The sequence below is a fragment of the Blastococcus sp. TBT05-19 genome, assembly GCF_003319095.1.
Lineage (GTDB): Bacteria > Actinomycetota > Actinomycetes > Mycobacteriales > Geodermatophilaceae > Blastococcus.
In genome coordinates this window covers 1-55,516 of sequence record NZ_QOHI01000002.1, presented here as the reverse complement: position 1 = coordinate 55,516, position 55,516 = coordinate 1, and the positions used below count along the sequence as shown (strand labels likewise).

Sequence of the window (55,516 nt, the reverse complement as noted above, 5' to 3'; positions counted from 1 at the left end):
CACACCGACCACTGCCCCAAGGACAAGCTGGACTCCTACGTCCGCCCGCTGATCGCGCTGTCCCAGGACCGCGTCGACGCCGGCCAGGCGCCGCTGTTCCAGTCGCACATGTGGGACGGCTCGGCGATCGACCTGGAGGAGAACCTCGAGATCGCCGAGGAGCTGCTGGAGAAGGCCGCCGCCGCGAAGATCGTGCTCGAGGTGGAGATCGGCGTCGTCGGCGGCGAGGAGGACGGCGTCGCGCACGACATCAACGAGAAGCTCTACACCGCCGAGGGCGACTTCGTGGCCACCGCTCGGAAGCTCGGCCTCGGGGAGCGCGGGATCTACCTGCTCGCCGCCACCTTCGGCAACGTGCACGGCGTCTACAAGCCGGGCAACGTCAAGCTCCGCCCGGAGATCCTCAAGCAGGGCCAGGACGTCGTCGCCAAGGAGTTCGGCAGCGCCGACGACAAGCCGTTCAACCTGGTCTTCCACGGCGGCTCGGGCTCCGCGCAGTCGGAGATCCGCGAGGCGCTGTCCTACGGCGTCATCAAGATGAACGTCGACACCGACACCCAGTACGCCTTCACCCGGCCGATCGCCGGCCACATGTTCGGCAACTACGACGGCGTGCTGAAGGTCGACGGCGAGGTCGGCAACAAGAAGGTCTACGACCCGCGCAGCTACCTCAAGGCCGCGGAGACGAGCATGGCCGCGCGCGTCGTCGAGGCGTGCGAGGACCTGCTGTCCGCCGGTCAGTCGCAGGGCGCCTGATGACGCACTCGCACGGGAACCTGCTGGGCGAGCCCGCGCCCACGCTGCTGCCGGGCAACCCGGAGGCCGACGCCGCACTGGCCGCCGGCACCCCGGCTGCCGAGGTCGCCGCGGACCACCCCACGGTGAGCGCGGCCTGGGCCGCGCTGGGCGAGGCGGCGCTGGACGAGGGGCGCACCATCGAGGCCTACGCCTACGCCCGCACCGGCTACCACCGCGGTCTGGACGCGCTGCGGCGCAACGGCTGGAAGGGCTACGGCCCGGTGCCGTGGTCGCACGAGCCCAACCGCGGGTTCCTGCGCTGCGTCACGGTGCTGGCGAGGGCCGCCGAGGCGATCGGTGAGACGAGCGAGCAGGAGCGCTGCACCCAGCTGCTACGCGACTGCGACCCGACGCTCGCCCCCTGACGTCCGACGTCGTGCGCCGAGGGCGCGTTCCCGACCCGGGAACGCGCCCTCGCTGCACCGTGCCGCCCCATCGGAGTACCCGTGACACGGAGTTGCGAGGATCCCGGGTCCGCACCGCCGCCGCCCTCCTGAGCTGCGCGGACTCCCGCGGTGTTTGCCCGTTGATCGTGATCGGGCATCACTGTGCGTGCACGGCGCCGACCAGGCGCCCGCAGGAAGAGGGCTGAGCAATGGTGACCCTGTTGTGGATCCTCGCCGTGATCCTGGTGATCTCCGGGATCTTCGCGATCGTCCGTGGGCAGATGCTCTGGGGGATCGTGCTGATCGTCATCGGGCTGCTCGTCGGCCCGGGTGGTGTCAGCGTCTTCAGTCCCTGACCATCCCTGACCGCCCTGCCCGGGCTCAGCGTTCGCCGAGCTCCGGGTGCAGGGCGGTCAGGGCGTCGGTGAGGGTGGTGAGCTGCTCGCCGCCGGCCATGAGCGCGGTCAGGTCGTCGGCGTCGACGTCGTCCCGCGTGAGGTTGCCGGCCACGGAGCCGTGGGCCAGCAGCAGGAACCGGTCGCCGATCAGGTGCGCGTAGCGCGGGTTGTTCGTCACGACGACGACGGCCAGGCCCTGCGCCCGCGCCGCGAGGATCGCCTGCCCGAACAGCGTCTGCCGCGCCACCGTCATCGGGGTGTCCGGCTCGTCGATGACCAGCGCCCGCGCCCCGAAGTGCAGCGCCCGGGCGACCGCGAGGCTCTGCCGCTCACCGGCCTGGAGCGCGCTCGCCGGTTGGTCGGGGTCCAGGCCGGTCACGCCCACCCGCGCCATCGCGCGGACCGTCGTCTCCCGGGCGCCCTCGACGTCCAGACGGCGCAGCGGCCAGACCCCCCTAGTCGGCTCGGCGCCCAGGAAGAAGTTCCGCCAGCTCGACAGCAGCGGCGCGACGGCGAGGTCCTGCCACACGGTGGCGATGCCCAGGGCACGGGCCTGCCGCGGTGACCGGAAGCGCACCGGGGTCCCGGCGACGAGCAGCTCGCCCTCGTCGTGGCGGCGCAGCCCGGAGAGCACCGAGACCAGGGTCGACTTCCCGGAGCCGTTCTCGCCCAGCACGCAGGTGATGGCGCCCGCGTGCAGCGGCACGGAGACCCGGTGGAGCGCGGGGACGTGGCCGTGCCGGACGGTCAGCCCCCGCAGCTCGATCACGGGCGTGGAGGACGGCACGGAGCTCTCGTCCGGCACGGAGGCGGTGCTCACGAGCGCGGCCTGGCCTTGAGCCGGCGGCGCACCACGCCGTTGGCCACGAGCGCGACGAGCAGCAGCGCGCCGAGCAGCGTCTGGAACCACCGCGGGTCCCAGCCGGCCAGCGTGATGCCCTGCCGGGCGACGGCGTAGAGCAGGGCGGCGACGGCGGCGCCGATCGCCGAGCCGTAGCCGCCGGTGAGCAGGCAGCCCCCGATCACCGCGACGACGAGGAAGTCCAGCGCGGTGCCCAGCCCCGCGGTGCCCAGCTGCACGCTCTCCAGCCGGAACAGCGCGAGCGTGCCGATCAGCCAGCCCGCCGTCGCGGTGAGGCAGAACAGCACCACCGTCGTCCGGCGCACGGGGACGCCCAGCTCGCGGGCGGCCCGCCGGGCGCCCCCGGCGGCGAACACCGCGTTGCCGAACTTCGTGCGCCACAGCGCCCAGGTGGCCAGCGCGGTGGCCACGACCCACCAGAGGACGGCGACGTGGAACCGGGCGCCGCCGATCTCGGTCGAGGAGCCGAAGACGGCGGCCGCGGAGCTCCACCCGCTCGCGGCGTCGAGCCCGCCGACCTGGGTGGACCCGGCCACGGCCTCGAAGCCGGCCAGCGCGGTGCCCTGCAGCACGAGGAACGTGGCGAGGGTGACCAGGAAGCTGGGCAGGCCGGTGTTGACCACCAGCACGCCGTTGACCACGCCGATGGTCAGCGCGAACAGCAGCGTCACCACCAGGGCCGCCCAGACCGGCCATCCCGCGTGCCCGGTCAGCATCGCGGTGAGCAGCGAGCTGGCCAGCGCCATCACGCCCACGGACAGGTCGAACTGGCCCGCGACCAGGAGCAGGGCGACCGCGACGGCGCCGATGCCGAGCGGAGCCGCGACGTCGAGGACCCCGGCCAGCCCTCCGCTCGTGCGCAGCGCGGGTGCCTGCAGGCCGAAGAAGACGACGACCACCACGAGGGCGACGACGGCGGGCAGGCTGGGCCGGGCCAGCGCCCGCGAGAGGACGCGGCGCCCCGGTGCGGAGCGCGCCGGGCCGTAGGTGGGCAGCCGGTCGCCGATCACCGTCGGGGAGCCCCGGCGGCGGGAGAACAGGACGTCGGCAGCGGGTCCTCCTCGGGCGTGCGGTCCGTCCAGTGTCCACGACCAGGTGACGTGCTGGAACGGCCACCCTTCAGGGACCCGCGGCGAGCGCAGCGAGTCGTGGGGGGAAGGGTGGTCCTTCTAGGGCTGGAGCCGCCACCGCACGCGGTCGTCGGCGTACCAGGTCCAGCGGGTGACCGGGCGCGGGTACGCGACGCCGTCCCGGACGATCCGGGCCGGGTCCGAGGCGACCTGCAGGGCGCGTCCGCTGGTCTGCCGGGTCGGGCGCAGCGGCAGCGTCATCACGGTCACGCCGATCGTGTCGACGGCGGTCCAGTCCGGCCGGACGTCGATCCGGGTGATCTCCCCGTCGGCCACCCGGATGTCGTCGTGGTGGGCCTGCAGCCCCAACCGGCGGGACAGCGACCGCCGGCCACCGCCGGCCGCCTCGATCCGGCCGTGGTGCAGCAGGACGCCGCCGTGGTCGTCGCGGACCAGCGTGAGGTCGCGCGGCTCGCCGGTGCCGATCTCGAGCGCGCGCGCCAGCGCGTCGGACGCCTTGTCGCGCCCCGGGTCCCAGGCCACCGGCACCTCGGCGGTCCGCCCGGCCCTGAGCAGCGCCGCGAGCACGGCCGCGAGCGCCGGCACGGGCCCCCGCACCACGACGGCGTCAGCGGCGCCGACCGGCTCGAGCTGGGTCGGGCGGGGCGCTTCACCGGGCTCCAGACGACGGAGGTCCAGCTCGACGGAGGACATGCGGATACCCTGCCACCTGCCGGCCGGGAACCTCCGGGCCGCCGACGAACAGGAGCCAGGAGCCGATGCCCGCAGTCGTGCTGATCGGTGCCCAGTGGGGCGACGAAGGCAAGGGCAAGGCCACCGACCTGCTCGGCGGCCGCGTTCCCTACGTCGTCCGCTACCAGGGCGGCAACAACGCCGGCCACACGGTGATCACGCCGGACGGCGAGAAGTACGCCCTCCACCTGATCCCGTCGGGCATCCTCACGCCCGGGTGCACGCCGGTCATCGGCAACGGCGTGGTGATCGACCCCGAGGTGCTCATCAGGGAGCTGGCGGGCCTGGAGGAGCGCGGGGTGGACACCTCGCGACTGGTGATCTCCTCCGACGCGCACTTGATCATGCCGCACCACCGGGCCCTCGACAAGGTCACCGAGCGCTTCCTGGGCAAGCGCAAGATCGGCACCACGGGCCGCGGGATCGGGCCCGCGTACGGCGACAAGGTCGCCCGCGTCGGCATCCGCGTGCAGGACCTGCTCGACCTCTCCATCCTGCGGCAGAAGCTCGAGGGCACCCTGCAGGAGAAGAACCAGGTCCTCGTCAAGGTCTACAACCGCAAGGCCATCGACGTGGACGAGGTCGTCGAGGAGTACGCCGGGTACGCCGAGATCCTCAAGCACCGGATCGTCGACACCCGGCTGCTGCTGGGCAAGGCGCTCGACGCCGGCGAGTGGGTGCTGCTCGAGGGCTCCCAGGGCACGCTGCTCGACGTCGACCACGGCACGTATCCGTTCGTCACGTCGTCCAACCCGACCGCCGGTGGCGCCGCGGTCGGCGCCGGGGTCGGCCCGACCCGCATCGAGCGGGTGGTCGGCATCCTCAAGGCCTACACGACCCGCGTGGGCTCCGGCCCGTTCCCGACCGAGCTGCACGACCAGTGGGGCGAGTACCTGCGCAAGCACGGCGGCGAGGTCGGCGTCACGACCGGCCGCGACCGCCGCTGCGGCTGGTTCGACGCCGTCATCGCGCGGTACGCCAGCCGGGTCAACGGCATCACCGACTACTTCCTCACCAAGCTCGACGTGCTCTCCGGCCTGGACACCGTGCCGATCTGCGTGGCCTACGAGATCGACGGCGTCCGCCACGACGAGATGCCGATGACGCAGACCGACTTCCACCACGCGAAGCCGGTCTACGAGGAGATGCCCGGCTGGTTCGAGGACATCCGGCACTGCCGGACCTTCGACGAGCTGCCCGCGGCCGCGCAGGCCTACGTGCGCCGGCTGGAGGAGCTCTCGGGCGCCCGCATCAGCGTGATCGGCGTGGGCCCGGGCCGCGACGAGAACGTCGTCGTCCACGACCTGATCGGCTGAGAAAACCCCGCGACAGGGCGGTGCCCCGGCGGTCACCATCCCCGGCGTGGATCTCCTCGCGCTGGGCTGGACGGCCGACCGCGTCGCCCAGCTCCCGCCGGGCTGCGAGCCCGGCCGGGTGCTGCGGGTCGACCGCGGCCGGCTGACGGTGCGTGCCGCCGACGGAGAGCGGCGCGTGCATCCGGCGGCGGGACTGCACGGGGCGGCGGCACCGGCGGTGGGGGACTGGGTGGCCCTGCGCGGTGAGCTCGCCGTCGGCTTCCTCCCGCGGCGCAGCGCCTTCACCCGCACCGCGGCGGGGCGCACGTCGGCCGCGCAGGTGGTGGCGGCGAACGTGGACGTGGTGCTGGTGGTCGACGCCCTGATCGGCGAGGCCCGGGTGCGCCGGATCGAGCGCTACCTGGCCGTCGCCTGGAGCAGCGGGGCGGCGCCCGCCGTCGTGCTGACCAAGGCCGATCTGTGCGACGACGTCACGGCGGCCGTCGAGCAGGTGACCGAGGACGCGATCGGCGTCCCGGTCCTACCGGTCAGCTCGGTGACGGCGGAGGGGCTGGACGCCGTGCGCGAGCTGTTCGGCCCCGGGCGGACCGCGGCCATGGTCGGTCCCTCGGGGGTCGGGAAGTCCAGCCTGGCCAACGCGCTGGCGGGTCGGCCGGTGGCCGGGACGCGGGGCATCCGCGAGGACGGGCGCGGGCGGCACACGACGACGGCGCGCGAGCTGCACCTCCTGCCGGGGGGCGGGCTGCTCGTGGACACCCCCGGCATGCGGGAGCTGGGGCTGCACGACGACGCCGACGGCGTCGCGCAGGCCTACGCCGACGTCGAGGGGTTCGCCGCGGAGTGCCGCTACCGCGACTGCGAGCACCGCACCGAGCCGGGGTGCGCGGTGGCCGCCGCGATCGACGACGGACTCCTCGACCCCGCGCGGATCACGGCCTGGCGGAAGCTCCAGGGCGAGGCCCGGCACCAGCTGCTGCGGGTCGATGCGCGGGCCCGCGCCGAGGAGCGCAAGCGGCTGCGCGCGCTGCACCGGACGATGCGCGAGCGCCCCTACCGGACGCGCTGACCCGTCAGACCAGCTGGGCGGTGACCGCGGTCCGGGCCCGGACGGCGTGGTCGGGGGAGTCGGTGATCAGCCCGTCGACCCCGAGGGCCAACAGCTCCTTGGCGTCGCCGACCGCGTCCCCGAGGCCCTCGGGGGCCTCGCCGCGGCGCAGGTGCGCCGGGAGGAAGGCGTTCTCCGCCCGCAGCGTCCAGACGAACACGGTGAGCTGGGCGGAGTGCGCCTGGCCGACCAGGTGCGCCCGGCCCGGGCGGACGCCGGCGGCGCTGGCCAGGACGCGCTCGCGGCTGGGGGCGATCGCCTGGGCGTAGGTGGAGATCTCGCGCAGCCCCGACGGCGTCACCATGCCGTCGCCGGTGCGGTCGTCGGCCACGAGCTGGGCCATCTGCGGTCCGCCGTCGCCCAGCCGGGCGCGCAGCTCGCGCAGCAGCGCCGGGTCGAAGGACTGGATCATCACCGTGCCGTCGGCGCGGTCGGCGCCGAGCCGGCGGAGCTCCTCGGCCACGAGCGCGCCCATCGGCGGGCACGGGGCCGCGGAGACGTGCGGGTGCTTGAGCTCGGCCAGCACCCGGATCTGGCGGTCGGCGGTCGACCGGCACCGGGCCAGCTCGACCACCTCGGCGAGCGTCAGGATGCCGAACCGGCCGTCGTACGCGGTGTTGAGGGGGCGCATGGCCGGCATCCGCTCGACCGCGCGCAGGGTGCGCAGCTCGGCGTAGGTGAAGTCCTCGGTGAACCAGCCGGTGCACAGCTCGCCGTCGATCACCCTCGAGGTGTGCCGGTCGGCGAACTCGGGGTGCTCGGCCACGTCGGTGGAGAGGGAGAGCTCGTTCTCGTGCCGGACGACGAGCACGCCGTCGCGGCTGACCACGACGTCGGGCTCGATGAGGTCGGCTCCGAGGTCGATGGCCAGCTCGAAGCTGGCCGCCGTGTGCTCCGGCCGGTAGGCCGGGGCTCCACGGTGTCCGATGACGACGGGCCGGGGAAGGCGTGTCGCTGGTCGAATCGCCAGCGACTCGGTCGCGCGCATGGCACCCACAACACAGGAATCGGGTGAATCGGGGGGGAACTGAAGAAGACGGATTGCGCACAATCGAGAACACAGCGCGCTGACCAGGGATGCCGGAGCGTGAATGTGACCCAGATCACCTGGTGTGTCTGGGGTTTCTGGGGTTTGAACCGCCGGGAACGGGCCAGGGGGCGCGGCCTCGCGCCTCCCCCGGAAGGGTCGGTAGGGTCGCCGCTCGTGCGCGTGCTGGTGATCGGCTCCGGTGCCCGGGAGCACGCCCTGTGCGTGGCTCTGCAGTCCGACCCCGCGGTGAGCGCGCTCGCCTGCGCCCCCGGGAACGCCGGGACGCGCGCGGTCGCCCCGCCCCCTGCGGGCGGGGCGGTGCTGGCGGTGGCCGACCCGGTCGCCGTGGCCGACCTGGCGCGCGGCTGGGGCGCCGACCTCGTCGTCGTCGGCCCCGAGGTGCCCCTCGTCGCCGGGGTCGCCGACGCCGTGCGCGAGGTCGGCATCGCCTGTTTCGGCCCGTCGGCGCAGGCCGCGCAGCTGGAGGGCAGCAAGTCCTTCGCCAAGCACGTGATGACGGCGGCGGGCGTGCCCACGGCGCGCTCGTGGCCGGTCGGCGGCCCGGCCGAGCTGGAGACCGCGCTCGACGAGGTCGCAGCGCTGACCGGCGGTGCGCCCTACGTGGTCAAGGACGACGGGCTGGCCGCCGGCAAGGGCGTCGTCGTCACCCCCGACCGCGAGGCCGCCGCCGCGCACGGCCGAGCCGTCCTGGAGGCCGGGGGAGCGGTCCTGGTCGAGGAGTACCTCGACGGGCCGGAGGTGTCGCTGTTCGCCGTCACCGACGGGACGACGGTGCTGCCGCTCGTGCCCGCCCAGGACCACAAGCGCCGCGACGACGGCGACGGCGGGCCGAACACCGGTGGCATGGGCGCCTACGCACCGCTGCCGTGGGCGCCGCCCGGTCTGGTCGAGGAGGTGCTGGACACCGTCCTGCAGCCGACCGTGGACGAGATGGCCCGCCGCGGCGAGACGTTCAGCGGCCTGCTCTACGCCGGGCTCGCGCTCACCTCGCGCGGCGTGCGGGTGGTGGAGTTCAACGCCCGCTTCGGCGACCCGGAGACCCAGGTGGTCCTGCCGCTGCTGGAGACGCCGCTGGGGGGCCTGCTGCACGCGGCGGCCACCGGAACCCTGGCGGAGCACCCGCCGCTGCGCTGGCACGAGGGCAGCGCCGTCACCGTCGTCGTCGCCGCCCCGGGGTACCCCGAGCGGCCGCGCACCGGCGACCCGATCACCGGCGCCGACGGCGACGGCGTCCTGCACGCGGGGACGGCGCTCGCCGCCGACGGCACCGTCGTCTCCGCCGGGGGCCGGGTGCTCGCCGTGACCGCGGTCGGCGCGGACCTGGCCGCCGCCCGCCAGGCCGCCTACGAGCGGGTGGCCGGCGTGCGGCTGGCCGACGCGCACTGGCGCACCGACATCGCGCTGGCAGCCGTCGAGGGCCGGATCGCCGTCGACGGCTGAACCGGCCGGCCGGTCAGCCCTGCTCGACGACCCCCACGACCGGCTTCGCCCGCTCGGGGCGCGGCTCCGGTGGGCGTGGGCCCTCGTGCCGCCGGCTGAGGTACGTGCCGGCGACGTTGACGCACGCCACGGTCGGAACGGCGATCAGGGCGCCGAAGATGCCGCCGACGAGCAGTCCGGCCGCGATCGCGAGCACCACGGCCAGCGGGTGCACGTGCACCGCCCGGCCGAGCAGCAGCGGCTGCAGGACGTGCCCCTCCAGCTGCATGACGGCGATGACGACGGCCAGTGCGATGAGCGCCTTGATCGGGCCCTCCGACACCAGCGCCACCAGGACCGCGACCGTTCCGGCCAGGAACGACCCGATGATCGGGATGAAGGCCCCCAGGAACACCAGGGCGGCCAGCGGGATCACCAGCGGGACCGAGAGGATCGCCAGCCCGATGCCGATGCCGACGGCGTCGACGAGCGCGACGGCGACGGTGGCCCGGACGTAGGAGATCAGCGTCCGCCAGGCCCGGCGCGCGGCCTCGTCGAGGAAGGCGCGGGAGTCCCGGGGGAACAGGCCGACCAGCCAGAGCCAGATCGACCGGCCGTCCTTGAGGAAGAAGAAGAGGGTGAACAGCGCCAGGACGATGCCGGTGAAGACGTGGCCCACCGTCGTGGCGGTCGTGAGTGCGCCGGAGGCGATCGTCTCCTGGTTGGCGACGAGGGTCTCCTGCGCCTGGGCGACGGCGTTCTCCAGCTCCCCCCGGGTGATGGGGAAGGTGCGGACGACGAAGGTCTGCACCTGCCCGAGGCCCTCGCTGACCTGCGCGGCGAGGTCGCCGAACCCGGCGCTGATCTGCTGGACGACCAGCGTGATGATCCCGGAGACGACGCCGAGGCCGACGACGAGCATGGTCAGCGCGGAGAACGAGCGGGGCCAGCCGTGCCGCACCATCGCGGCGGCGCCCGGCTGCAGCAGCGCCGCCAGCAGCAGCGCCACGATGACCGGGACGACGACGACCGCGACGTAGGCCATCGCGGTCAGCAGCGCGTAGAGCCCGGCCAGCACGACGAGCAGCCGCCAGGACCACGCCGCCGCCGTCCGCAGGCCGGTGGGCACGTTGTCCTCGACGTGCAGCCGGGGGGCGGCACCGCCGACCAGCGGACGCTTCTTCTCGCTCCGGCGCCGCGGACGACCGCCCTCCGGCGGACCGCTGACGCCGCCGGGGCCGAGGGGGCCGTCCAGATCGGGCGCTCCGGGGGCCGGGCTGCCCAGCGGCGGCCCACCGTCGCCGGTGCCGTCGTCGAGGTCGTCGTCGTCCAGGTCGTCGTCCGGGTCGACGTCCGGGTCGACGTCCGGGTCGACGTCCGGGTCGACGTCGTGGTCCCGGTGCGGCCAGGCGTGGGGGTCGTGCTCCCGTGCGGTGCGGATGCGCTCGCGCGCACGCCCGACCAGAGCGCCGGCGCGTCGCAGCATTGCTCTCCTCCACCGACCAGTTGGGGGGCGTTCGTGATCACGCTAGCCCTGCGGGAGACTGTCCCCGTGGCGCGACGAGCTGAGCAGTGGCAGGCGGTACCCGCATGATCGAGCGCTACACGCTCCCCGACATGGGCCGGGTCTGGAGCGACGCGCACAAGTACGCGCTGTGGTGCCGCGTCGAGACCCTGGTGCTGGAGGCGCACGCCGCCGCCGGTCGCGTCCCGGCCGACGTCGTCGAGCCGGTGCGGAACGCGCCCCCGCCGAGCGCGGAGCGGGTCGCGGAGATCGAGGAGACGACGCAGCACGACGTCATCGCCTTCCTCACCGCCTGGGCGGACAACACCGAGCCCCGGTCGGCCGCCGCCTACGTGCACCACGGCATGACGTCGTCGGACCTGCTCGACACCGCGCTCGCCGTGCAGCTCACCGACGCCACCGACGTGCTGCTGGCCAAGGCCGACCGCCTGGTGGCCGCGCTGCGCGACCACGGGCTGGCGCACCGGAACACCATCCGGGTGGGACGCACGCACGGCGTGCACGCCGAACCCGTCGTCTGGGGCCACCGGGTCGCCGACCTGGCCTTCGCCGCGGCGCGGTCCCGCGACCGGCTGCGGGCCGCCCGGGACGCCGTCGGGGTCGTCGCCATCTCCGGCGCCGTCGGCACGTACTCGCTCATCGACCCGTCGGTCGAGCGCACGGTCGCCGACGCGCTGGGCCTGCGGCCGGCCGACGCCTCCACCCAGGTGGTGCTGCGCGACGGCATCAGCGAGTGGGTGTCGGCGCTGGCGATCATCGCCACGGTCTGCGAGGCGATCGCGCTGGAGGTCCGGCACGGCCAGCGGACCGAGGTGCGCGAGCTGTCGGAGGCGTTCGGGTCGGGCCAGAAGGGCTCGAGCGCGATGCCGCACAAGAAGAACCCGATCCGCTCCGAGCGCATCGCCGGCCTCGCCCGCGTGGTGCGGGCGGCGATCGTGCCGGTGATGGAGGGCATCCCGCTGTGGCACGAGCGGGACATCTCGCACTCCTCCACCGAGCGGGTGTTCCTGCCCGACGCCGCGATCACCACCGACTACCTGCTGGACCTGACGGCCGGGCTGGTGGAGAACCTGGTGGTCGACGCCGACCGGATGCGCGCCAACCTCGAATCCACCGGCGGGCTGATCTACACCTCGTCGGTGCTGCTGGAGCTGGTCGAGGGCGGGCTCTCCCGGGAGGACGCCTACGCGCTGGTGCAGGGCGCGGCGATGGAGACGTGGAAGTCCGGGACGCCGTTCCGCGAGACGCTGCGGGCCCGGGCGGGGGAGTCCGGCGTGACGCTGGACGAGGCGCGGCTGGACGAGATCTGCCGGCCGGAGCAGTACGTGGCCAACCTCGGGCCGCTCTTCGACCGGCTGGCAGCGCTGACGTGACCGTGGACCTGCCCCTCGTCGCCCGCGGCAAGGTGCGGGAGATCTACGACGCCGGGTCCGACCGGCTGCTGCTCGTGGCGTCGGACCGGATCTCCGCCTACGACTGGGTGCTGCCGACACCCATCCCCGACAAGGGGAAGGTGCTCACCCAGCTCTCGGTGTGGTGGTTCGAGCAGCTGACGCCGGTGCTGGAGCGCTTCGGGGCCACGCACCACCTGGTGTCGGCCTCCGACGTGCCGGCGGAGGTCGCCGGGCGGGCGATGCTCGTGCGCCGGCTGGAGATGCTGCCGGTCGAGTGCGTGGCCCGCGGCTACCTGTCCGGCGGCGGCACCAAGGAGTACGAGCGCACCGGCTCGATCCGCGACGTCGTCCTGCCCACCGGGCTGGTCGAGGGCTCGCAGCTGCCGGAGCCGGTGTTCACGCCGTCGACCAAGGCCGAGCTCGGCGAGCACGACGAGCCGATCGACTTCCCGCGGGTGGTGGAGCTCGTCGGCGCCGAGCGTGCCGAGGAGCTGCGGGAGCTGACGCTGGCGCTGTACCGGCGGGGCGCGGAGATCGCCCGCGAGGCCGGCATCGTGCTCGCCGACACCAAGGTCGAGTTCGGCGTCTCGCCCGACGGCGGGCTGGTGCTGGGCGACGAGGTGCTCACCCCCGACTCGTCGCGCTTCTGGCCGGCGTCGTCGTGGGCGCCGGGCTCGGTGCAGCCCTCCTACGACAAGCAGTTCGTGCGCGACTGGCTGATGTCGTCGGGCTGGGACCGGGTCTCCGAGCCGCCCGAGCTGCCGTCCGACGTCGTCGAGGCCACCCGGGAGCGGTACGTCACCGCCTACGAGAAGCTCACCGGCAGCCCGTTCGCCTGAGATCGGCTCGTGGGGCCGGAGCCGACCGGTCAGCGGTAGCTGATCACCGGCCGGCCGGTCGCGCGGTCGATCCTGATGCTGCCGCCCTGGAAGCTCTGGACCACCCCGGTCGGGCTGCTCACCTCTCCGCCCGTCGGGTAGCCCAGGCGGCCGCCTTCCCAGCCCTGGCGGGCCCAGGTGTCGCGGATGGTGCCGGCGACGATGTGGGTTCCGGCGGGGGAGGAGTAGATGGAGCCGCCCTGGAAGTGCTGGTAGCAGCCGCCGTTGCGCAGGCCGCAGGTCTCGCTCATGGTCGGGTAGCCGAGACGGCCGTTCTCCCAGCCCTGGCGCGCCCAGGCATCGCGGATGGCGCCGGCCACGACGTGGGTTCCGGCGGGGGAGGAGTAGATGGAGCCGCCCTGGAAGTGCTGGTAGCAGCCGCCGTTGCGCAGGCCGCAGGCCTCGCTCATGGTCGGGTAGCCCAGGCGGCCGCCTTCCCAGCCCTGGCGGGCCCAGGTGTCGCGGATGGTGCCGGCGACGACGTGGGTTCCGGTGGGGGAGGAGTAGATGGAGCCGCCCTGGAAGTGCTGGTAGCAGCCGCCGTTGCGCAGGCCGCAGGCCTCGCTCATGGTCGGGTAGCCGAGACGGCCGTTCTCCCAGCCCTGGCGGGCCCAGGTGTCGCGGATGGTGCCGGCGACGATGTGGGTTCCGGTGGGGGAGGAGTAGATGGATCCGCCCTGGAAGTGCTGGTAGCAGCCGCCGTTGCGCAGGCCGCAGGCCTCGCTCATGGTCGGGTAGCCGAGACGGCCGTTCTCCCAGCCCTGGCGGGCCCAGGTGTCGCGGATCCCGCCGGAGACCGGACGTGCGCCGGTGACCGGGCTCCAGTAGATCGAGCCGCCCTGGAAGTGCTGGTAGCAGCCGCCGTCGCGCAGACCGCAGGCCTCGCTCATGGTCGGGTGGCCGAGGGGCCCCGTGACCCCGCCCCGGGCCGCGTAGGTGTCGTGGACCTCGCCGCTGACACCGTGCGCGCCGGTGGTCGCGCTCCAGTACACGGCGCCGTCCTCGAAGGACTGCGCGACGCCGCCGGGAACCGGAGCTTCGCGGGCGACGGGGTAGCCCAGGGGGCCGTCCTCCCAGCCGGTGGCGGCCCAGCCTGCCTCGATGGCGTCCCGGACCGCCGTGGTGGGCGCGACGTCGGACTCCCAGATGCTGCCGAACTCGAAGAGCTGCCCGCAGCCGTTCTCCCGGAGGCCGCACTCCTGCTCCGCGAGGGGATAACCGAGGACCGGTATCCCACCGGCCGCATCGAACTCGACCTCCATGAAGCCGTAGACGGGCAGGGGGGCCTCGCCGTCCTGCTGCAGGATGATCCCGTGCAGGTGGTCCTGCCGCAGACCGCCCGGGACCGGCCGCTCGGCGACGGTGACCGGACCCAGGTAGCCGGAGTCCCAGCCCCGCTGCAGGAAGAACCAGCCGATGTCGGTCAGCGTCCGCGGGACCTGCCGCACCGGGGCGGACAACCCGCCCTCGAGCTGCTCGGACCGGGACACCTGGTAGCTGTACTCGCGCCCCTCGGTGAGACCCGTGTCGACGAACCGCGGGACCCGCGTCGTCGCGATGGCCACACCGTCCCGCCACACCCGCCACGTCGTGTAGCCCTCGCCGGACGAGTCCCAGGTCAGCTCCAGCGAGGAGCCCGTCCTGGTCGGGTCGACGTCGAGCCAGGCCGGCGTCAACGGGCGCACGGCCCGGTAGATCTCCGGGTAGGAGGCGAGGCCCTCGCGGCCGGCGCCGTCCAGGGCGACGGCCCAGTACATGTTGCTGGAGGAGTCGTCCATCCCGCTGTCGGTCCAGCTGGTGGCCGTCGTGGTGCCGATGGGCGCGTGATCCCGGTAGACGCGGTAGCCCGTGGCGCCCGGGACCGCCGACCAGGAGAAGACGAACGACCCGGGCGTCGTCACGCCGGTGGGGGCGGCCGGACGGGGGAGCGGTGTGTAGAGCGTGACGGTCACGGTGCCGGTCGCCGTGCCCCCGCGTCCGTCGGAGACGGTGTAGGTGAACGTGTCGTCACCGACCTGGCCGGTGTGCGGGCTGTAGTAGATCCAGGTGCTGGAGTACTGCGCGTATCCCCTGGTGGGGGTGCCGACACCGGCCAGGGTGAGCTGGTCGCCGTCCGGGTCGGTGTCGTTCTCCAGGACACGGATGACGAGCTGCCGGCCGTCGTTCATGTGCGCGACGGCGTCACCCGTGGCCACGGGCGGTTGGTTGACCGGAGCGGCCGAGGCAGGAGCCCCCGTCAGGAGGACCAGGCCGGCGGCGAGAACAGCGAACAGGGAACGCACAGGGCCTCCTCGGCGGACGAGCCGGATTCTGCAGTCGAACCGCCGATCTGTCACCGCCCGCGACCACGACGTGGGCTGGTGTGACGGACGGGGCGAGATGCGGCTCGTCGGGAGGGGTCGGAGGCCCGTGGACGGCCCGGTACCCTCGTCGGCGTGTCCCGGGTGGTCGTCGACGTCGTCCTGAAGCCGGAGATCTCCGACCCCCAGGGTCAGGCGGTCCTGGGAGCGCTGGGCCGGCTCGGCCACGACTCCGTGCGGAGCGTCCGCCAGGGCAAGCACTTCGTGCTCGAGGTCGACGGGACGCCGGACGAGGCGGAGCTGAAGCAGATCGCCGAGACGCTGCTCGCCAACCCGGTCATCGAGGACGTCGAGCTGCACCTCTCGTCCGAGTAAGCAAGCCCCCCGACCGAGAGAGGCGCCAGTGCGCATCGGTGTCATCACCTTCCCGGGCTCCCTGGACGACGTCGACGCCGCACGCGCGGTGCGCCTGGCCGGCGGCGAGCCGGTCATGCTCTGGCACGGCGACCACGACCTCAAGGACGTCGACGCCGTCGTCCTCCCCGGTGGCTTCTCCTACGGCGACTACCTGCGCGCCGGCGCCATCGCCGCCCGCTCGCCGCTGATGCAGGACGTCGTCGCGGCCGCCAACCAGGGCCTGCCGGTGCTGGGCATCTGCAACGGCTTCCAGGTGCTGTGCGAGGCGGGCCTGCTGCCCGGCGCCCTGACCCGCAACAGCCACCTGCACTTCCGCAACCGCGACCAGGTGCTCGTCGTCGAGCGCGCCGACACGACGTGGACGACGGATTTCGCCGAGGGCCAGCGGATCCTCATCCCGGTCAAGAACGGCGAGGGCCGCTACGTGGGCTCCGAGGCCGACCTCGACCGGCTCGAGGGCGAGGGCCGGGTGGTGTTCCGCTACGCGGACGGCAACCCGAACGGTTCCAGCCGCGAGATCGCCGGCGTCGCCAGCGAGAACGGCCGCGTCGTCGGCCTCATGCCGCACCCCGAGCACGCGATCGAGGACCTCACCGGGCCGTCGACCGACGGCCTCGGCTTCTTCACCAGCGTCCTGAAGGCGGTCGTCAGCGCATGAGCCAGGGCCTCTCCGACCTCGACACCGGCCCCGGCCGGCTGAAGAACCGCCTCGACACCGTCGACCTCGCCGCGAGCACCCCCGGCGACGAGCAGCCCTTCGCCGAGCTCGGTCTCAAGGCCGACGAGTACGCGCGGATCAAGGACATCCTCGGCCGCCGGCCCACCACCGCCGAGCTGGCCATGTACTCGGTCATGTGGAGCGAGCACTGCTCCTACAAGAGCTCCAAGGTGCACCTGCGCCGGTTCGGCGACCTGCCGCCCAGCGAGGCGCTGCTGGTCGGCATCGGCGAGAACGCCGGCGTCGTCGACGTCGGCGACGGCTACGCGGTCACCTTCAAGGTCGAGAGCCACAACCACCCGAGCTACGTGGAGCCCTACCAGGGCGCGGCCACCGGCGTGGGCGGCATCGTGCGCGACATCCTCACCATGGGCGCGCGCCCGATCGCGGTCATGGACAGCCTGCGCTTCGGCCGGGCGGACGCCCCCGACACCGCGCGCGTGCTGCCGGGCGTCGTCGCCGGCGTCGGCGGCTACGGCAACTGCCTGGGCCTGCCCAACATCGGCGGCGAGCTGCTCTTCGACGACTGCTACGCCGGCAACCCGCTGGTCAACGCGCTGTGCGTCGGCGTGATGAAGCACGAGGACGTCCGGCTGGCGAAGGCCGAGGGCGTGGGCAACAAGGTCATCCTGTTCGGTGCCCGCACCGGCGGCGATGGCATCGGCGGCGTCAGCGTGCTCGCCAGCGAGACCTTCGACGCCGAGGGCCCGGCCAAGCGGCCCGCGGTCCAGGTGGGCGACCCGTTCACCGAGAAGCTGCTCATCGAGGCGTGCCTGGAGATCTTCGCCCAGGACCTCGTCACCGGGATCCAGGACCTCGGCGGGGCCGGCCTCTCCTGCGCCACGAGCGAGCTGGCCAGCGCCGGCACCGGCGGCATGCACGTCGACCTCGACACCGTCCCGCTGCGCGACAGCACCCTGACGCCCGCCGAGATCCTCATGAGCGAGTCGCAGGAGCGCATGTGCGCGATCGTCGAGCCGGGCAAGGTCGAGGCGTTCCTCGCCGTCTGCCGCAAGTGGGACGTCCGCGCCGCCGTCATCGGTGAGGTCACCGACGGCGACCGGCTCACCGTCGACTGGCACGGCGAGCGGATCGTCGACGTGCCGCCGCGCACCGTGGCCCACGAGGGTCCGGTCTACGAGCGCCCCATGCAGCGCCCGGCCGATCTGGACGCCCTCCAGGCCGACGACGCCGCCCGGCTGCCCCGCCCGACCACCCCGGCCGAGCTGCAGGCGCACTGGCTCGCCGTCGTCAGCAGCCCGGACGGCGCGGACAAGACCTGGGTCACCGAGCAGTACGACCGCTACGTGCGCGGCAACACCGTCCTGGCCCAGCCCGACGACGCCGGTGTGATCCGGATCGACGAGGAGTCGCACCGCGGCATCGCGCTGGCCCTCGACGGCAACGGCCGCTACGCCCGCCTGGACCCCTACCTCGGCGCGCAGCTCAACCTGGCCGAGGCCTACCGCAACGTCGCGGTCTCCGGCGCGAAGCCGCTGGCGGTCACCAACTGCCTGAACTTCGGCTCCCCGGAGAACCCCGAGGTCATGTGGCAGTTCGCCGAGGCCGTGCGCGGTCTGGCCGACGGCTGCCGCGCGCTGGGCCTGCCGGTCACCGGCGGCAACGTGAGCCTCTACAACCAGACCGGCGACGTCGCCATCAACCCGACGCCGGTCATCGGGGTCCTGGGCGTGCACGACGACGTCCGGAGGCGCGTGCCCACCGGCTGGCGTGCGGCGGGGGAGACGGTGCTCCTCCTGGGCGAGACCCGGCCCGAGTTCGGCGGCTCGGCCTGGGCGAGCGTCGTCCACGGCCACCTCGGCGGGAAGCCGCCGGCGGTCGACCTGGCCGCCGAGCGCGCGCTCGGCCGGCTGCTCGCCGCGCTGGCCGAGCAGGGCCTGGTGGCCTCCGCGCACGACCTGGCCGACGGCGGGCTGGCCCAGGGGCTGGCCGAGTCCGCACTCCGCTACGGCACGGGCGCCCGCCTGCGCCTCGACGGCGACGCCTTCACCGCGCTGTTCAGCGAGTCCACGGCCCGCGTGGTGATCACGACGTCCGACCCGGGCGGGGTCAAGACGACGGCGCAGTGGGCCGGCGTGCGGGTCACCGAGCTGGGCACGACGGGCGGGGAGTCCCTCGCGATCGACGGGCTGCTGGAGCTGCCGCTCGCCGAGCTGCGCGCCGCGTGGAGCGCGACGATCCCGGCGCTGTTCGGCGGCCCCGAGCACACGCCGCCCTTCACGGTCCCGGCGGGCGCGGTCCCCACCGCCTGATGCCGGCGCCCATCCCGGCCGAGGACCTGCGGGCCGCCGTCGACCCGGTCCGCGCCTGGCTGGCCGGGGAGGCGGAGCAGCCGCCGCGGTCGGTCGTGGGCGCCGCGGTGAAGACCACCGCGCGCTGGCTGGCCCAGCAGGTGCCCGGCCGGTCGGTGGAGCTCCGGGTGCCGCCGCACGTCGCCGTCCAGTTCGTGGAGGGGCCGCGGCACACGCGGGGGACGCCGCCCAACGTCGTCGAGACCGACGCCGCCACCTGGCTGCGGTTGGCCACCGGCGCGCTCTCCTGGGCCGACGCCGTCGCCGAGGGGAAGGTCAGCGCCAGCGGCAACCGCGCCGACCTCGGCCGGCTCCTCCCGCTGTCACCGCTCCGCAGGTGACACCGCGGCCAGGAGCCGTCCCCAGCTGAGCTGAGCCGCTGCGTCGCGCCTGCGCGGACCCCCTCCGGGGGCCCTCTCGGCGCAACAGGGCACAGAACAGCACCGAGCCCCGCCCGCTGGTCAGCGGACGGGGCTCGGTGGTGGAGAAGGAGGATCAGCCGAACAGCGCGGTGGCCGCCTTCACGGTGTTGTAGAGGCCGTAGGCCAGCGGCACGCCCACGAGCGTCCAGGCGAAGGCGATGAGCCCCACCGGGGTGTGGGTGGGCTGCTGGTCGTGCGACACGGTCGAACTCATCGGACGGCGCTCCGCTCTTCCTCGGTGTGGTGCTCGTGGGTGAACTCCTCGACGGCTTCCTTCGACTCGTGCCACTTGCTCGCCACCGGCTTGATCAGCAGGTTGGCGATGAAGCCCACGGCCAGGAGGCCGACCATGATGAACAGCGCGGGCCGGTAGTCACCGGCGACGAGCTGGCCCGGGGTGCCCCGCGAGTCCAGGACGCCGTTGACGATCAGCGGGCCGGCGATGCCGGCGGCCGCCCAGGCGGTCAGGAGACGGCCGTGGATGGCGCCGACCTGGTAGGTGCCGAAGAGGTCGCGCAGGTAGGCCGGCACGGTCGCGAAGCCACCGCCGTAGAAGGAGATGATGATCGCGGCGGTGATGACGAAGATCCAGGTCGCGCTGCTGCCGAGGGTCGCCAGGATGACGTACAGGATGATCCCGACGCCGAGGTAGACCATGTAGATCGGCTTGCGCCCGATGAAGTCCGACGTGGACGACCACACGAAGCGGCCGGCCATGTTGAACAGCGAGAGCAGACCGACGAAGCCGGCCGCCGTCGCAGCGAGGACCTGCGAGGTCTCACCGGTGCGGAAGAAGTCCTGGATCATCGGCGCGGCCTGCTCGAGGATGCCGATGCCGGCGGTGACGTTGCAGAAGAGGACCGTCCACAGCAGCCAGAACTGCGGGGTCTTGATCGCGTTGTTGGCCGAGACGTTCTCGGTCGTGATCATCGGCTTGGACTTGACCGACGCCGGGTCGAAGCCGGCGGGCTTCCAGTCGGCGGCCGGCACGCGGACGATGAACGCACCGAACATCATGAAGACGGCGTAGAGCGCGGCCAGGGTCAGGAACAGACCGCCGACGGCGTTGCCGCTGGGGGTGGTGCCGACGACGGCCGGGTCGTAGCCCGGGTCGTACCAGGCCATCAGCTGCCGGGAGAGCGGCGAGGCGATGAGCGCGCCACCACCGAAGCCCATGATGGCCATACCGGTGGCCAGGCCCGGACGGTCGGGGAACCACTTGATCAGCGTGGAGACCGGCGAGATGTAGCCGATGCCCAGGCCGATGCCGCCGATGACGCCGTAGCCGAGGTAGACCAGCCACAGCTGCTCGGTGTAGATGCCGAGGGCGCCGACGAGGAAGCCGGTCACCCAGAAGACGGCGGACGTGAACATCGCGGCGCGGGGGCCGTTGCGGTCCACCCACGTGCCGAAGACGGCGGCCGACAGGCCGAGCATCACGATGGCGATCGAGAAGATGATGCCGATCGCGGTGAGCGTCGAGTCGAAGTGGGCGACGAGGGCGGTCTTGTAGACGCTGGTCGCGTAGGCCTGGCCGATGCACAGGTGGACGGCGAGAGCCGCCGGCGGGATCAGCCAGCGGTTGAAGCCCGGGCGCGCGATGATCCGCTCGCGCGCCAGGAAGCTGGGTACTGCCACGGGGACAACCTCCGGGGACGGGAACCGGAAGGGCCGGACGGCCACAACCGGGACGCGCCCTGTGATCTGGGTCGCGATCGGGTGGCACGCTACGGCGTTACTCGCAAGTTGGCCCTGCCAACTCGCCCTCGTGAGCAAGCAGTGACTCGATGTGACTGAAAAGTAGTGCCCGAGCCCGCCTCCGAGCGCCACCCTAGGCTCGGACCATGCCATACGAGGTTCGCGGCGTCGTCGCCCGCGGCAAGGGTCAGCCGGTCAGCGTCGAGACGATCGTGGTGCCCGACCCCGGCCCCGGTGAGGCCGTGGTCGACGTGCAGGCGTGCGGGGTCTGCCACACCGACCTGCACTACCGCGAGGGCGGGATCAACGACGACTTCCCCTTCCTCCTCGGGCACGAGGCCGCCGGCCGGGTCTCCGCCGTGGGCGAAGGCGTGACCAACGTGGCCGTCGGCGACTACGTCGTCCTCAACTGGCGGGCCGTGTGCGGTCAGTGCCGCGCGTGCCTCAAGGGCGAGCCGCAGTACTGCTTCGACACCCACAACGCGGCGCAGAAGATGACGCTCACCGATGGCACCGAGCTCTCCCCCGCGCTGGGCATCGGCGCGTTCGCCGAGAAGACGCTGGTGCACTCGGGCCAGTGCACCAAGGTGGACGCCGCCGCCCCGGCCACGGCCGCGGGCCTGCTCGGCTGCGGCGTCATGGCCGGCGTCGGTGCCGCGATCAACACCGGGGGTGTCCGCCGGGGCGAGACCGTCGCCGTCTTCGGCTGCGGTGGGGTCGGTGACGCCGCGGTCGCCGGGGCGAAGCTCGCCGGCGCGACGACGATCATCGCCGTCGACATCGACGACCGGAAGCTCGAGTGGGCGAAGGGCTTCGGCGCCACCCACACCGTGAACTCGAAGGAGACCGACCCGGTCGAGGCGATCAAGGGCCTCACCGGCGGCTTCGGGGTCGACGTCGCCATCGACGCCGTCGGCCACCCCGCGGTCTTCGAGCAGGCCTTCTACTCCCGCGACCTGGCCGGCCGCGTGGTGATGGTCGGCGTCCCGACGCCGGGCATGGAGATCACCCTCCCGGCGATCGAGATCTTCGGCCGGGGTGGGGCGATCAAGTCCTCCTGGTACGGCGACTGCCTGCCCAGCCGCGACTTCCCGCTGCTCGTCGACCTCTACCTGCAGGGCCGCTTCCCGCTGGAGGACTTCGTCAGCGAGACGATCGGCCTCGACGCGGTCGAGGAGGCGTTCCACAAGATGCACGCCGGTGACGTGCTGCGCTCGGTCGTGGTGCTCTGATGGCCGCGCGCATCGACAAGGTCGTGATCCCCGGCGTCTTCTCCCTCGACGGGCAGGACTTCGACGTCGAGAACAACGTCTGGCTCGTCGGGGACGACGACGAGGTGCTGGTGATCGACGCCCCGCACGACGCCGCCCCGATCGTCGAGGCGATCGGCGGCCGGACGGTCACCGCGATCGTGCTGACCCACGGGCACAACGACCACATCACCGCCGCCCCGGCGCTGCGCGAGGCCACCGGCGCCCCGATCTGGTTCAACAGCGCCGACCGGATGCTGTGGGACATGACGCACGCTGATGCGCAGCCCGACTCCGACCTGCGGCCGGGCACCCGGTTCACCGTCGCCGGGGCTCACCTCGTCGCGCTGCACACCCCGGGTCACTCGCCGGGCAGCACCTGCCTGCACTCGGCGGACCTGAACACCGTGTTCACGGGGGACACGCTGTTCTGCGGCGGCCCGGGTGCCACCGGCCGCTCGTTCAGCGACCACCCCACGATCCTGGACTCGATCAGGTCGCAGCTGTTCAGCCTGCACGGCGACACCGTCGTCCGGACAGGTCACGGCGACGACACCACGATCGCGGCGGAGTTCCGCGGCCTCCAGGGCTGAAGAAGGACCCCGGTGCCCCCCACGCCTCGCAAGCTCGGCGTGGGCCCCTGCACCGGGGCCGATCCCTCACCTCACCGCCGAGTGGCCGCCGAGGCGAAGCCCAGCCAGGTGTGCCGGTTGCCCGCCCAGCACCAGCCGACCTTGGGCGCGCCCCGGCGCTCGCGACCGTCGCGCCCGGTCCCGTTGCTGATCCACAGCGCCGGCGTCCGGGCGTCGAGCTTCCCGTTCGCCGTGCGCAGGCGCGAGCCGATCGTCATGAAGCAGGCGTTGCGGACCAGGACGCCGGGGCACTGCAGCAGCCAGTGCACGCCCTCCCCGAGCGTCAGCGGGGTGCGGCCCGCGCCGGTGATGGCCGGCAGCGCCTCGTCCGGGCTCCAGTTCAGCATCGCGTCGCCGCGGTCGAGGTCGGTCACGGCGTAGACGGGCGGAGCGGGGAGCACCACCGGCTCGATCGGGGCGAACGCGTCGACGTCGGTCATGTCGGCCACCACGAAGCCCGGTCGGCCGTCCAGGGCGAGCAGCGGCGCGAGCGCGGACACCGGCACGCGGTCGGGGTGCACCACGAGCAGCTCGCCCGGGGCCAGGCGGTCGGCGGCGTCGCGCAGCGCGCGGGCGGACAGGTCGGCGAGCTCGTGCACGCCGAGGGAGATCAGCCGGTCGGCCTGGACCGGACCGGGGGGCAGCGGGGCGGTGAGCGTGGGCACAGGCGGACCTCCGTGACCGGTGGGGAACCGACGGACAACGCGTGCGCAGGGCCCCGGGTTCCATGGTGACCAGGGCCGACGCGGGCCCGGGAGAACGCGGTGCACCCCTTCGCCTCCGGGCCGGGTGGCGGACGCCGGTACTCTCGACCCGTGCCTCGCGGTGATGGACGGCTGACGCACGACCTCGACCCCCAGAGTCCCGGCCCTCAGGACGCCTGTGGCGTCTTCGGTGTCTGGGCGCCCGGGGAAGAGGTCGCGAAGCTGACCTATTTCGGTCTGTACGCCCTCCAGCACCGCGGTCAGGAGGCGGCCGGGATCGCGGTGTCCGACGGCACCTCCGTCGTGGTCTACAAGGACCTCGGCCTGGTCAGCCAGGTCTTCGACGAGGCGACGCTGGGCTCGTTGCGCGGCTTCCTCGCCGTCGGCCACACCCGGTACTCCACGACCGGCGCCTCGACGTGGGAGAACGCGCAGCCGACGTTCCGCACCACCGAGGCCGGCACCGGTCTGGCGCTCTGCCACAACGGGAACCTGGTGAACACCGCGGAGCTGGCGAGCAAGGCCGCCGACGCCGGTGTGCCCGGCGCCTTCGTGGCCACCAACGACTCCGACCTCGTCACGGCGCTGATCGCGGCCCGGCCCGACCTCTCGGTCGAGGCGGCCGCCATGGAGGTGCTGCCGCAGCTGCGCGGCGCCTTCAGCTTCACCTTCATGGACGAGGACACCCTCTACGCCGCCCGCGACCCGCAGGGTGTGCGCCCGCTGGTCCTCGGCCGGCTCGAGCGCGGCTGGGTGGTCGCCAGCGAGACCGCCGCGCTGGACATCGTCGGTGCCTCGGTCGTCCGCGAGGTCGAGCCCGGCGAGCTGATCGCGATCGACGAGAACGGGCTGCGCAGCCAGCACTTCGCGCCCGCCGAACCCAAGGGCTGCGTCTTCGAGTACGTCTACCTGGCCCGCCCCGACACCACGATCTCCGGCCGCGGCGTGCACGCCGCCCGCGTCGAGATCGGCCGCCGGCTGGCCAAGGAGCACCCGGTCGAGGCCGACCTGGTCATCCCGGTCCCGGAGTCGGGCACGCCCGCCGCCGTGGGCTACGCCGAGGCCAGCGGGATCCCCTACGGGCTGGGCCTGGTCAAGAACTCCTACGTGGGCCGCACCTTCATCCAGCCCAGCCAGACGATCCGCCAGCTCGGCATCCGGCTGAAGCTCAACCCGCTGCGCGACGTCATCCGCGGCAAGCGGCTGGTCGTCGTGGACGACTCGATCGTGCGGGGCAACACCCAGCGGGCGCTGATCCGGATGCTCCGCGAGGCCGGTGCGCTCGAGGTGCACGTCCGGATCGCCTCGCCGCCGGTCAAGTGGCCGTGCTTCTACGGCATCGACTTCGCCAGCCGGGCCGAGCTGGTCGCCAACGGCCTCGACGTCGACGGCGTCCGGGCCTCCATCAACGCGGACTCGCTCGGGTACGTCACCGAGCAGGGCCTGATCGCGGCGACCGAGCAGCCGGCCAGCCGGCTGTGCACCGCCTGCTTCACCGGCGACTACCCGATCCCGCTGGGCGAGCCCGAGGTGCTGGGCAAGCACGTGCTCGAGGGCATCGAGCAGCGGGCCGTCAGCGGCTGGACCGGGCAGCAGGCCGGCACCGCCGCGGTCCCGGGCGGCGCCGAGGACGCCCTGAGGCGGCCATGACGACCGAGTTCACCTACGCGGCGTCCGGCGTCGACATCGACGCCGGCGAGCGCGCGGTCACCCTCATGAAGGCCGCCGTCGAGCGGACCAACCGGCCCGAGGTCGTGGGCGGGCTGGGCGGCTTCGCCGGCCTGTTCGCCCTCGACGTCCACAAGTACCGCAAGCCGCTCCTGGCCTCCTCGACCGACGGCGTGGGCACGAAGATCGCCCTCGCCCGGCAGCTGGACCGGCACGACACCGTGGGCATCGACCTGGTGGCCATGGTCGTCGACGACCTGGTGGCCTGCGGCGCCGAGCCGCTGTTCCTCCAGGACTACGTGGCGACCGGCAAGGTCGTCCCGGAGCGGATCGCCGCCATCGTCACGGGCATCGCGGCCGGCTGCACGCTGGCCGGGGCCGCGCTGGTCGGCGGCGAGACCGCCGAGCACGGAGACCTGATGGACGCCGACGAGTACGACCTGGCCGCCACCGCGGTGGGGGTCGTCGAGGCCGACGCCGTCCTGGGCCCCGAGCGGGTCCGCGCCGGCGACGTCGTCGTCGCGATGGCGTCGTCGGGCTTCCACTCCAACGGCTACTCGCTGGTGCGCCGGGTGGTGGGCGCCGCGGGCCTGGACCTGCATGCGACGCCGGCCGGCCTGGGCCGTCCCCTGGGTGAGGAGCTGCTCGAGCCCACCCGCATCTACGCGCTGGACTGCCTGGCGCTGGTCGAGGAGTTCGGCGTGGAGACCGTGCACGCCTTCGCGCACATCACCGGCGGCGGCCTGGCGGGCAACACCGCCCGCGTCGTGCCCGACGGGCTGCAGGCGGTGCTCGACCGGAGCACCTGGGCGCTGCCCGCCGCCGTCCGGCTCATGGAGGAGCACGGCGTGCCGCGGTCGGAGTCCGAGCGCGCCTTCAACTGCGGCGTCGGCATGGTCGCGGCCGTCGCGGCCGACCGGGCCGACGACGTCGTCGCCCGGCTCACCGCCCGCGGGGTGCCGGCGTGGGTCGCCGGGACCGTGGGCGAACGCCCCGGCGGCCAGGACGCCCCGGCCGCCGAGCTCACCGGCGCCTACCGGGCGTAACCCGGCTCCAGCAACACGACGACACCGCTGCCCCGGAGGGCCGCGGTGTCGCGGTGTGGAGGAACGCCGACCAGGTGCGAGCCGCCGTCAGCGGCTGGCGGCCCAGTCGTCGTCGGTGTCGTCGTCCGCCCAGCGGTCGGCGTACGTGTCGTCCTCTTCTTCGTCGTCGTCGTCCACGGCGCTGGGAGGCGCTGTGTACGTCGACGACGATCCGGCCAACTCGCGCTGGAGCGCGGTGAGGTCGGTGTTCGGTGAGCTGTACTTGAGCTCACGGGCCACGCGTGTCTGCTTGGCCTTCGCTCGGCCGCGCCCCATCGGCTCGACCCCCTCGTTACCGGAGTACGGCGGCCCAGCCCGCGGCTGGACGGCCCGCGTGGCGACCCCGACTGAGTGACTATGTCTTGAGCAACCTTACGACACGGATCGGCGGCGGGCACACGTCCCTCCCCGAGCCGCCTCCGGGTCGCCCGGACGAGCGACCCGCAGGCGTCAGCGGGGCAGCCGGATGGTGGCCAGCCGGCCCACCGAGCGGATGCGCTCCTCGGCCAGCCGGTCGGCCGCTACGGCGGGCGAGATGCCGTCGGACTCGGCCAGCGCGAACACCCGCAGGGCGACGTCGTGGATGCCCGAGGCCTTGGCCTGCGCCCGGGCGAACGAGAAGCCGTGCCGCTCGTCCTCGACCTGGATCACGCCGCCGGAGTTCACGAGGAAGTCCGGGGCGTAGAGGATGCCGCGGCCGCGCAGCGCCTCGGCCATCTCCGGCGTCGCCAGCTGGTTGTTGGCGCCACCGCACACGATCCGGCCCGGCAGGACCGCCACGGTCTCCGCGTCCAGCGCTCCGCCCAGCGCGCAGGGCGCGTAGACGTCGTGCGGCGTGCGCACCAGGGCAGCGGTGTCGGCGACGGACCGGATCTGCGGGTACCGGGTGCGGAGCTGCTCGACGGCCGCGGGGTCGACGTCGGTGACCACCACGTCCGCGCCGTCCTCGACGAGGTGCCCGGCCAGCCAGGAGCCGACCTTGCCGACACCGGCGATCGCGACGGTCCGGCCGGCGAGCGACGGGGAGCCCCAGCAGTGCTGCGCGGCGGCGCGCATGCCCTGGAAGACGCCGTAGGCGGTGAGCACCGAGGAGTCGCCGCAACCGCCGTAGGCCTCCGAGCGACCGTGCGCGAACCGGGTCTCCCGGGCGACGACGTCGAGGTCGGCGTTGTAGGTGCCGACGTCGCACGCGGTCAGGTAGCGGCCGCCCAGCGACTCCACGAACCGGCCGTAGGCGCGCAGCAGCGCCTCGGTCTTGTCGGTGCGGGGATCGCCGATGATCACGGCCTTGCCGCCGCCGAGGTCGAGCCCGGCGAGGCTGTTCTTGTACGACATGGCCCGGGACAGCCGCAGCGCGTCGGCGACGGCGGCGTCCTCGCTGGCGTAGGGGTAGAAGCGCGTGCCACCGAGCGCGGGCCCGAGTGCGGTGGAGTGGATCGCGATGACCGCGCGCAACCCCGACTCGGGGTCGCTGCAGAACACGACCTGCTCGTGACCGGATGAGAGGACGTCCACGGGTGCAGCCTAGAACCCCTCCGGCTGTCGCCCGGTCGGAGGAGACGGCGCCGCGTCGGCCCCTCCTGACCGGCTTCCGGAGCCCGGGTGGAGCATGATCCGTGGTCGGACCGAGAACCCGGCCGGATCCGCGGGGGTGCCCCGCGAGCACAGGAGGACTTCCCCATGCCCGCACCGAAGCGACTGCTGGCACTCGCGGTGGCCGCACCCCTGCTGCTCTCCGCCTGCACCACGGAGGGTGGGGGCGGATCCGGTGGCGAGGGCTCCGGCGGCGCGGGCGGTGGCGGGGGCGACCTCGTCTTCTCGGTGATCACGCACGGCTCGGCCGGTGACGCCTTCTGGGACGTCGTCCAGAACGGCGCCGAGAAGGCCGGCGACGACCTCGGCATCGAGGTCGACTACCAGAGCGACGGCGACCCGCAGCGCCAGGCGCAGCTCATCGACGCCGCGGTGAACCAGGAGGTGGACGGCATCGTCGTCTCCCTGGCCAACCCCGACGCGCTGCAGGACTCGATCGAGGCGGCCGTCGAGGCCGGCATCCCCGTGGTGACCATCAACTCCGGCGGGGACCGCTCGGCCGAGCTCGGCGCCATCGGCCACGTCGGCCAGGAGGAGCAGATCGCGGGCCGGGGCGCCGGTGAGGCGCTGGCCGGCGCCGGTGCCCAGAACGTGCTGTGCGTCGTGCACGAGGCGGGCAACATCGGGCTCGAGCAGCGGTGCTCCGGTGCCTCCGAGGGGCTCGGCACGCAGGTCACGCCGCTGCAGGTCGACGTGAACGACCTGCAGGGCGCCCAGTCGGCGATCGCCTCCCAGCTGCAGGGCGACACCGGGATCGACGCCGTCCTCACGCTGAACTCGGCGGTGGCCGCGGTCGCCGTCGAGGCGGCCGCCGACGCCGGGTCGGAGGCGCAGGTGGCGACCTTCGACCTCAACGAGGACGTCATCTCCGGCATCCAGGCCGGTGACATCGCCTTCGCGGTGGACCAGCAGCAGTACGAGCAGGGCTACCTGCCGATCGTGATGCTCAAGCTCTACGCCGAGAACCTCAACACCGTCGGCGGTGGCCAGCCGGTCCTCACCGGGCCCGCCATCGTCGACGCCGACAACGTCGACGAGATCGCCGACCTGGCCTCGGCCGGCACGCGCTGAGCGCCCCCGGGCTCACCGCCCCGGCCGAGCGCCGGGCCGACGAGCGGCTGGCCGCCCCCGGGCTGCTGCGCCGCCTGCTCGTCAAGCCCGAGCTCGGCGCGCTGGTCGGTGCGGTCGCCGTCTTCGCGTTCTTCGCGGTGCAGTCGGAGACGTTCCGGTCGCCGCGCGGCATCGCCAACTGGCTGGACCCGGCGTCGACGCTGGGCATCATGGCGGTCGCGGTCGCGCTGCTGATGATCGGCGGGCACTTCGACCTGTCGGCCGGCGTGCTGACCGGCACGACCGCGCTCACCGTGGGGATCGTCGCCACCGAGCTCGGCCAGAACCTGTGGGTGGCCATCGCCGTCTCGCTGGTGCTCGCCCTGCTGATCGGTTTCGTCAACGGCTGGCTGGTGACCCGCACCGGACTGCCCAGCTTCATCATCACGCTCGGCACGTTCCTGATGCTCCAGGGCCTGAACCTGGGCCTGACGAAGCTGTTCACCAACACGGTCACCGTCGCCGGTATCGACGACGCCCCCGGCTACGCGGCCGCGGAGTGGGTGTTCGCCTCGCGGGTGGAGATCCTCGGCGCCGAGGTGCGCATCGCCGTCCTCTGGTGGCTGCTGTTCACCGCCCTCGCGACCTGGGTGCTGCTGCGCACGCGCTTCGGCAACTGGGTGTTCGCCACCGGTGGGGACGACGTCGCCGCGCGCAACGTCGGTGTGCCGGCGCGGCGGACCACCATCGCGCTGTTCATGACGACGGCGGCCGCGGCCTGGTTCGTGGGCACGACGCTGGCCGTGCGGCTCACCTCGGTGCAGGCCAACACCGGCATCGGGCAGGAGCTCATCTACATCGTCGCGGCGGTGATCGGCGGCTGCCTGCTGACCGGCGGCTTCGGCTCGGCCGTCGGCGCCTCGCTGGGTGCGCTGATCTTCGGCATGACGCAGCTGGGCATCCCGTACCTGCGCTGGGACGCCGACTGGTTCTACTTCTTCCTCGGCGCGATGCTGCTGCTCGCCGTGCTGGGCAACCGGCTGGTCCGGCGCTACGCCGAGGCGGCCCGGCGATGAGCGCGGAGCGCAGCACGCCGCTGCTGGAGCTGCGCGACCTCGGCAAGGACTACGGCTCGGTCATCGCGCTCGACGGGATCAGCGCGGCCGTGCGCGCCGGCGAGGTCACCTGCGTGCTCGGTGACAACGGCGCGGGCAAGTCCACGCTGATCAAGGTCCTCTCGGGCGTGCACCGGGCCGACCGCGGGGAGCTGCTGCTCGACGGTGCGCCGGTGTCCTTCGGCGCCCCGCGCGAGGCGCTCGATGCCGGGATCGCCACGGTCTACCAGGACCTGGCGATGATCCCGCTGATGGCGATCTGGCGGAACTTCTTCCTGGGTGCGGAGCCGACCAGGGGGTGGGGCCCGTTCCGCCGGTTCGACGCGTCGACGGCGAAGGACGTGACCCGGCGCGAGCTGGCCGCGATGGGCATCGACATCCGCGATCCGGACCAGCCGGTCGGCACCCTCTCCGGCGGCGAGCGCCAGTCCGTCGCGATCGCCCGGGCGGTGCACTTCGGGGCGCGGGTGCTGATCCTCGACGAGCCGACGTCGGCCCTCGGGGTGAAGCAGGCCGGCGTCGTGCTGCGGTACGTGGCGCAGGCCCGGGACCGGGGGGTGGGCGTCGTGCTCATCACGCACAACCCGCACCACGCCTATCCGGTGGGCGACCGGTTCCTGCTGCTCAACCGCGGGCGCAGCCTCGGGGAGTTCGCGAAGGGCGACATCTCGCGCGAGGAGCTGACCCGGCTGATGGCCGGCGGCGCGGAGCTGGACGCCCTCGCGCACGAGCTGGAGCGCCCCGCCGGCTGACCGTTGTCGACATACCGACAGCAACAAGCCGGTCACCGACCGTTCTCTTCGGCGCGCGTCGCCAGTGCCGCGTGTTGCCTTTGTGACTACTGGTGACGGTGCGACTCTGCTGGGGCACCACCCCCTCTTCCCCAGGGAGCCAGTCATGTCCCAGCGCCGTCCGACCGGACCGGTGTCCGTGCGCAGCGGAGGCCGGCGATCCGCCGCGGGTCGTCCCGCCCGTTCCCTGCGCGTCGCACTGCTCGGTGTCGTCGCCGGCGCCGCGCTGATCGGTTCGGCCGTACCGGCCGTCGCCGCGCCCCCGCCGCCGCCCAACCCGACCGACGGCCAGCTGGGCGCCGCGAGGACCACGCAGGAGGCCGCGGCCGCCGAGGTCGGGCGGATCAGCGGGCTGCTCGCCGCCGCCGAGGCCGAGCTCGAGCGCTACGGGATCCAGGCCGAGGCCGCGGGCGTCGCCTACGAGGCGGCGCTGGAGGCCTTCCAGATGGCGCAGGCGGCTGCCGACCAGGCGGCCGCCGAGCTGCAGCTGGCCGCCGACGCCGTGGCCGCCGCCGAGGCCCGGATCGCCACGTTCTCCCGCGACACCTACATGAAGGGCTCCTCGCTCTCCAGCACCGCGGCCATCCTCGACGCTCAGGGGCCGGGGGAGCTCATCCAGAAGGCCGCGATGCTGGACTACGTCGCGGACAACCAGGTCGACGTCCTGGGTGCCCTCGAGGTGGCGCGGGTCCGGCAGGCCAACGCCGACGCCACGGCGCGGGCCGCCCGCGACGAGCGGGCCGCCGCCGAGGACACCGCGCAGGCGGCCAAGCAGACCGCCGATGCGCAGCTGGCCGAGCAGCAGGCCGCCTACCAGCAGGTCGATGCCCAGAAGGCGCAGTTCGAGCAGCAGCTCCAGGCCGCGCAGATCCAGCTGCTGCAGCTCCAGGGAGCGCGCGACGCCTACGCCCAGTGGGAGGCGCAGAAGGCGGCCGAGGAGGCCGCCGCGGCGGCTGCCGCCGAGCGCGCCGCCCGGGCGGCCGCGGAGGCCGCCGCAGCGGCCCGCGACGCCGACGAGGGCCCCTCCAGCAGCGGGGGCGGCGGCGTGGGCGAGGTCGTCGCCGGCCACGCGAAGCCGACGTCGGGCCGGGTGTCCAGCTGCTACGGCTGGCGCTGGGGCGCGCTGCACGGCGGCGTCGACATCGCGGCGCGCATCGGCACGCCGGTCTACGCGGCCTCGTCCGGCGTCGTGCGCCGGGCGGGCAGCGCGACCGGGTTCGGGCTGGCCGTGTACATCGAGGGCGACGACGGCGAGGTGACCGTCTACGGGCACGTCAACCGCTACTTCGTCCGGGCGGGCGAGCGCGTCTCGGCCGGCGAGCAGATCGCCGAGGTGGGCAACCGGGGCCAGTCGACGGGTCCGCACCTGCACTTCGAGGTGCACCCGAACGGCGCCATGCACGGCGGTCAGGTCGACCCCGTGCCGTGGCTCAACGCGCGCGGCATCTACCTGGGCGGCTGCGGCGGCTGACGAAGGACCCCCTGCCGGCTCGGCCTAGCTGGTCGGGGCAGCGGGCTCCGTCGAGTCGACGTCGATGCCGCACTCGTCGCGCAGGTAGGTGCTCACGTTGGTCGACGCCGAGTCCAGCTGCTGCTGCAGCGGGGTCAGCTTCTGCTCCAGCGTGGCCAGGGCGTTCGGGTCGTTGAAGTCGATGCCGGCGATGGCGGCGGAGAACTGCTGCACGCCGTCGGCGAGCGCGGACCAGTCGGCGGCGATCTCGTCGGGGGCCTCGATGGCGCGGATCTCCTGAGCGGCCTCGTCCAGGATGGCCGGCAGCTGGGTGGGGTCGGACTGCTCGGTGACGGTCGCCTCGAGCCGCTCCTGGATGCTGGCGGCCTCGGTGCAGAACTCCGAGCCGGCGGCGCCGCCCGTGGTCCTCGTGGCGCTGGCGGACGCGCTCGTGGACGGACCCGACGCCGCGTCGCTCTCGTCGGAGCCCCCGCACGCGGTGAGCAGGACGAGAGCTGCGGCCACGGAGAGGCCCGTGCGGGCGGTGGATCGGGTTCGGCGCATGTGCGGCAGGTTAGCGGCCGGGAGCGGGGAGCGGGGACGCACCGATAGCGTGCGACCGTGACCGCCCCCTCCGATCCCCGCACCGGCTGGGGGCTGCCCGCGCCCGGCGCCCTGCCGCGCACCGCCGAACTGGAGCCGCTGGTCACCCGGGTGCTGGCACCCAACCCCTCGCCGATGACGCTGGACGGCACGAACACCTACGTGGTGGGGGCGGGCGGCAGCGGTCAGGCGGTGCTGGTGGACCCGGGACCCGACGACGCCGCGCACCTCGCCGCCGTGGAGGCCGCGCTGGCCGCCCGGGACGCCCGCTGCGTCGCCGTCCTGGTCACCCACCACCACGGCGACCACGCCGAGGCCGCGCTGCCGTGGGGCGCCCGCTTCGGTGCACCGGTGGCCGCCGCGAGCCCGGCCGTCGCCGGTCCGGGCGGGCGGGTGCTGGAGCCCGGCGAACGGCTGGCCCTGGCCGGCACCGCGATCGACGTCGTCGCGACGCCCGGGCACACGTCCGACCACCTGGCCTTCCGGCTGGAGTCCGGCGCGGTGCTGGTCGGTGACCACGTGCTCGGCCGCGGGACGTCGGTCGTCACCCATCCCGAGGGCGACGTGGTCGCCTACCTGGAGTCGTTGCGCCGGGTGCACGACCTGGGCCCCAGTGCCCTGTACTGCGGCCACGGCCCGGAGCTGACCGAGGACCCGGGCGCGGTCCTGGCCTTCTACCTGGCGCACCGCGCCTTCCGCGAGCAGCAGCTGCTCGACGCCCTGGCCGACGGCGCCCGCAGCGTCGACGAGCTCGTCGCGAGCATCTACGCCGCCGTGCCGCGCGAGGTCTGGCCCGCCGCGGCGCAGTCCACCCGGGCCGGCCTGGAGAAGCTCGCCGCCGAGGGGCGGGTCGTCCTGGGCGCCGCGGGGGAGGTGCGGCCGGAATGACCGCGGGCGGGCGGGTGGCGAGCATCGTGACCGCCGCCGGGAGCGAGCGCGACCAGCGGCGGGCGGCCGCGTCGTTGGCCGCCGCGGGGCTGCGCGCCGGCGACCGGTTGCTGGTCTCCGCCGCCGCCTCACCGGAGCTGCTGGCGGTGGTGCTCGGCGCGCTGCGCACCGGGATCGTGCCGGTCGTGCTCGACCCCGCCCTGCCGGCCGAGGAGCGGGCGGCGCTGGCGGACGACGCCGACGCGGCGCTGGACGCCGGGGACGACCCCGGTCGCCTCCTCGGCGAGGACGAGGCGGAGCTCGCCGACGTGCCCCTGGCCCGGCCGATGCACTACACGTCGGGCACCACCGGCCGCCGCAAGGGCGTGTGGTCCGGCGTCCTGGCCGAGGACGACGCCCGCGCGCTGGCCGCCGAGGAGATCGAGCTCTGGGGCTTCGGCCCGCAGGACCGGCACCTGGTGCTCTCGCCCCTGCACCACAGCGCGCCGCTGCGGTTCTCGATCCACACCCTGCTGGCCGGCGGGGAGGTGCTGCTGCCCGGACCGTTCGACGTCGCCCGCGCCGCGGAGGCGATCAGCACCCTCCGGCCGACCACCGCCTTCTGCGTGCCGACCCACCTCCAGCGGCTGCTCGCCCGCGACGACGTCGACTGGTCCTCCTTCCGCCGCCTCGTGCACGCGGGCGCCCCGTGCCCCGAGCCGCTCAAGCGGGCGGTCCTGGCTGCCCTGCCCGAGGGCAGCGTCTGGGAGTTCTACGGCTCCACGGAGGCCCAGTTCACGGTCTGCTCGCCCGAGGACTGGCTGGCGCGCCCCGGCAGCGTCGGCCGGGCGCGCCCGGGGCGGCGGCTGGAGACCGACGAGCGCGGTCAGCTGTGGTGCGCGGTGCCCCGCTGGGCGCGCTTCGAGTACTGGCGGGCGCCGGAGAAGACGGCGGCCGCGTGGCGGGGCGACCGGGTGACCGTGGGCGACCTGGGCCGGGTGGACGACGACGGCGTCGTGTGGCTCGACGGGCGCCGCGAGGACCTGGTGATCTCCGGCGGGGTCAACGTCTACCCCGCGGAGGTGGAGGCCGTCCTCGACGCGCACCCGGGCGTGGTGGAGAGCGCCGTCTTCGGCGTCCCCGACCCGGACTGGGGGCAGCGGGTGGTGGCCGCCTACGTGGGCGACGCGGACGCCGGCGAGCTGGCCGACTGGGCCCGCGCCCGCCTGGCTCCCGCCAAGCGCCCGAAGGGCCTGCACCCGCTGCCCGACCTGCCTCGCACGTCCACGGGCAAGGTGCGGCGGCTGGACCTGCCGGGGGTGCTCGGGCTCGCCGATGGCTGACCGCGCGGACGTCGTGGTGGTCGGGGCCGGGACGGCGGGCTGCGCGCTGGCCGCCCGGCTGGTCGACGTCGGACGCCGGGTGCTGCTGCTGGAGGCCGGCGCGGACCTGCCGCTGCCGGCCGAGCTGCGGGACGCCTCGACGCTCCGGGGCGCGGTGCCCGGGCACCCGGCCAACTGGGACCTGCCGGGCCTGCTGGCCGACGGCCGGACCGTGCGCGTGCCCCGCGGCCGCGTCGTCGGCGGCTCGAGCGCGGTGAACGCCGGCTACTTCATCCGGCCCACGCCGGCGGACGCCGCCGGCTGGGCGGCGGCGGGCAACGACCTGTGGGCGTGGGAGCGGCTGCTGCCGGTGCTCCGGCGGCTGGAGACCGACGCCGACCTGGGGGACCGCCCGGAGCACGGCGCGGACGGCCCGGTGCCGGTGTCCCGGCCCACCGGGGGCCCACCGCTGGCCGCCGCCTTCGCGCAGGCCGCCGAGGAGCTGGGGCTGCCCGCCGAGCCGGACAAGAACGCGGGCGGCCCGCCCGGGTACGGGCCGGTGCCGCGCACCGTCGTGGACGGCGTCCGGATCAGCGCCGCCGACGCCTACCTGACCCCGCGCCGCGCGAACCCGCTGCTGACCGTGCGCGCGGGCGTCCGCGTGCTGCGGGTGCTGGTCGAGCACGGTCGCGCCGTGGGGGTGCGGACGACGACGGGCGACGTGCACGCCGGCGAGGTGGTGCTCAGCGCCGGTGCGGTGGGATCGGCGCACCTGCTGCTGCTGTCGGGGATCGGCCCGGCCGCGCGGCTGCGGGCGGCCGGCATCGAGGTGCTGGTCGACGCGCCCGGCGTGGGGGAGGACTGCACCGACCACCCGATCGTCTACCTGCCCTTCCACCCCCGCGACGGCGTCACGGCGGGGGTGGGGGGGTCGCCGCTGCACGGCGTCGTGCACGCCACCTCCGACGGCGCAGCCGTGCCCGGCGACCTGGAGGTGCTGCCCTGGACGGCGCCCTTCGCCCAGGTGATGACCGGGCGGCCCGCGGCCGGCGAGGTGGTCGAGGTGGGCGTCGCCCTGCAGCGGACGGAGGGCCGGAGCCGGCTGTCGCTGGTCGACGCCGATCCCGGCCGCCCGCCGCTGGTCGAGTACCGGCACCTGGTGCGGGACGCCGACGCCCGGCGCATGCGCCAGGGGGTGCGGCTGGCCGCCGCGCTGCTCGGCACCCGGGCGATGCGGGAGGTCGGCGAGCCCGGAGCCCTGCCGGCGGACGACGCGGCGCTCGACGGCTGGATCCGGGAGCGGCTGACCACCGCCGTGCACCTCTCGGGCACGGCCCGGATGGGGCCCGACGGCGACCCCGGTGCGGTCGTGGACCAGCGGCTGCGGGTGCGCGGCGTCGACGGTCTCCGCGTGGCCGACACCTCGGTGCTGCCCCGCGTGCCCGTCCGTGGCCCGGCGGCCACCGCGGTGCTGGTGGGGGAGCTCGCCGCGGAGCTCGGTACCGGTCGCTGACGACCGGTGCGTCCCGGCGGCGCGGCCGGGGCAGCCGCCGGGACGCCGATCGGGATCAGCGGACGGCAGGCATCTCGCTGGTGGCGGCGGCCGAGAGCGGCGCCCAGGCATCGGGGTGGGGACGCCCGGCGTCGGCGGCCCAGTTCGGCGTCCGCACGCCGGTTGTGGTGCGCGTGGTCGTCGCCGGGCGGGCGCTCAGGCTCACGATCAGGGCGAGCAGCACGATCAGACCGACCAGCACACCGCCGATGACCAGGAGCGTCAAGAACATGTACTGAACGTAGGGGTCGGACCGATCCGTGCCACAGAGCAGATGTCTCCAGACATGGGCCCTGATCTGCGCAGACTTCGCCGCGCCCGACCCGTCTGGCCCCATCCGTCACAGCAGCGTTCGACAACCCTCGACGACCGGCGCCCAGCCCTCGCCTGAGGGGTAGCCGGCCCGCCCGGGGGGCAGGAGCAGGCCATGACGGATCTGGCGGCACTGGCCGGCAAGGCGGTGGCGGTACCTCTCGGGGCGATCGCCCGGTTCCGGCGGGGCAGGGCCATGCACCCGCGCGGCGCGGTGTTCGACGCGGTCCTGGAACGGCACGGCGCCTCGCCGCCGTTCGGGGTGCCGTGGCTGGACGAGGTCCGCAGCGATCCGGTCGTCGTCCGGTTGTCGCGCGGCGCGGGGCTGCCCGCTCCGCTGCCCGACGTCCTCGGCCTGGCCGTGCGCATGGGGAGCGACGACGACCCGGTGGACATCCTGCTGTCGAGCACCGGGCAGGGTCGCCTGGGCCGGCTGGTGCCGGTGCCGAGGGTCGACGCGGAGGGCGTCTACAGCTCGATCATGGCGTTCCGGTCCGCGGCCGGGCCGATCCGCTTCGCGGCCCTGCCACGGGCCGCCTCGGTGTCGTCGGACCCGGAGCCGGTCGCCGCCGCTGCCGCCCACGGCGCGATCGACCTCAGCCTGGCAGCGGCCGTCGGATCGGAGGGCTGGCGCCCGTTCGCCCGTCTGCGGAGCACGTCGGCACGCGGACCGCTGGACTCCGCGATCCGCTTCGACGCGGTGCTGAACCCTCCTCCCGGGCTCACCGCGGACGGGCCGATGGCCCGGTTCTGCAGGCCCGCGTACGCCACCGCGCGCCGGGCGGGCCCGCTCGGGCGGTGACGCGTCGGGCACGCAGGATCACCCGATGGAGTCGGTCACAGGTTGGACGCGGGAGCGCCGGGGTAGCCCGTACCGGACCGGCCCGAACCCCGCGGCCAGGTCACCAGATCGTCGAGCGGCACCGTCGTGCTGTCGTCGAGCTCGACCGCACGAGGAGACGCACCGCCGCGTGACCCATGCTCAACCCCCGGACACGGGGCTTCCCGCACGGCCTGGAGCCGGTATCCGCGTGGCTGCCATCCCGCACCGCGATCCCTACGTGGACGCGGTGCTCCCGGACGGCGTCTCGCGGATCGGCGATGCCGCCGAGCCCAGCCGCTGGTTCGACCACGCGCACCTGGCCGCCCACGCCCGCGACGTCGACGTCGTCCATCTGCACGTGGGGTACGGGCAGCTCGAGGCGGCGGCGATGGAGGCCTGGAGCGAGGAGCTGCAGCGCCAGGGCGTGCCGCTCGTCGTGACCGTCCACCAGCTGCACGCACCGGGGCAGCCGTCCTCCGGGTCGCACGACGCCCACCTCGCGGCCGTGCTCGGCACCGCGGAGGTGGTCCTGACGCTCACCCCCGGGGCGGCCGACGACATCGCCGAGCGCTACGGCCGCACCGCCATCGTGGTCGCCCACCCCTCGGTCGCCGTGGCCGATCCCGAGCTCGGCGCCGAGCGGGGGCTGGTGGGGCTGCGCGTGGGTGCGCCGTCCCCCTCGGTGCCCGATCCCGTCGTGCTCGTGCGGGCGGCGCTCTCCGGCGCCGTGTCGGGGGGCGGCCGGCTGCGTCTCCTGGTGGAGGAGGCGGAGCTGCCGGCGCTGGAGCCCGCGTTCGGCGCCATGGCCGACACCGGGCAGCTCGAGCTGGCGGTGTTCCCCGCGGCGGAGTGGGCGGCGCAGCTGCAGCAGCTGCACGTCGCCGTCCTCTCGGAGCAGTGCGGCACGCACTCCCGCGACGTCGAGGTCTGCCGCGACGTGGGCACCCGTGTGGTCGCGCCGAGCTGCGGCTGGTTCGCCGACCAGTGGTCGGAGGTCGTGCCCTACTCGCACGACGAGCACGGCCGCGTCGACGCGGTGTCGCTGACCGCGGCGATCGGTGCTGCGCTGGCCCGGCCCATGCCGCGTCCGGCGGACCGGGTCTGGCGGGACGGCCAGCGGGACGCGGTGCGGCAGGTGCACGCCGAGGTCTACGCGCAGGTGGCGGGCGACCGCAGCTGGGCCTGAGACGCAGGACGGGCTCGGCGCGTCGCGCCGAGCCCGTTCGCAGAGGGTGGGCAGGGGCGGGGTCGAACCGCCGACCTCTCACTTTTCAGGCGAGCGCTCGTACCGACTGAGCTACCTGCCCCTCCCGGTGACTCCACCGGAGAGCGACCCTGACGGGACTCGAACCCGCGACCTCCGCCGTGACAGGGCGGCGCGCTAACCAACTGCGCTACAGGGCCTTGCTGTGTGGTGCTGCGTGCCCCCAACGGGGTTCGAACCCGTGCTACCGCCTTGAAAGGGCGGCGTCCTGGACCACTAGACGATGAGGGCTCGTTCGCCGGGGGGCAGCGAGAACAATACATGCCTCTCGCGCCTCCTCTGAGCGGGGGTCCCCGGGTGCGAGGCTGTACCCGTGCGCGTTCCCCTCCGCCTGGCCGTCCCCGTGCTCGCCGTCTCGCTGGCCCTCGTCTCCGGGTGTGCCCAGAAGGGCGGCTCCGACACGGCGTCGTCCTCCGGCACGGCGTCGTCCTCCGAGGGGGAGACGGCGGGCGAGACCCCCGCCGCCGGGTCGAGCGCACCGGCCTCCGCAACGCCGGCGGAGCCGTTCCCCGGCGACGTGGAGCCGGACACCGAGACTCCCTCGGGCGACGCGCAGCTCACCGTCAGCGCCGTGCGCGTGGCGGCGCAGGACGGCTTCGACCGGGTCGTGTTCGAGCTCGGCGGCACCGGCACCCCGGGCTGGGACGTGCGGTACGTGACCGACCCGACCGAGCCGGGCCGGGGCGAGCCGGTGCAGCTCGAGGGCGGCGCCGCGCTGCAGGTCGGCATCACCGGCGCCGGCTACCCCTACGACACCGGGGTCGAGGAGTTCAGCTCGCCGGGCACGCTCACCGCGGCGGGGACCGCCGCCGTCACCGAGGTCGACTTCCTGGCGACCTACGAGGGCACCACGACCGCGTTCGTCGGCACGCGCACGGAGGCTCCGTTCCGGGTCTACCTGCTGCAGGACCCGCTGCGCGTCGTCGTGGAGGTCGCGCACGCCGGCTGAGCGGGCGTCAGCTCAACCGGGCGGTGAGCTCCACCGAGTCGTCGGTGACGCCGGAGCAGGAGAGCTCCAGGGGGCCGGCGTTCACGCTCTCGCCCTCGCCGCACGACACGCTCGCACCGCCCACGCTGAGCGACGCGCGCCCGTCCTGGACGCCACCGAAGGTCAGCGTCTGGCCGAGGATCTCGGCCTCGGCGCCCTCGCCGCTCAGCGTCACGGTGCAGGAGCTGCCCTCGCACGAGACGTTGTCGGAGGTGAACGAGCAGCCGGTGAGGAGCAGGCCCCCGGCGAGCAGTCCACCGGCCAGCCGGGCGGCGCGGGTCGTCGACATGCCCGCAGCCTAGGGCGACGTCCTCACCCGGTCGGGGACGCCGGAGCCGACGGGGCGTCCGGGACCGGCTCGGTCTCCGGCTCCTGCGCGGGTGGGACGACGGTCCGCTGCACGGTCACCTCGGTCTCGCCGAGGCCGCCCAGGGTGATCTCGTCGTAGGCCCGCAGCAGCCCCGTCGCGCTGTCCAGGTAGAGCACGGTGCAGGTCAGCGGCTCGGGGTACTCGCCCTCCAGCGCGCGGAGCCCGGCCCCGCCCGTGGATCCCTGGACCATCAGCCGCGTGCCGTCCTCGAGCTCGGAGACGTTGCGGCTGTGCGTGTGGCCGGCGAGGACGAGCGGGACCTCGCCGTCCAGCGGCGGTGCCTGCTTGGGGTCGTGCACCATCGCGATCGCCGGCGGCTCGGGGAGGTCCGCGATGACGTCGGCGAGCTCCTCCCCGGACTCCACCAGCACCTCGTCACCCGCGTCGTCGTCACCGGTGCTCTTGTCCGGGGTGAAGCGCGGGTCGGGGGCGCCGGCGACCCGGATCCCGGCGACGGTGACCGCGGAGTCGTCGAGCACGGTGACGTTCGGCTGGAGCGCCAGCAGCCCCGCCGTCGTCGCGGAGTCGTGGTTGCCCCGGATGTAGACGTAGGGCACGTCGAGGTCGCCCACGGAGGTGATGAGCCGGTTCTCCGGCTCGCTGCCCCAGTCGGTGATGTCGCCGGTGTCCAGGATCGCCGCGACGCCGAACTTCTGGGCCACCTGCCGCACGAGGTCGAAGCCCGCGGGGTTGAGGTGGATGTCCGAGACGTGCAGCAGGGCCACCGTGTCGTCCCCCGCAGCCGGGGCGGGCAGTGCCGACAGCGCCGAGTAGAGGGTGCCGACGTTGGAGACCAGGTCCTCCAGGGACGCCCGGTAGGCGTCGAAGCGGGCCGCGATGTCCTCCGCGCTGCCGATGAGGCTGCTGGCGTTGGTCAGCAGGCCGGTGTACGTGGGCTGGGAGAGCGCCTCCGGGCGCCAGGTGGCGGCGCCGATCCCCCCGGTGGCCACCAGCACCGCGGAGGTGAGCCCCAGGGCGATCAGCGGCTCCCGGCGACGGCGCAGCACGGCCCACGAGGTGAGGGCGCCCCCGGCGAGGGCGGTGAGCGCGGTGAGCCAGATCAGGCGGACCACGGCGGACCGCAGGTCGTCGGTGACCCTGTCGACGACCCCGGACAGCCGCACCGGGTCCGTCGCCAGGGCCTGGGCCCGCGCCTGGTCGACCCGCTGCAGGGAGACGTCCAGCCGCAGGGGCCCGTCGTAGACGTCGACGGCGAGCTCGCCCAGCGGCGCGACCGAGACCTGCGCCCCGCCGCCGGCCGGCCGGAAGGCCAGGGTGGCGTCGAACGGGCCGATGGGGGCCGACACCCGGGCGAAGAGGAGGACGGCGACGAGCGCGCCGCCGAGCGCCAGTGCGACGCGGGCCGCCCACCGTCCGGCGACCCGGGCCCGGCGGTGCCACGGGGTCGGGCTCGGGCCGGGCTCGCTCACCCCGACGAGGTTAACGAGGACCGCGCCGGTCCTCAGTCCGAGCGCGTCAGGAGGTGACCGGCTCCGGACGGAAGATCCAGCGCAGGGCCAGGAAGCGCATCAGCCCGATGAAGGCCGTGACGGCGGCGACCGTGGCGATCTGCAGCCCGGTGTTCGAGCCGTCGGTGACGGCGTCCAGCCAGCCCAGGGCGGTGCTGGTCGCGAGCAGCCCGATGATGGTCACGCCCCCAGCCTCCCACTGGGCGGTGAACCAGTGCACCCGCTCGTCGGCGCGGAAGGTCAGCCGCCGGTGCAGCTCGTTGGCCAGCACGGTCGAGATCGCCGTCGCCACCAGGTGCGCGGTCAGGTAGCCCCAGCCGGACAGGGTGACGAAGAAGGCGGCGTAGACGGTCGTCGTGACGGCGCCGACCAGCACGAAGCGGGTGAACTGCGCGGCGGTGTCGTCCTGCCGCAACCTGGTCGCGATGCTCCCGGTCCAGTGCGCCGCCGGCCGCGACAGGTCGCCGAGGGCCTCGGCGGCGTGGTGGCGGTGGAGCAGGGACGGGCAGGTCACGGGGGTCCGATCGGCAGGCGGGCTGGTCAGCGGTGAGGTGAGCAGGGTCAAGGCTCCTCTCCGGCTTAACCGTTGTCACGCCCATACATGCCGGTCGGAGCTGGGACTCACCCGTGTCCTTCCTCACGGTTGCCTGTGAGTCGCTCTGCGATGGGGTATCGCGCGTCGTCCACGGGGGTAGGGGGTCGCGCATGAGCCTCATGGGGATCCTGGACCGCATCGCGGACGTGCCGACGTTCGACAAGGCCATCGAGCCGGCCCGCAAGGCGGTCCAGAGCGCGCTCAAGCCGGGGGCGGTCAAGGACTTCCTGCACGGGACGTGGCTGGGGCACCCCGTGCACCCGGTGATGGTCCAGGTCCCGGTCGGCAGCTGGGTGTCCGCCGGGCTGCTCGACGCCATCCCGCCGATGCGACCGGCCGCGACCCTGCTGATCGGCACCGGCGTCGCCGCGGCTGTCCCGGCCGCCCTCTCCGGCGCCGCCGACTGGTCGGAGCAGGAGGTCGGTGTCCGCCGCCTGGGCGCGCTGCACGCGGTGCTCAACACGGCCGCGCTCGGCCTGTACGTGGGCTCGCTGGTGGCCCGGAAGCGCGGCCGGGGCGGTCTGGGGCGGGTGCTCTCCTACTCCGGGCTCGGTCTCGCGGGCGGGTCGGCCGCCATCGGCGGGCACATGTCCTACGCGCAGTCCTCCGGTGCCTCCCACGCGGCGACGGCGGTGCGCGCTCTGACGTCGGACTGGATGGACCTCGGCCCGCTGGACGACCTCGCGGAGGGCCGGCCCACGATGCGCTCGGGCAGGGGCGGCAGCGCGCCGGTGCCGCTGGCCGTGGTGCGCCGCGGAGCGCGGGTCGACGTCTTCGTCGCCGCCTGCTCGCACCTCTCGGGGCCGCTCGACGAGGGAACCGTGGAGACCGTGCGCGGGTCCGACTGCCTGGTCTGCCCGTGGCACGGCTCGGCGTTCGACCTCGACAGCGGCGAGCCGCGCCGCGGGCCGGCCGCCAATCCGCAGGAGAAGCTCGAGGTGCGCATGGAGGCGGGCCGGGTCATGGCGCGCATCGCCGCCCGGCACCGCTGAGCCGGCTCCGCCCCGGCCGCGGCGGTCCTACGCTGCGGTCGCATGAGGAGGGCGACGGCGCTGGGCGTGCTGCTGGCGCTGGCGGCCTGCTCGCCGTCCCCGGACGCGCCTGACGACGTCCGCACCTCCGCACCCGCGTCGACGCCGCCGGCGACCTCCGCCGCCGGACCGCCGGCGGTGCCCGGGATCGCGGCCGAGGCGGTGCGGCTGCGCACCGACGAGGCGGTGGGCGGGCAGTTCCACGTGCGGGTGACTGACACCGGCGACGCCCCGTTCACCGTGTCCGAGGTGGCACTGGCCGTGCCCGGTTTCGCGACGCTCACTCCCGCGCCCGTGACGGCGGCGTTCGTCCCCGGCCGGGTGATCGACCTGCCGGTGCCCTACGGCGCCGTGGACTGCGCCGTCGTCCCCGGTCCGGCCGCGGCGCGGCTGACCGTCAGCCGTCCCGACGGGACGGTGGAGGCGCTGACGGTGCCGCTGGCGGGCGACGTGCCGGCCCGGGTGCACGCCGAGGAGTGCGCGGCGGAGGCGGTCGCCTCGGTGGCCGCGCTGCAGGTGACCGACCTGCAGGCGCGGGATGACGAGCTGCGCGGCCGGCTCGGCGTGCGCCGGCTGGCGGGCGAGGAACCGGTGGCGGTGCGCCGGATCGGCCGCAGCGTGCTCATCGACGTCCGCGCCGACCTGCCGCTGGAGATCGCGGCGCGGGAGGGCGCTGCCGACGTTCCGGTGACGTTCCGGCCCGCCACGTGCGAGCCGCACGTGCTGTCCGAGACCAAGAAGCCCTACGTCTTCTTGCTCGAGGTGACGCTGGGGGAGGAGCCGCCGGTGGTGGTCGACCTGCCGGTGGACGACCACCTGCGCGGACAGCTGGCCGACCTCGTGCGCCGGGTCTGCGATCCCGCCTGACCGGGCGGAGAAAGAAGCCGGCCCGGCTGCCCCGGGGGGAACGGGTCAGCCGGGCCGGGGTCTGCCCGCCGGCGTCGAGGACGCGGGCGGAAGCTTTCGGCGGACGGAGGCAGGACGACTCGCCCCCGACCGGAACGAGATGACCGTACGTAACCGGCGTCGTCACCCGCGATCCCCTGAACGGGTGGTCCGGTCCCCGCGGGGGTGACTCCCTGCACATGGCGTGTGGGGCACACCACCCCGTGGGAACCAGAGGGCGATGTTCTTCCTCTTCTCCAGCCGTCTGGGCTGCCTGGGCTCCCTGGCGCTGTCGGCGCTGCTGACGCTGGTCCTGCTGCTGGTCCTCGACGTCATCTGACGCACGGAGGGGCCGGTCCCGACGACGGGACCGGCCCCTCCGGGCGCGCACTGGCGGCTGTCAGCCGTTGAGCTCCAGCGTCTGCATCGTCTCCGTGCGCACCTGCGCCAGCAGCGACTTGTCGGAGGCCAGCGAGTGGCCGTAGGAGGGGATGGCCTCCTGCAGCAGCGGACGCCAGGCGGCGGTCCGGTCGGGGAAGGCCCGCTCGAGCAGCGTGAGCATCGCCGAGACGGCGGTCGAGGCGCCCGGGGAGGCACCGAGCAGGCCGGCGATCGTGCCGTCCTCACCCACGATCAGCTCGGTGCCGAACTGCAGGACGCCCTTGGCCGAGTTCGGGTCCTGCTTGATGACCTGGACGCGCTGGCCGGCGGTGACCATGTCCCAGTCGTCCTGCTCGGCGGTGGGCACGAAGCCGGTGAGCGTCTTGTGCCGGGCCTTGCGGGACTGCAGCAGCTCGCCGACGAGGTACTTGGTCAGGGCCAGCTCGGTGCGGGCGACCCCCAGCATGGAGCCGAGGTTGTTCGGCTTGACGCTGAGCGGCAGGTCGAACATCGACCCGGCCTTGAGGAACTTGGGCGAGAAGCCGGCGTAGGGGCCGAACAGCAGCGAGTACTCGCCGTCGATCAGGCGCAGGTCCAGGTGCGGGACCGACATCGGCGGGGCGCCGACGGCGGCCTGGCCGTAGACCTTGGCCTGGTGGCGGCTGACGAGCTCGGGGGAGCGGGTGCGCAGGAACAGGCCGCTGACCGGGAACCCGCCGAACCCCTTGATCTCGGGGATGGCGGCCTTCTGCAGCAGGGGCAGCGCTCCGCCGCCGGCGCCGACGAACACGAAGCGGGTGCGGACGGTGAGGTGCTCGCCGGACCTGGTGTCGCGGACGGTGACCTTCCACCGGCCGTCGGTCTCCTTCTCCAGCTCGTGCACGCGCTGGTTGAGGTAGACGTTCACCCCGCGGTTGCCGACGTCGTCGAGCATCAGCCGGGTGAGGGCGCCGAAGTTGACGTCCGTTCCGGCCGCCGAGCGGGTGGCGGCGACGACCTCCTGCGGGTCGCGGCCCTCCATCATCAGCGGCAGCCACTCGGCCAGCTGGTGCTGGTCCTCGGTGTACTCCAGGCCCTCGAACAGCGGCTGGGCGGCCAGGGCGGAGTGCCGGGCGCGCATGTAGCTGCGCCCCTTCTCGCCGCTGACGAAGCTCAGGTGCGGGACCGGGGAGATGAAGTCCTTCGGCGAGCCGGTCATCCCGCCGCGCACGAGGTGCGACCAGAACTGGCGCGAGACCTGGAACTGCTCGTTGATGGTGTTGGCCTTGGTGGGGTCCACCCGGCCGTCAGGGCCCGCGGGCGTGTAGTTGAGCTCGCAGAGGGCGGCGTGGCCGGTGCCGGCGTTGTTCCAGGGGCCGGAGCTCTCGCCGGCGACGGCGCTGCCCGACTCGAAGACGGCGACGCTCCACTCGGGGGCCACGACCTTGATGAGCTGGGCCAGCGTGGCGCTCATGATGCCGGCCCCGACGAGTACGACGTCGGGGTTCGCGCTGTCCGGAACTGCGCTGCGCTCGGAAGTCACGGCTGCCTCTCTGGCTGTGCTCGGCGAGGCGCCGTAGCGCCCTTCCCATCGATGGTCGGCGCACGGCCAGCTGAACGTGTGGCCGGTGAGCTATGAGGTGTGTCACCAGCCGTGGCGCGCACGACACCTCAAGTCTGCACCGAGCCGGATCGGATGTGCGCCACCGGAGGTTGTGAGATGCACCCAGCCGTTGCCGGGCACCCGTGCAGGCTCACTCCTGGAGGGCTTCGATCACCCGGTTCACGTTGCTGCGTCCCCGGCCGTGGTCGAAAAGCAGGGCCCGGCTGCGCGGCCGGCTCGTGATCCGGGCTGCGGGATCCACCGAGTCCCCGGCCAGTTCGACGGTGACGCGCTCGCCCGGATCCAGCCAGCTCCGGACGGTGTCGGCGGCGTAGATCCCGGCGGCGGCGTCGGACCGGCGGATCTCGGCGGGCAGGCTCAGCAACGCGACCTCGACCCGGAAGTGCAGATCGGCGCCGCCGCGCACCGGGACCGTCGCGGCCTGACGGGGGCCGAATCCGTGGCCTGCCGCTGCGCGACGCTCGCCGAGGAGGTTCAGCGTGCCCGCCATCGCCGCACCGGCGACGAGCCCAGCCGCACCCCAGGTGAGGCGCATCGGCAGTCCTTCCGAGCCGTCCGCCGCCCAGAAGGCGGCGAGGTTCGCCGCCATGACTCCGGCCAGCAGGCCGGGGTGCAGCAGGGCTGCTCCGTAGACCCGCAGGACCTCCACGTACGGAGACTGGACGACGGGGACGCCGGTGTCCTGCCGTTCACCTGATAGGGGCCCTCGCCGGCCGGCCCGCTGCCGTGCCTGCGTGCTCACCGTGCGGCACCGTCCCGGCGGTAGCCTCACCCGCGGGCTGCGGGCGTTGCTGCAGCCGCCGGGCCTCTAGCTCAACTGGCAGAGCAGCGGACTTTTAATCCGCGGGTTGTGGGTTCGATCCCCACGGGGCCCACCGCGTTGACCTGGGCGTTTTCCCTTCGTCGGAGTCTCGGCTGCTGGCCGCGCCCACACGGCGCCCACACGCGCGTCCGTGGCTGCCCGCGCGGCGGCGTCCATCCGGTCGGCCAAAGCGGCTAGGTCGTCGTCGAACAGGCCCGAGTACACGTCCAGCGTCATGGCCGCCGAGGCGTGCCCGAGCATCCGCTGGACGCTCTTGACGGTCGCGCCGCTGGCGACGGCGAGAGAGGCGGCGGTGTGCCGGAGGTCGTGTGGGGTGACGTCGCTCAGCCCGGCCGTCCGGACCGCCGGATCGAAGACGGCCCGACGCCAGTTCCGCAGCCGCAGCACCGTGCCGCTGGCCGTGGTCCTCAGCAGGTCGTCGCCCTGCTTGCCCTCGCAGTGGCGGGCCAGCGACTCGGCGAGGGTCGCGGGCAGGGGCACGGTCCGCTGCTGATGGGTCTTCGGTGTGCCGAACTCCAGCCGCCCGCCGACTTCGGTGACCGCCTCGGCGATGGTGAGCCGGCGCCGGAGGAAGTCGACCCGTCGGACCCGCAGGGCGGCCATCTCGCCGAAGCGCAGTCCGGTGTAGGCGAGCAGCCGTATGACGTCCCCGTCCTCACCCGCCGCGTCGGCGAGCCGCTCGACCTCGTCATGGTTGAGGAACCTCGGCTCCTGCCGCGTCACTCGGGGCAGGGGTACGCGCTCGGCCGGGTTGCGGGGGATGCGCCCGTCGCGGACGGCGAGGCCCAGGAGGAGTGAGAAGACGCGGTGGGCCTGGCGGACCGTGCCCGGGGCGGATCCCTGCGTCAGCAGCTCAGCCACCCAGACGGCGACGTCGGCGTGGGTGACGTCGGCGAGCCGGTACCGACTCCACGACGGCAGGACGTGGGTCCGCAGCAGGTTCTCGTACCGGTAGAGGGTGCTCGGCTTGACCCCGGTCTGCGAGGACAGCCATCGATCGGACCACTCCTCGACGGTGATCCGGCCTCGGACTGGCGCCGTCCACGTTTGCGTGACCATGGCTGACGTAGCCTCATCCAGCCAGCGCTGCGCATCTACCTTCCGCGCAAAGCGCCTCTCGTGCTGACGGCCGCCTGGGTCGCGATACCGGGCGCGATAGCGGGTTGAGCCGTCGCTGAGCGTGATGCGGGTGATCGAGCCGTCCATGAGGACCTCCGTAGCGAGGTATGCGTCTCTCAGCGTGCCGGACGCCTCTGACAACGGGCCGCCCTCGTCATCCCGGACATGATTATGCCGCTCTCCCCTGAGCAGCATAGTTCGCGCAAACTCCCGTTCTGAGCTGCATGTATAGGCGTGAAGTGTCGTTGGTCGAGGACGGCGCGTTCTGGGTGTCTTGCGGACTTTCTGCGGACTATGTGCGGACCGAGATTGTGAGACAGTCCGCCCGTCAGCCCCGCGCCTGGTCTCGGGGGCGTGACCGCTGTGGCGCCGGGGCGGCGGCCTGGTCCACTACCGCGCAGGTCAGTCAGGAGCCCGGTGTGGGATGACTTGGGTCAGGCCTGCCTGGGCGGGACGGCGCGGAGCTGGCGTGGGTCGGCCGGCAGCGTGTTCCAGGTCTCCTCGGTGCGCACCACCGGCATCTCCCGCAGGGTGATCCGTTCCCGGAAGAGCGCGAGCGTCTCGCCCAGGCCGGTGGCCGAGGGGGCGAGGACGGCATGCAGCTCGAGCTGGTGGGCGGCGGCGGCGACGCGCTGGCAGGCGGCGTAGTCGTCGACCTCGGACCTCAGGTCGGCAGCGGAGAGTCCCACGGCGGCGACGTTGTGGGGGTTGGTGAGGTCGAGCACCGCGTCGACATCCACGGTGACGGTATAGAAGCGGCGCGGCTGCACAAGCTCGACGGGGATCCCGTAGGCCTCGACCAGGTGCCTGTAGGCCTCGGCGGTGACTGACGTCGGTGGACGGCCGAGGTAGATGACGGGAAACGTCTCTCCCCAGCGTCCCTGGTCGCCGCCGGCGAAGGCGTCGCGGTTGACCGCCGCGTGTCGGTAGAAGGTGCCGTGCACGCTGATCGGTGGCACGGCCGCGACGCGTTCGGCGATGGAGCGCTGCACGCCTTACCGAACCTTCGACCCGCCGGCGAGGCGCTGCACCAGTCGCAGCACGGTCTCGAAGTCGCCTGCCTTCAGTACGTCGATCGGGCGGCGGTCGCCTAGGGCGCGTTGTCGGGCGTGCAGCCAGATGTCGATGCCTTCGGGCTTGTAGACGTCGGAGAGCTCTGCGATGACGTACTGCAGCTCCAGCAGCCGGTCGCGCTTGGTGCCCTCGGGCCGCGCGGCGCCGGCGGCCCATTTCTGCACTGCGCGCTCTCCGGCGCCGACGATCTCCCCGATCTCGGCGAGGGTGAGCGCGCGGCGCGTGTCGGCCACGACATGGCGGTAGACGGGGGAGTCTCCGGCCGGGTCGTGCGACGCAGGCTGGGACGCCGCCGCCGCGGCGGTGCGGGTCGGGCTCATCTGACTGGTCTCCTTCTGAGGCAGCGCCGATCGGTCCGTTCGGCCTGCGAGGTAGACGCTATACATCCTCACCGTTCGCCGCTAGGTACATTGTCAAGTTCGTGCTAAGGTTCACCCCGCAAGCGTCACAGTTCGGTAACTCTGTGGTAGGAGACTCACCGATGGATCTGTTGATCAGGGCCGGTCGCGGTGACCACCTGCTCGTCAAGGATCTGTGCGCCCCGGCCGCCAGCGGACTGTGGCCCCTGCGGGAGCTGCCGCTCACCGGGGTGGTTGCCGATGCGCAGGTGGCGATGGAGCGGCCGGGCCTCCGGGAGACTGCGGATGCAGCCGGGGTGCCGTTCTTGGTCGACCCGCTCACCCCGCTGCTGGCCGATCAGCAGTCGCCGAGCAATGGCTGGGCGCGACTGCCGTACGCCACCGCAGACAAGCTGACCCCGGCAGACCTCGGCCACCACGAACTGCAGGACGAACTGGTCGACCAGGTAATCGGCTTCCAGCGCGAGCAGGGCGCTACGGTGCTCATTCCGCCCTACGTCTACGTCGACCGGCGAAACAGCGCCTGGCTGGAGGTCAACCGCAGCCTGTTGATCCGGACCGCCCGCTATCTGGAGCGCGAAGACATCGACCTGCCCGTCGCGCCGGTCTTCGCCGCGTCCCTGCACCAGTTCGGCCCCCAGTCCACCTGGCCGGCCGGGCTGGACCCGTTCCTCGCTACCGCTGATGAGATGAACACCCGCTACGTGGCGCTGTCGATGTCCTGGTCCAAGCAGCGGACCGCCAGCTACGACGCCATCGCCACGCTGATGACCGCCACCCAGCACGCCGCCGCCGGACGGCGGGTGCTGTCCTGGCGCCAAGGCCTCTACGGTGCAGCCCTTACCGGCGTGGGAGCCGCCGGCTACGAGACCGGTCCCGGGCACGGCGAGGCCGGCCACTTTCCCCAGTTGCTGGCCCGCAGGCGTCCCAGCGACAAGCCCCGCACGGGCGGCGGCGAGGCCAACGTGTACTTCACCGCCTTCGGTCGCAGCCTCGACCGCAGCCATGGCCAGAAGCTGCTCGAGAACCGGCTGCTACGGGCCACGCTGGTCTGCCCGGAGAGCTCCTGCTGCCCGGACGGCGCCAGCAGCATGATAAACAGCTGGCGCGAGCACGCCGTGCGCGCACGCCACCGCGAACTGTCCGAGATCGACCGCATGCCCGCCTCGCCCAGCTGGCGACTCAACAAGATCTCCCGGGATGCCGAGCAAGCCGCACTGTCCACCCGAGCGGGGAACGACGTCCTCGCCGAGGCGGGAATCGGCTGGCGGCTGCCCACCGACACCTACCGGCATCTCTCGGACGTGGCCGCCGACATCCGCGCCAACCTCGGCCGGCGAGTGGCGTGACCAGGACGGGCGGTCACCGTCGACTCCGGCGCCGGGCAGGGTGAGCGCGTACTCGTAGCGGCCGTCCGGGGCGAGCAGCCGGCCGCACCGTGGTGGCCGGGACTGGGTGGGCGCCAGGGCGCTTAGCAGGCGCTGGACAGCGGCGAGGGCGACCCGGTTGGCCAGTGGCGCCGGCAATCGCAGCGGCTCGGTCTCGGTGCCCGGATCCTGCTGGTCGTCGTCCTCCCACGTGCCCAGGCGCAGCAGGATCTCTTCCAGGGCGCGCAGCGGGGCCAGCGGCTCGCCGTCGAGGTCGACGACGAGCGGGATGCGCCGCCCTTGACGGGATTTGCTCGTTCGGTCCGGGCTGGCCGGTCGGCTGCTCAGCCACGGGGGGACCACCGCTCGGCCGCCGACCGGCCGGTCAGGCCGGTGACCCGGCCGATGTCGGCCCACGAGGCCCCGGCCGCGACGGCGGCGCGCACCGCCTCGTCCAGCGCGCGGGCGGCGGCGGCCTGCCCGGCGGCGGCCGCCTCGACGTCCTCGAGGGCTTGCCATCCGGCGATGTGCCGGCGCCACTCGGCGATGACCTGCGTCTCGTCGGCGGCCTCCAGGTCGGCCCACGGACCGGCAACGACCAGCTGCCGCGCCGCCGGGTCGGCCAGCTCCCATGCGGTCACGCGGGCCCAGGGGATGCCGCGCCAGCCACAGGTGCAGCCGGCGACCCAGCCGACCACCTCCGCGTCCGGACGCCACTGGTCGGCCTCCTCGATCACCTCGCAGTGCACCGGGTCGCCGGCGTCGGCGGGCATGATCCCGTCATCGCCGATGACCGTGCCGTCGGACCAGACGCCCTCGGCGGTGGCACCGTTGCGGTAGGTCAGCCGGACCCGGTCGCCGTCGCAGGGCCCGTCGTCGGGCCGGCGGGCGATCAGCACCCCGCGGGCGCTGGTGGTGCCGGCGCCTTGCGCGCCGTCGGCGAACAGCGGCACCACCCAGCCCTCGTGCTCCTGGCCGCCCACGACCGGGCCCATCCATCCCATCGCTGCTCCTCTCGGTGATGCGAGCGTCGCCGTTCCGGCGCCGCCGGAGCCTGTCCCGGCCGGCTTCTGTGCACGGCCGTCGTCGTCCACAGACAGGGCTGGCCACACGGCCGCACCGTCTGCCGGGAGTCCGACGCGGCTTCGCGCCCCGCCCAGCCGCCCTCCGCCGGGCGCGGGGCTATCGGCGGGGGGACTGGTCAGCTTGTGCGTCGATCCAGGCGCGCAGGTCGACGCGGCGGTAGAGGACGCGCCGGCCGAGCCGGAAGCTGTTCGGGCCGGTGCCGAGGTGTCGCCAGTACCGGAGAGTGGCCACCGGCGCGCGCAGCACGTCGGCGGCCTCGGTGATGGTCAGCAGCTCCGGCTCGTGGCCGGCGGTGGGGTCGGGCATGGCTGGCTCCCCGGAAGTCGTCGGTGGCGGTGCCTTCACCACAGAAGGCGCCATTTCGGGCCCGCTGGTGACACCTCACAGCCAGCCTTTTCTGACGGGCTCCGGTTCTTCCCCTGTACGGCCACCGGTGGGGGGCACCTGCTAGCGACGGAGACCGGCCGGTGGACAGCCTCCCGGTACTACGGCCGGGTTCGGCCCCGTCCCGATCAGGGGGTCTCCCCGGACCGCCTCCTGTTCGTCTCCGGTTGATCCCCGGTTGTCGCTCCGCGGCCCTGTCCCTGACCGGCCTGCGCCGCCCGCGCTTGGGAACCACGTTCTGCGGATGGCCTTCCTCCGGTTCTCCTCCTGTTGTCCTGCAGCCAGCCGGTGCAGGCCCGGGCATCGGGACGCTCCCGCGCAACCGGTCCCTGTGGACGATGGCTCCTGTCCACAACATCGGGACCGACACCATCGGGCGGGCGCTGGCCTGGCCACGCTCGACTCATGGCGCACGACACCGCACCCGGGGCCCGGCGGGACGGCAGTGCCCGTGGCCGGTCCCTCTGGTCTCTCCGCGACGTGTCGGGTGATGGGGCTCGCTGACCGGTGGGCGCGCCGTCGCCGTCGTCGCGCCGGGGCCGGTGGGGTGGGCCAGGAGCACACATCGGGCCACGCTGCGCGCGGCGCCGGCTGCGCCGTCGTCACCGTCCGCCTGCGGCGGGCTGTCCTTGCTGGTTCCCCGACCCGTCCGGCAGCTCAGCGTAAGGGCCTCCCGCGCCGTCTCCTCCCGACCGGACCAAGATCCTTCCGCCCTTCGGGCGCTGCGCTGCGGAAGCAGTCTTGGTCCGGTCGTCCCCCGCCGTCGCTCCCGGCCCCTGAGCAGAGCTCTGTGCCGGACGGGCCGGGGGAATGGGTGGCAGGACACCTGTTCCGCAGTCCCTTCCGTACCGGCTTCGGCTCCAGTTCCGGGAGGGTCCAGATGACCAGCACCAACAGCACAACCAGTAGCAGCCGCACCGGCAAGGACGAGCGGGGTAGGCGCGCCCGCCTCAGCGAGCCGCAACGGGAAGCCGCCGACGCCGCGCGCGCAGCGAAGATCGCCGCCCTGCACGACCAGATCGGCGAGCAGGTCGAGCAGCTGACCGCCGATCCGCAGTGGCGGGCGATGCTCGATGCCGCCGCGAAGTTCCACACCTACAGCCTCAACAACCAGATGCTGATCGAGCTGCAGGCCGCGCGGCTGGGCATCAGCCCGACCCGGGTTGCCGGGTTCGGCACCTGGAAGGCGCTGGGCCGCAGCGTGGTCAAGGGGTCCACCGGGCTCGCGGTCCTGGCGCCGTGCACCTACACCCCCAAGAACACCGACCCCGGCCAGGCGGCACCCGCCGCCGCGACGGCGACGGGCACGGCGAGGGAGCCGGCCGGCGGGGACGCCGACCAGCGTGCCGGGGCGCGGGTGCTGCGCGGGTTCCGGGTCGCGCACGTCTTCGACATCTCCCAGACCGACGGCGACCCGCTGCCCGACATCGTCCCCGAGCTGCTCACCGGTGACGCCCCCGCCGCCCTGTGGGACGCGCTGGCCACCCAGGTCGCCGGCCACGGCTACACGCTCGTCCGCGAGGCCTGCGAGCAGGCCAACGGCCTCACCGACCCGGCCGCCCGCACCGTCCGCGTGCGCCCGGACGTCCCCGAGGCGCAGGCGGTCAAGACCCTCGCTCACGAACTGGCGCACATCGAGTGCGGGCACACCGCCGACGACTTCGACTACCGGGGGTGCCGCGGGCGGGCCGAGGCCGAAGCCGGGTCGATCGCCTACATCGTCACCGCCTGGGCCGGGCTGGACGCCGGCGCCTACACCGTCCCCTACGTCGCCGCCTGGTCAGCCGGGGACACCGACATCGTCCGCGCCGCCGCCGCGACGGTGACCGCCGCCGCCCGCCGCATCCTCGACCACCTCGACGGCGCCGAGAGCACCGAGAACGCCGCACGGGGGACGGGGACGCCGCCCCGCCAGCCGGACCGGCCGGGCCGACCGCCGGTGCCCGCGTCTCTTGCCACCACCTGAGCGGGGAGAGCGCGACATGGCCGCCACCAGCACCCCACCGAGAGCACCGCCACCCCACAGAAACATCGAAGGAGAACCCACGATGACCACGACAGTTGCCGCCCTGACCACCGGCCGGGAGAGTAAAGGTGGCCAAGTCGACAGGGCTGGCCCGGAAGCGGGTCGCCAAGGCAGCCGTGGTCCCCCGGCTGGACGGCGACCCGCCGCAGTCGCCGTTGCCGGGCCGCCCCTGGACCAGGCCGCCGCCGCCCTCGTCGCGGCAGCGGCGGAGGGGCCGGGCGGTTCCCCCCATGCCCTGACCCGCGCCAAGCAGGCGAGGCAGGAAGCGGAGAAGGCCGCCGCGCTCCTTGCTGAGCTGACCGCTGCCGTTGACCCGATGACTAGGTCGACGCCCTGCCGAAGGGCCCATGCGGCCGCCGCGGCGGGGAGCCACGTTCGCCGCAGGGCCTCGGTAGCCTGCGTGGCGGGTCAGCGGGGAACATGCTCCCCGACGCCCTCGGACGGCGACGGCGCAGGCTGGCCGCTCGCCGCTAGCCCGGTGACCGGGTCGAGCAGAACCAACCCTCGGGTGCCCGTCCGGCCCGCGGCGCGGGGGCCGCAGACGACGACCTCGGCGCCGGCCCGTCGCGCGGCTCGCAGTGCCGCGGTGAGGGCCGGCGTCCGGGCACGGACTGGGCGGTAGGTGACCACGTGCGCGGGCGCCGGCCGCCCGCCGAGGGCGGGGGTGATCCGGCCGAGCACCGCTGCCGCATCGCGCTCGCGGCGCCGGCGTGCGACCTCGTGCAGCGCTGGGTCCAGAGACAGCCCGGTACCAGGCAGAGGGACGAGGAGCAGAAGGGGCCGGTCCCAGTCGCGCGCCAGGCGGACGGCGTGTCGAACGGCGCGTACCGCCTCCAGATCGTCGGTGACGACCGCGGCCACCGGCCCCGGGATGGCCCGTGTCACCTCCGCCGCCTGGCGTCCGGCTCGCGCTCGGTGTCCCCAGGCGCCTGCCGCTGCGACGCACGACCCCAGACCGGCTGGAGCGCGGCGATCTCCTCGTCGGTCGCGACGCGGAACGGGGGCGTGACCGGTGCCTGGAACGCCTTCCGCCCCTGTCCGCGGGTGGCCCGG

General features: G+C 73.9%; 53 protein-coding genes, 4 tRNA genes and 1 pseudogene (1 of these 58 cut by a window edge). 31 read left to right on the top strand and 27 right to left on the bottom strand.

The annotated features are described in order from the left end of the window. The 3 genes from fbaA to DQ244_RS19580 all read left to right on the top strand — a co-directional run. On the top strand, nt 1–756 hold the 3' portion of the coding sequence (gene fbaA / locus DQ244_RS06890) for a class II fructose-bisphosphate aldolase (RefSeq protein ID WP_113810758.1). Its footprint begins 276 nt before the window's first position; only the last 756 of its 1,032 coding nucleotides appear in the window; its start codon lies beyond the left edge, outside the window; its stop codon occupies nt 754–756. Then, nucleotides 756–1,163 carry a DUF3151 domain-containing protein gene (locus DQ244_RS06885; RefSeq protein WP_113810757.1) on the top strand — a complete coding sequence of 136 codons (408 nt, stop codon included), beginning with the start codon at nt 756–758 and terminating at the stop codon, nt 1,161–1,163. The genes fbaA and DQ244_RS06885 overlap by 1 nt, the downstream gene beginning before the upstream one ends. 230 nt (nt 1,164–1,393) lie before the next feature. Further along, nucleotides 1,394–1,540, top strand: coding sequence for a GPGG-motif small membrane protein (locus tag DQ244_RS19580; protein WP_199580261.1), 147 nt, complete (start codon nt 1,394–1,396; stop codon nt 1,538–1,540). 25 nt (nt 1,541–1,565) lie between these two features. Here DQ244_RS19580 and DQ244_RS06880 read toward each other — a convergent pair whose 3' ends face one another. The 3 genes from DQ244_RS06880 to DQ244_RS06870 all read right to left on the bottom strand — a co-directional run bounded on the left by DQ244_RS06880 (nt 1,566) and on the right by DQ244_RS06870 (nt 4,228). Next, a complete protein-coding gene (locus tag DQ244_RS06880) occupies nt 1,566–2,402 on the bottom strand; it encodes an ATP-binding cassette domain-containing protein (RefSeq protein ID WP_113810756.1) in 837 nt (278 codons plus the stop codon). Further along, complete coding sequence (locus DQ244_RS06875; RefSeq protein ID WP_113810755.1) at nt 2,399–3,454, bottom strand: ABC transporter permease; 1,056 nt, start codon at nt 3,452–3,454, stop codon at nt 2,399–2,401. The genes DQ244_RS06880 and DQ244_RS06875 overlap by 4 nt, the downstream gene beginning before the upstream one ends. A gap of 159 nt (nt 3,455–3,613) precedes the next feature. Next, nucleotides 3,614–4,228, bottom strand: a complete 615-nt coding sequence (locus tag DQ244_RS06870) for a hypothetical protein (protein ID WP_113810754.1) — start codon at nt 4,226–4,228, stop codon at nt 3,614–3,616. A gap of 65 nt (nt 4,229–4,293) precedes the next feature. Between DQ244_RS06870 and DQ244_RS06865 the strand changes: the two genes are divergently transcribed. Both DQ244_RS06865 and rsgA read left to right on the top strand, forming a co-directional pair. After that, the gene (locus tag DQ244_RS06865; protein WP_113810753.1) at nt 4,294–5,583 is read left to right on the top strand and encodes an adenylosuccinate synthase; all 1,290 of its coding nucleotides are present in this window, start codon (nt 4,294–4,296) and stop codon (nt 5,581–5,583) included. Nucleotides 5,584–5,629: 46 nt separating this feature from the next. Further along, nucleotides 5,630–6,649, top strand: coding sequence for a ribosome small subunit-dependent GTPase A (gene rsgA / locus DQ244_RS06860; RefSeq protein ID WP_113810752.1), 1,020 nt, complete (start codon nt 5,630–5,632; stop codon nt 6,647–6,649). A gap of 4 nt (nt 6,650–6,653) precedes the next feature. Here rsgA and DQ244_RS06855 read toward each other — a convergent pair whose 3' ends face one another. Then, nucleotides 6,654–7,676, bottom strand: a complete 1,023-nt coding sequence (locus DQ244_RS06855) for a glycerophosphodiester phosphodiesterase family protein (RefSeq protein WP_113811097.1) — start codon at nt 7,674–7,676, stop codon at nt 6,654–6,656. 216 nt (nt 7,677–7,892) lie between these two features. On the opposite strand from DQ244_RS06855, the gene purD reads away from it, so the two are divergent. Beyond that, the gene (purD, locus tag DQ244_RS06850; RefSeq protein ID WP_113810751.1) at nt 7,893–9,179 is read left to right on the top strand and encodes a phosphoribosylamine--glycine ligase; all 1,287 of its coding nucleotides are present in this window, start codon (nt 7,893–7,895) and stop codon (nt 9,177–9,179) included. Nucleotides 9,180–9,192: 13 nt separating this feature from the next. Here purD and DQ244_RS06845 read toward each other — a convergent pair whose 3' ends face one another. Next, on the bottom strand, nt 9,193–10,644 hold the full coding sequence (locus DQ244_RS06845; RefSeq protein WP_113810750.1) for an AI-2E family transporter: 1,452 nt from the start codon (nt 10,642–10,644) through the stop codon (nt 9,193–9,195). Nucleotides 10,645–10,748: 104 nt separating this feature from the next. Between DQ244_RS06845 and purB the strand changes: the two genes are divergently transcribed. Together purB and DQ244_RS06835 are read left to right on the top strand one after the other, a co-directional pair. Next, nucleotides 10,749–12,056, top strand: a complete 1,308-nt coding sequence (gene purB, locus DQ244_RS06840; RefSeq protein WP_113810749.1) for an adenylosuccinate lyase — start codon at nt 10,749–10,751, stop codon at nt 12,054–12,056. Then, entirely contained in the window at nt 12,053–12,916 is an 864-nt protein-coding gene (locus DQ244_RS06835) for a phosphoribosylaminoimidazolesuccinocarboxamide synthase (protein WP_199580260.1), read from the top strand. The genes purB and DQ244_RS06835 overlap by 4 nt, the downstream gene beginning before the upstream one ends. Before the next feature lie 29 nt (nt 12,917–12,945). Here the strand turns inward: DQ244_RS06835 and DQ244_RS06830 are convergent, their stop codons facing one another. Beyond that, nucleotides 12,946–15,237, bottom strand: a complete 2,292-nt coding sequence (locus DQ244_RS06830; RefSeq protein WP_113810748.1) for an Ig-like domain-containing protein — start codon at nt 15,235–15,237, stop codon at nt 12,946–12,948. 153 nt (nt 15,238–15,390) lie between these two features. Here DQ244_RS06830 and purS point away from each other — a divergent pair, with 153 nt between their 5' ends. Genes purS through DQ244_RS06810 form a run of 4 tightly spaced genes read left to right on the top strand, consistent with a single transcriptional unit; the run spans nt 15,391 to nt 19,043 of the window. Next, complete coding sequence (gene purS / locus DQ244_RS06825; protein WP_113810747.1) at nt 15,391–15,630, top strand: phosphoribosylformylglycinamidine synthase subunit PurS; 240 nt, start codon at nt 15,391–15,393, stop codon at nt 15,628–15,630. 28 nt (nt 15,631–15,658) lie between these two features. Beyond that, nucleotides 15,659–16,330 (top strand): phosphoribosylformylglycinamidine synthase subunit PurQ, encoded by a 672-nt coding sequence (gene purQ, locus DQ244_RS06820; protein ID WP_113810746.1) that lies wholly within the window; start codon nt 15,659–15,661, stop codon nt 16,328–16,330. Continuing rightward, nucleotides 16,327–18,663, top strand: a complete 2,337-nt coding sequence (gene purL / locus DQ244_RS06815; protein ID WP_199580259.1) for a phosphoribosylformylglycinamidine synthase subunit PurL — start codon at nt 16,327–16,329, stop codon at nt 18,661–18,663. The genes purQ and purL overlap by 4 nt, the downstream gene beginning before the upstream one ends. After that, entirely contained in the window at nt 18,663–19,043 is a 381-nt protein-coding gene (locus DQ244_RS06810) for a sterol carrier family protein (protein ID WP_113810745.1), read from the top strand. Before purL ends, DQ244_RS06810 begins: the two co-directional genes overlap by 1 nt. 154 nt (nt 19,044–19,197) lie before the next feature. Here the strand turns inward: DQ244_RS06810 and DQ244_RS19575 are convergent, their stop codons facing one another. Continuing rightward, the gene (locus tag DQ244_RS19575) at nt 19,198–19,338 is read right to left on the bottom strand and encodes a hypothetical protein (protein WP_199580258.1); all 141 of its coding nucleotides are present in this window, start codon (nt 19,336–19,338) and stop codon (nt 19,198–19,200) included. Further along, on the bottom strand, nt 19,335–20,762 hold the full coding sequence (locus DQ244_RS06805) for an OFA family MFS transporter (RefSeq protein WP_113810744.1): 1,428 nt from the start codon (nt 20,760–20,762) through the stop codon (nt 19,335–19,337). The genes DQ244_RS19575 and DQ244_RS06805 overlap by 4 nt, the downstream gene beginning before the upstream one ends. A gap of 206 nt (nt 20,763–20,968) precedes the next feature. On the opposite strand from DQ244_RS06805, the gene DQ244_RS06800 reads away from it, so the two are divergent. Beyond that, nucleotides 20,969–22,054 (top strand): S-(hydroxymethyl)mycothiol dehydrogenase, encoded by a 1,086-nt coding sequence (locus tag DQ244_RS06800; protein WP_113810743.1) that lies wholly within the window; start codon nt 20,969–20,971, stop codon nt 22,052–22,054. Continuing rightward, nucleotides 22,054–22,665 carry an MBL fold metallo-hydrolase gene (locus DQ244_RS06795; RefSeq protein ID WP_113810742.1) on the top strand — a complete coding sequence of 204 codons (612 nt, stop codon included), beginning with the start codon at nt 22,054–22,056 and terminating at the stop codon, nt 22,663–22,665. Before DQ244_RS06800 ends, DQ244_RS06795 begins: the two co-directional genes overlap by 1 nt. A gap of 71 nt (nt 22,666–22,736) precedes the next feature. On the opposite strand, the gene DQ244_RS06790 is transcribed toward DQ244_RS06795, so the two are convergent. After that, entirely contained in the window at nt 22,737–23,369 is a 633-nt protein-coding gene (locus tag DQ244_RS06790) for a DUF5701 family protein (protein ID WP_113810741.1), read from the bottom strand. A gap of 150 nt (nt 23,370–23,519) precedes the next feature. On the opposite strand from DQ244_RS06790, the gene purF reads away from it, so the two are divergent. Both purF and purM read left to right on the top strand, forming a co-directional pair. Next, nucleotides 23,520–25,058 (top strand): amidophosphoribosyltransferase, encoded by a 1,539-nt coding sequence (purF, locus tag DQ244_RS06785; RefSeq protein WP_113810740.1) that lies wholly within the window; start codon nt 23,520–23,522, stop codon nt 25,056–25,058. Continuing rightward, on the top strand, nt 25,055–26,122 hold the full coding sequence (gene purM / locus DQ244_RS06780; RefSeq protein WP_113810739.1) for a phosphoribosylformylglycinamidine cyclo-ligase: 1,068 nt from the start codon (nt 25,055–25,057) through the stop codon (nt 26,120–26,122). Before purF ends, purM begins: the two co-directional genes overlap by 4 nt. Before the next feature lie 87 nt (nt 26,123–26,209). On the opposite strand, the gene DQ244_RS06775 is transcribed toward purM, so the two are convergent. Both DQ244_RS06775 and DQ244_RS06770 read right to left on the bottom strand, forming a co-directional pair. Then, nucleotides 26,210–26,437 carry a DUF3073 domain-containing protein gene (locus tag DQ244_RS06775; protein ID WP_113810738.1) on the bottom strand — a complete coding sequence of 76 codons (228 nt, stop codon included), beginning with the start codon at nt 26,435–26,437 and terminating at the stop codon, nt 26,210–26,212. Nucleotides 26,438–26,611: 174 nt separating this feature from the next. Beyond that, nucleotides 26,612–27,676, bottom strand: coding sequence for a Glu/Leu/Phe/Val dehydrogenase (locus DQ244_RS06770; RefSeq protein WP_113810737.1), 1,065 nt, complete (start codon nt 27,674–27,676; stop codon nt 26,612–26,614). Between the two features lie 165 nt (nt 27,677–27,841). Between DQ244_RS06770 and DQ244_RS06765 the strand changes: the two genes are divergently transcribed. The 4 genes from DQ244_RS06765 to DQ244_RS06750 all read left to right on the top strand — a co-directional run bounded on the left by DQ244_RS06765 (nt 27,842) and on the right by DQ244_RS06750 (nt 32,181). Next, nucleotides 27,842–28,825: a substrate-binding domain-containing protein gene (locus DQ244_RS06765; RefSeq protein ID WP_113810736.1), complete on the top strand. Its 984-nt coding sequence runs from the start codon at nt 27,842–27,844 to the stop codon at nt 28,823–28,825. Between the two features lie 137 nt (nt 28,826–28,962). Beyond that, the gene (locus DQ244_RS06760) at nt 28,963–29,880 is read left to right on the top strand and encodes an ABC transporter permease (protein WP_233491227.1); all 918 of its coding nucleotides are present in this window, start codon (nt 28,963–28,965) and stop codon (nt 29,878–29,880) included. Beyond that, nucleotides 29,877–30,671, top strand: coding sequence for an ATP-binding cassette domain-containing protein (locus DQ244_RS06755; protein WP_113810734.1), 795 nt, complete (start codon nt 29,877–29,879; stop codon nt 30,669–30,671). Before DQ244_RS06760 ends, DQ244_RS06755 begins: the two co-directional genes overlap by 4 nt. Nucleotides 30,672–30,816: 145 nt before the next feature. Further along, nucleotides 30,817–32,181, top strand: coding sequence for a M23 family metallopeptidase (locus DQ244_RS06750; protein WP_113810733.1), 1,365 nt, complete (start codon nt 30,817–30,819; stop codon nt 32,179–32,181). A gap of 24 nt (nt 32,182–32,205) precedes the next feature. On the opposite strand, the gene DQ244_RS06745 is transcribed toward DQ244_RS06750, so the two are convergent. Beyond that, a complete protein-coding gene (locus DQ244_RS06745) occupies nt 32,206–32,724 on the bottom strand; it encodes a hypothetical protein (RefSeq protein WP_147251485.1) in 519 nt (172 codons plus the stop codon). A 57-nt stretch (nt 32,725–32,781) separates the two neighbouring features. On the opposite strand from DQ244_RS06745, the gene DQ244_RS06740 reads away from it, so the two are divergent. The 3 genes from DQ244_RS06740 to mftG are packed head-to-tail and all read left to right on the top strand — an operon-like array spanning nt 32,782 to nt 36,465. Continuing rightward, entirely contained in the window at nt 32,782–33,651 is an 870-nt protein-coding gene (locus DQ244_RS06740) for an MBL fold metallo-hydrolase (RefSeq protein WP_113810731.1), read from the top strand. After that, nucleotides 33,648–34,973 carry a class I adenylate-forming enzyme family protein gene (locus DQ244_RS06735; RefSeq protein ID WP_113810730.1) on the top strand — a complete coding sequence of 442 codons (1,326 nt, stop codon included), beginning with the start codon at nt 33,648–33,650 and terminating at the stop codon, nt 34,971–34,973. The genes DQ244_RS06740 and DQ244_RS06735 overlap by 4 nt, the downstream gene beginning before the upstream one ends. Beyond that, complete coding sequence (gene mftG, locus DQ244_RS06730) at nt 34,966–36,465, top strand: mycofactocin system GMC family oxidoreductase MftG (protein WP_113810729.1); 1,500 nt, start codon at nt 34,966–34,968, stop codon at nt 36,463–36,465. The genes DQ244_RS06735 and mftG overlap by 8 nt, the downstream gene beginning before the upstream one ends. Before the next feature lie 55 nt (nt 36,466–36,520). On the opposite strand, the gene DQ244_RS06725 is transcribed toward mftG, so the two are convergent. Continuing rightward, nucleotides 36,521–36,736: a hypothetical protein gene (locus DQ244_RS06725; protein ID WP_113810728.1), complete on the bottom strand. Its 216-nt coding sequence runs from the start codon at nt 36,734–36,736 to the stop codon at nt 36,521–36,523. Between the two features lie 195 nt (nt 36,737–36,931). On the opposite strand from DQ244_RS06725, the gene DQ244_RS06720 reads away from it, so the two are divergent. Then, nucleotides 36,932–37,618 carry a phosphodiesterase gene (locus DQ244_RS06720; protein WP_113810727.1) on the top strand — a complete coding sequence of 229 codons (687 nt, stop codon included), beginning with the start codon at nt 36,932–36,934 and terminating at the stop codon, nt 37,616–37,618. Between the two features lie 229 nt (nt 37,619–37,847). Beyond that, on the top strand, nt 37,848–38,825 hold the full coding sequence (locus tag DQ244_RS06715) for a glycosyltransferase (protein ID WP_113810726.1): 978 nt from the start codon (nt 37,848–37,850) through the stop codon (nt 38,823–38,825). Between the two features lie 47 nt (nt 38,826–38,872). On the opposite strand, the gene DQ244_RS06710 is transcribed toward DQ244_RS06715, so the two are convergent. The 3 genes from DQ244_RS06710 to DQ244_RS06700 all read right to left on the bottom strand — a co-directional run bounded on the left by DQ244_RS06710 (nt 38,873) and on the right by DQ244_RS06700 (nt 39,134). Then, a tRNA-Phe gene (locus DQ244_RS06710) sits at nt 38,873–38,946 on the bottom strand. 23 nt (nt 38,947–38,969) lie between these two features. Next, nucleotides 38,970–39,043: transfer RNA gene (locus DQ244_RS06705), tRNA-Asp, on the bottom strand. 18 nt (nt 39,044–39,061) lie between these two features. Beyond that, nucleotides 39,062–39,134, bottom strand: a tRNA-Glu gene (locus tag DQ244_RS06700). A gap of 82 nt (nt 39,135–39,216) precedes the next feature. Between DQ244_RS06700 and DQ244_RS06695 the strand changes: the two genes are divergently transcribed. Beyond that, nucleotides 39,217–39,852, top strand: a complete 636-nt coding sequence (locus tag DQ244_RS06695; protein ID WP_113810725.1) for a hypothetical protein — start codon at nt 39,217–39,219, stop codon at nt 39,850–39,852. A 7-nt stretch (nt 39,853–39,859) separates the two neighbouring features. Here the strand turns inward: DQ244_RS06695 and DQ244_RS06690 are convergent, their stop codons facing one another. The 3 genes from DQ244_RS06690 to DQ244_RS06680 are packed head-to-tail and all read right to left on the bottom strand — an operon-like array spanning nt 39,860 to nt 42,244. Next, nucleotides 39,860–40,180: a hypothetical protein gene (locus DQ244_RS06690; RefSeq protein ID WP_113810724.1), complete on the bottom strand. Its 321-nt coding sequence runs from the start codon at nt 40,178–40,180 to the stop codon at nt 39,860–39,862. Between the two features lie 23 nt (nt 40,181–40,203). Beyond that, nucleotides 40,204–41,691, bottom strand: a complete 1,488-nt coding sequence (locus DQ244_RS06685) for a metallophosphoesterase (RefSeq protein ID WP_113810723.1) — start codon at nt 41,689–41,691, stop codon at nt 40,204–40,206. 46 nt (nt 41,692–41,737) lie between these two features. Then, entirely contained in the window at nt 41,738–42,244 is a 507-nt protein-coding gene (locus DQ244_RS06680; protein ID WP_233491226.1) for a GtrA family protein, read from the bottom strand. A 191-nt stretch (nt 42,245–42,435) separates the two neighbouring features. Between DQ244_RS06680 and DQ244_RS06675 the strand changes: the two genes are divergently transcribed. Next, the gene (locus DQ244_RS06675) at nt 42,436–43,317 is read left to right on the top strand and encodes a Rieske (2Fe-2S) protein (RefSeq protein ID WP_113810722.1); all 882 of its coding nucleotides are present in this window, start codon (nt 42,436–42,438) and stop codon (nt 43,315–43,317) included. 42 nt (nt 43,318–43,359) lie between these two features. Beyond that, entirely contained in the window at nt 43,360–44,223 is an 864-nt protein-coding gene (locus DQ244_RS06670; protein ID WP_147251484.1) for a hypothetical protein, read from the top strand. 418 nt (nt 44,224–44,641) lie between these two features. Here the strand turns inward: DQ244_RS06670 and mqo are convergent, their stop codons facing one another. Both mqo and DQ244_RS06660 read right to left on the bottom strand, forming a co-directional pair. Next, nucleotides 44,642–46,144 (bottom strand): malate dehydrogenase (quinone), encoded by a 1,503-nt coding sequence (gene mqo, locus DQ244_RS06665; RefSeq protein ID WP_113810720.1) that lies wholly within the window; start codon nt 46,142–46,144, stop codon nt 44,642–44,644. 211 nt (nt 46,145–46,355) lie between these two features. Further along, on the bottom strand, nt 46,356–46,814 hold the full coding sequence (locus DQ244_RS06660) for a hypothetical protein (RefSeq protein ID WP_147251483.1): 459 nt from the start codon (nt 46,812–46,814) through the stop codon (nt 46,356–46,358). Between the two features lie 213 nt (nt 46,815–47,027). On the opposite strand from DQ244_RS06660, the gene DQ244_RS06655 reads away from it, so the two are divergent. Then, nucleotides 47,028–47,100 (top strand) — tRNA-Lys (locus DQ244_RS06655). Between the two features lie 203 nt (nt 47,101–47,303). On the opposite strand, the pseudogene DQ244_RS20240 reads toward DQ244_RS06655, so the two are convergent. From DQ244_RS20240 to DQ244_RS06630, 3 genes and pseudogenes are all read right to left on the bottom strand, one after another. Then, nucleotides 47,304–48,107, bottom strand: a pseudogene (locus DQ244_RS20240) (tyrosine-type recombinase/integrase); the annotation flags it as partial. A 494-nt stretch (nt 48,108–48,601) separates the two neighbouring features. Further along, nucleotides 48,602–49,159, bottom strand: coding sequence for an RES domain-containing protein (locus DQ244_RS06635; protein ID WP_113810717.1), 558 nt, complete (start codon nt 49,157–49,159; stop codon nt 48,602–48,604). Nucleotides 49,160–49,162: 3 nt separating this feature from the next. Then, nucleotides 49,163–49,561, bottom strand: a complete 399-nt coding sequence (locus DQ244_RS06630) for an antitoxin Xre/MbcA/ParS toxin-binding domain-containing protein (protein ID WP_113810716.1) — start codon at nt 49,559–49,561, stop codon at nt 49,163–49,165. Nucleotides 49,562–49,722: 161 nt separating this feature from the next. Here DQ244_RS06630 and DQ244_RS19195 point away from each other — a divergent pair, with 161 nt between their 5' ends. Further along, complete coding sequence (locus DQ244_RS19195; protein WP_142023914.1) at nt 49,723–50,949, top strand: hypothetical protein; 1,227 nt, start codon at nt 49,723–49,725, stop codon at nt 50,947–50,949. Between the two features lie 362 nt (nt 50,950–51,311). On the opposite strand, the gene DQ244_RS06615 is transcribed toward DQ244_RS19195, so the two are convergent. Next, nucleotides 51,312–51,971: a hypothetical protein gene (locus DQ244_RS06615; RefSeq protein ID WP_113810714.1), complete on the bottom strand. Its 660-nt coding sequence runs from the start codon at nt 51,969–51,971 to the stop codon at nt 51,312–51,314. A 178-nt stretch (nt 51,972–52,149) separates the two neighbouring features. After that, nucleotides 52,150–52,359 (bottom strand): AlpA family transcriptional regulator, encoded by a 210-nt coding sequence (locus DQ244_RS06610; protein WP_113810713.1) that lies wholly within the window; start codon nt 52,357–52,359, stop codon nt 52,150–52,152. Nucleotides 52,360–53,317: 958 nt separating this feature from the next. Between DQ244_RS06610 and DQ244_RS06605 the strand changes: the two genes are divergently transcribed. Further along, nucleotides 53,318–54,403, top strand: a complete 1,086-nt coding sequence (locus DQ244_RS06605; protein ID WP_113810712.1) for an ArdC-like ssDNA-binding domain-containing protein — start codon at nt 53,318–53,320, stop codon at nt 54,401–54,403. Between the two features lie 468 nt (nt 54,404–54,871). Here DQ244_RS06605 and DQ244_RS06595 read toward each other — a convergent pair whose 3' ends face one another. Next, on the bottom strand, nt 54,872–55,324 hold the full coding sequence (locus DQ244_RS06595) for a universal stress protein (protein ID WP_158544484.1): 453 nt from the start codon (nt 55,322–55,324) through the stop codon (nt 54,872–54,874). Nucleotides 55,325–55,516 lie beyond the last annotated feature (192 nt).

Coding starts and splice junctions, on each gene's coding strand:
- DQ244_RS06845 (WP_113810750.1), bottom strand. CDS start 10,644: ATGCTGCGACGCGCCGGCGCTCTGGTCGGGCGTGCGCGCGAGCGCATC.
- DQ244_RS19195 (WP_142023914.1), top strand. CDS start 49,723: ATGGATCTGTTGATCAGGGCCGGTCGCGGTGACCACCTGCTCGTCAAG.
- purL (WP_199580259.1), top strand. CDS start 16,327: ATGAGCCAGGGCCTCTCCGACCTCGACACCGGCCCCGGCCGGCTGAAG.
- DQ244_RS06795 (WP_113810742.1), top strand. CDS start 22,054: ATGGCCGCGCGCATCGACAAGGTCGTGATCCCCGGCGTCTTCTCCCTC.
- DQ244_RS06855 (WP_113811097.1), bottom strand. CDS start 7,676: ATGCGCGCGACCGAGTCGCTGGCGATTCGACCAGCGACACGCCTTCCC.
- purB (WP_113810749.1), top strand. CDS start 10,749: ATGATCGAGCGCTACACGCTCCCCGACATGGGCCGGGTCTGGAGCGAC.
- DQ244_RS06810 (WP_113810745.1), top strand. CDS start 18,663: ATGCCGGCGCCCATCCCGGCCGAGGACCTGCGGGCCGCCGTCGACCCG.
- DQ244_RS06670 (WP_147251484.1), top strand. CDS start 43,360: ATGAGGAGGGCGACGGCGCTGGGCGTGCTGCTGGCGCTGGCGGCCTGC.
- DQ244_RS06755 (WP_113810734.1), top strand. CDS start 29,877: ATGAGCGCGGAGCGCAGCACGCCGCTGCTGGAGCTGCGCGACCTCGGC.
- DQ244_RS06725 (WP_113810728.1), bottom strand. CDS start 36,736: ATGTTCTTGACGCTCCTGGTCATCGGCGGTGTGCTGGTCGGTCTGATC.
- DQ244_RS06775 (WP_113810738.1), bottom strand. CDS start 26,437: ATGGGGCGCGGCCGAGCGAAGGCCAAGCAGACACGCGTGGCCCGTGAG.
- purM (WP_113810739.1), top strand. CDS start 25,055: ATGACGACCGAGTTCACCTACGCGGCGTCCGGCGTCGACATCGACGCC.
- DQ244_RS06750 (WP_113810733.1), top strand. CDS start 30,817: ATGTCCCAGCGCCGTCCGACCGGACCGGTGTCCGTGCGCAGCGGAGGC.
- DQ244_RS06870 (WP_113810754.1), bottom strand. CDS start 4,228: ATGTCCTCCGTCGAGCTGGACCTCCGTCGTCTGGAGCCCGGTGAAGCG.
- DQ244_RS06865 (WP_113810753.1), top strand. CDS start 4,294: ATGCCCGCAGTCGTGCTGATCGGTGCCCAGTGGGGCGACGAAGGCAAG.
- DQ244_RS06630 (WP_113810716.1), bottom strand. CDS start 49,561: ATGAGCCCGACCCGCACCGCCGCGGCGGCGGCGTCCCAGCCTGCGTCG.
- DQ244_RS06660 (WP_147251483.1), bottom strand. CDS start 46,814: ATGGCGGCGAACCTCGCCGCCTTCTGGGCGGCGGACGGCTCGGAAGGA.
- DQ244_RS06615 (WP_113810714.1), bottom strand. CDS start 51,971: ATGGGATGGATGGGCCCGGTCGTGGGCGGCCAGGAGCACGAGGGCTGG.
- DQ244_RS06800 (WP_113810743.1), top strand. CDS start 20,969: ATGCCATACGAGGTTCGCGGCGTCGTCGCCCGCGGCAAGGGTCAGCCG.
- DQ244_RS19580 (WP_199580261.1), top strand. CDS start 1,394: ATGGTGACCCTGTTGTGGATCCTCGCCGTGATCCTGGTGATCTCCGGG.
- DQ244_RS06745 (WP_147251485.1), bottom strand. CDS start 32,724: ATGCGCCGAACCCGATCCACCGCCCGCACGGGCCTCTCCGTGGCCGCA.
- DQ244_RS06720 (WP_113810727.1), top strand. CDS start 36,932: ATGACGGATCTGGCGGCACTGGCCGGCAAGGCGGTGGCGGTACCTCTC.
- DQ244_RS06735 (WP_113810730.1), top strand. CDS start 33,648: ATGACCGCGGGCGGGCGGGTGGCGAGCATCGTGACCGCCGCCGGGAGC.
- DQ244_RS06675 (WP_113810722.1), top strand. CDS start 42,436: ATGAGCCTCATGGGGATCCTGGACCGCATCGCGGACGTGCCGACGTTC.
- mftG (WP_113810729.1), top strand. CDS start 34,966: ATGGCTGACCGCGCGGACGTCGTGGTGGTCGGGGCCGGGACGGCGGGC.
- DQ244_RS06610 (WP_113810713.1), bottom strand. CDS start 52,359: ATGCCCGACCCCACCGCCGGCCACGAGCCGGAGCTGCTGACCATCACC.
- DQ244_RS06765 (WP_113810736.1), top strand. CDS start 27,842: ATGCCCGCACCGAAGCGACTGCTGGCACTCGCGGTGGCCGCACCCCTG.
- DQ244_RS06690 (WP_113810724.1), bottom strand. CDS start 40,180: ATGTCGACGACCCGCGCCGCCCGGCTGGCCGGTGGACTGCTCGCCGGG.
- DQ244_RS06885 (WP_113810757.1), top strand. CDS start 756: ATGACGCACTCGCACGGGAACCTGCTGGGCGAGCCCGCGCCCACGCTG.
- DQ244_RS19575 (WP_199580258.1), bottom strand. CDS start 19,338: ATGAGTTCGACCGTGTCGCACGACCAGCAGCCCACCCACACCCCGGTG.
- DQ244_RS06605 (WP_113810712.1), top strand. CDS start 53,318: ATGACCAGCACCAACAGCACAACCAGTAGCAGCCGCACCGGCAAGGAC.